The organism is Pseudomonas sp. H9 (genome assembly GCF_004353925.1).
Classification (GTDB): domain Bacteria; phylum Pseudomonadota; class Gammaproteobacteria; order Pseudomonadales; family Pseudomonadaceae; genus Aquipseudomonas.
In genome coordinates this window covers 115,344-172,288 of the sequence record NZ_SMOK01000021.1, presented here as the reverse complement: position 1 = coordinate 172,288, position 56,945 = coordinate 115,344, and the positions used below count along the sequence as shown (strand labels likewise).

The window sequence follows — 56,945 nt, the reverse complement described above, 5'->3', positions numbered from 1 at the left end:
CCCACTGCCCGCGTCTCGTATTGAAAGATGAACGGCGCACTCAAGGACGGTAGCTCTACTGTGCGTAACTGCTCGTTCAACAGGTTGAACTTAATCTCGGACTGATGAGCGCTGCCGGGTTCGAGCTTCAATATTGGCGAGCCGTCATTCCGATCGATTGCGGCTAGCGTGCGCTGCTCGTCGCGGACCTCGATCAAGTGGGGGATGTCGTTGAGCACCTGCCACTCAAGGTACAGCCTGCGGCCTTCTGCGCTACGAAGTTCATGAAGCAAATAGGCTCCACGCTTTTCGACCTGGCGCAGGAACTCCGTTTCGCCGCTTTTCTGTTCCACCCTGAAGCTGTCTTCATCGTGGCGGATCAGGCGAATAGCATCGAGTTTGTAATCATGAAACGCCATCCGGCCACCGATACGGGTGTCGGACTCGTCGAGGTCCACCGCGAATTGCTCGCCTGTAGTCAGGCTCAACGATGAACTGTCACCTGACAGGGTCAGTTGGGAGAGGTTCAACGACCAACCAAGCCCGAAACCGCGGTTTTGATGCGAGCTCAAGGCGCTGAACATCCACGTCAGGCTCAGTGAGGGGCCGCACAGGTTATTGGCGGCCCCGAGCGGCACACTGATGCTCAGGTTGAACTGCCCGGTTCTGGCATCGACACCGCTTTGTACGGCCTGTAAGAAATTATTGGCCTGAGTATGAATGCCCCCGACATTGAGTGGTTCAATGGGCGAAGGTGATATTGATGTTGACGCGTTGGTCATGGTCTTTATCCCAATTACGCAGTGAGGCGACGGGAATCAACAATGATGCAAGTGCCGATTCAGCATTAACTAATGGTGATCAAGTTGGCTTCGCTCGCTGGGTTTAACCAAACGTTATGACCGTTTCCGTATTGGTCGCGGTAGACCATCAGAACACCGACGTAGCTCTCCCCATCTGGGCCTAGGCTATTTGACTTTACACGGACGGCGTTTGCTTCGCCGACTGTTCGGTTAACGGCTATCGGTTGGTAGTTCAGGTGGTAGTAAAGCGTGACTGTTGTTGAAGTGTTGTTGCGCCTGAAATAGGCCAGGCTGTTTGCTTTTTTTCCTGCAATGTAGTCAAACATCCAGACAGCAGGCTCGTAGTCGCTGGACGTGATGTGGTGCTCTGCGCTGTTGATTTTTAACTTGTACAAGTCTATGTCGATAATGTCGCTTCTGAGGTCGTCTGATGCATTGGTTCGCGTCAATATGAAATTTTTTGCTGTGTAATGATAGTTTTGTTCCAGCGGGGAAATTTCGGCGGCACTGTTAGAGTTTCCAGAGCGTGTTTCTCCTCCAGGCGCCACATCTCTTTGATAGGTGTGATAAGTGACGCCGTCGTGTACCAGGCGAGCGGCGATTGTTTTGTTGGTAACTGCTTTTGTTCTGACCCAGAATGTAATTGATTGTCCCCCTTGAGCCGGTGTTGCGGCTTGATCGTTGATGGGGGCTTCGGTAGTTTCTTTGGCGATTACGCTGGCCGGAATGATATGAAAGAGTTTGTCTATTTCGCTTTGGGTGCGCGTGATGGTGTAAGCAGATGGCGACAGGTCTGCCCCGGTGTCATAGTCGACCAGTTGAATTTTGTTCAGTATGCCGTCGCTTAATTCGACCTGTTCGTTTCTTTCGTTAGTGGCGGTGATGACGACATTGATATAGGTTTGCTGCCAGCCGTTGTTATAGAGACGGCAGGACTGTTTATGGGTGTTGCTGTTAAGGCCTTTGACCTGGAAGTGGGTGATGCTGACAAACTCCTCTGCTGCAGTGTGTGTGTCAACGTGTGATTCTGTGCGGCTCTCGACTGTCAAGTTCGAGCGTTTGTCAAAGGCGCTGTCTTGAGATTCGTCGAAACGGATGGCGAGGGTATGCTGTGTGCCGAATCGGTCGAGCGCCTGGATCTTCATCGGCCCTTGTTTGTCGTAATCGGCCGAGTGGTAAGGGATCTGATTGTCTCCTTGCATCAGAACTACGATTTTGCCTGTGTTGTCATCGCTTATTTGCTTGACTTTACGTGGCGGAAATTGGCCTCCCAATGTGAGGGTGTCATTGTAGTTTACATTTCTGGAACCCGGAAAAGCGACGCCAACATGTGTAGCACGGGGCTGACTGTTGCTATGGTCTTGCCACTTGATCATGCCTCTGGATTCAGAGGCGTTTGATTCATATTTGGCCGATGAAAAGTCAATATATTTTGGTTTTAACGAGAATTCGTAAATGAATCGCTCTGGGTCTCTCTCGGAGGGGGTGGCGCTAAGAGACTCTGATATTATTTTTTTGCTCAGGTCATAATCTTCTGGAAAAATTAATTGTCGTGTTGGCTCTGAATAAAGTTTTATTTCGCTCTCTGCTTCGTCACTGGTGTAAATAGTTTCAGCGTCTTTCTCAATGCGTGCGTACAACGTAACAGTGGTTCCTGCACGTGCTTTGGTGTGGATGTAAAAAGTTTTCACGCGGCGGGCAGCGGAGATTCTGTTTTGTGCGTCGAGGAATTTTTCTAGTACGGGATTTGACTGTGGGCGGTGGCCTGGGGGCGATTGTTCATCGAGTTTCCAATGCCCTTGTGGTGTCATTACGAGTAAGGTGTTTTGACTGCCATCAGCGTTCAAAAGCGCACCCTTCATAGGTTCTACGCTAGCAGTGGAAGGAAAGTAGTCGTAATTTAAATCTTCTTCGACACTATAGAACCAACCGTCAGCTGAATGATCTTGCGGTAATGTCACGAATGAGCCGTCATTGTCTCGATACACAGGCATCAGTGTGCTGAATTGAGCGTCGGTAACTTCTTGTCCGGACCTGGGTTCGACAATCAGGCTGATTTTGATTTGTTGGCGACCGTTGTTGTACACGCGCTCGCTGCCTGAAGACACTTCAATATCAAACTCTTTGAGCCAGAGCGAGGGGTCGTCAGCTGTCTTTTTGATCGTGGTGTTTTTCATACCAGCCTATCCTCAGAGCAGTCAAAGGTGTAGGCAGAGCATAAAGCGCAGATCGTGCGTTGGCACCTGACAAAAATATCAGGTCGCTGTAAGTTCGGGCCGGTGTTTGTTCTTTAGTTGAAAGGGGTGTGTAGGGGAAGGGGGGCAAACCTTGATACGTTTTGGAAACAAAAACGCCCGGCGGTTGCCGGGCGTTCTCTGCAAAGCGAGGGTGTGAATTACTTCACTTCCACCGCCAGGCTTTCAGCGATTTTGCTCTGCCACAAGGCTGGGCCGGTAATGTGCACCGACTCACCCTTGCTGTCGACCGCGACGGTAACTGGCATGTCTTTGACATCGAACTCGTAGATCGCTTCCATGCCCAGTTCGGCAAACGCCAGCACCTTGGACTTCTTGATTGCCTGGGCGACCAGGTAGGCAGCGCCGCCCACGGCCATCAGGTAAACGGCTTTGTTGTCTTTGATCGCGTCGATGGCGGTCGGACCGCGCTCGGACTTGCCAATCATGCCCAACAGGCCGGTTTGTTCAAGGATCTGACGGGTGAACTTGTCCATCCGCGTGGCGGTAGTCGGGCCGGCAGGGCCAACCACTTCTTCGCGAACCGGATCAACCGGGCCGACGTAGTAGATGAAACGGCCTTTCAGATCGACCGGCAGTTCTTCGCCACGGTTGAGCATCTCGACCATGCGTTTGTGCGCAGCGTCGCGACCGGTGAGCATTTTGCCGTTGAGCAGAATAGTCTCGCCCGGCTTCCAGCTTTGCACTTCTTCCGGGGTCAGGGTGTCGAGGTTGACACGGCGAGCCGACGGGCCGGCTTCCCAGACGATTTCCGGGTAGGCGTCCAGCGATGGCGCTTCCAGCTCGGCAGGGCCGGAGCCGTCGAGTACGAAGTGCGCGTGACGGGTGGCGGCGCAGTTCGGGATCATGCACACCGGCAACGAAGCGGCGTGGGTCGGGTAGTCCATGATCTTGACGTCGAGGACGGTCGTCAGACCACCCAGACCCTGAGCACCGATACCCAGCTGGTTGACCTTCTCGAACAGCTCCAGGCGGATTTCTTCGATACGGTTCTGCGGGCCACGGGCTTTGAGTTCGTGAATGTCGATGGATTCCATCAACACTTCTTTGGCCATGACGGCAGCTTTCTCGGCGGTACCGCCGATGCCGATGCCGAGCATGCCAGGCGGGCACCAGCCAGCGCCCATGGTTGGCACGGTTTTCAGTACCCAGTCGACGATCGAGTCGGACGGGTTGAGCATGGCCATCTTCGACTTGTTCTCGGAACCGCCGCCCTTGGCTGCCACGTCCACTTCAACGGTGTTACCCGGAACGATGGAGTAGTGGATGACCGCCGGGGTGTTGTCCTTGGTGTTTTTGCGCGCGCCTGCCGGGTCGGCGAGGATCGATGCACGCAGGACGTTTTCTGGCAGGTTGTAGGCGCGACGCACGCCTTCGTTGATCATGTCGTCCAGGCTCATGGTGGCGCCATCCCAGCGCACATCCATACCGACGCGCACGAACACGGTGACAATACCAGTGTCCTGGCAGATCGGGCGGTGGCCGGTGGCGCACATGCGCGAGTTGATCAGAATCTGGGCGATGGAGTCACGCGCGGCGGGCGACTCTTCACGCAGATAGGCCTCATGCATGGCCTGGATGAAGTCAACGGGGTGGTAGTACGAAATGAACTGCAGGGCGTCGGCAACGCTCTGAATCAGGTCGTCTTGCTTGATCACGGTCATGCAGCGCGCTCCTCTTAAAGACGGGAACATTCAATAAGGTATTCCGACGCGGACAGGCCGAGGTGTCGAAACGACCTTTCACGGCGCGCCGACGATCTGGCTGGCGGCGCAAAAAGGCGCGGCAGTATAGCGCGCATCTGCGGTGGGCACACGTATCAGTGGTCTGACGAAGGTCGGTAAGCGACAGGCATTGTTCTTGCGTAGCACTTTTTATATGCAAAACTGGCGGTCTGACGGTTTGGGAGAGCATTGATGCCGGAGTTGCGGGTGGGCGAGCGGCAATGGACGGTGGCAGCGGGCAGCAATCTGCTTGATGCCCTGAATGCGGCAGGGCTTTCGGTGCCGTACAGCTGCCGTGCGGGCAGTTGTCATGCCTGTCTGGTGCGTTGTCTGCACGGGCAGCCGCAGGATGCGCGGCCCGAAGCCCTGAGTGAACAGCAACGGCAGTCGGGTTGGCGCTTGTCCTGCCAGTGCCGGGTCGAATCGGATCTGCAGGTTGAGCTGTTCGATCCGCTGCGCGACGGCATTGCGGCAAGCGTATTGGGGCATGACTGGCTGAGCGCGAATGTGCTGCGCTTGCGCCTGCACGCCGAACGCCCACTGCGTTACCGGGCTGGTCAGCATCTGGTGCTGTGGAATGCCAGTGGTGTGGCGCGCCCTTACTCGTTGGCCAGCCTGCCCGACGAGGAGCGCTTTCTCGAGTTTCATCTCGATTGCCGCCAGGCGGGTGCGTTTTGTGATGCGGCACGCCAGCTGCAGCAGGGGGATGTGTTGCGCTTGGGTGAGTTGCGTGGCGGGGCGCTGCACTATGATGCCGACTGGCAGGAGCGGCCGCTGTGGTTATTGGCGGCTGGCACCGGGTTGGCACCTTTGTGGGGGATTTTGCGTGAGGCGTTGCGTCAGCAGCACCTGGGCCCGATTCGTGTGTTGCACCTGGCTCATGACCGTCAGGAGCACTACTTGGCCAGTGAGTTGAATGTGCTTGCCGAGCGCCATGCCCAGCTGCAGGTCGAACTGTTGACTGCGCAGGAATTGCCCCAGGCTCTGGCTGCGCTGCGGTTGCAATCACGGCAAACGGTCGCCCTGGTCTGTGGTTCACCGGTGAGTGTCGAGCAGTTTTCCCGTCGGCTTTTTCTGGCCGGGTTGCCGCGCAATCAGTTGTTTGCCGACATTTTCAACGAACATGCCTAGTAGGAGCGGGCTGTCAGCTACACCGCTTCGCGGGGCAAGCCCGCTCCCACAGGTAGGAGCGGGCATGTGGGGTCAGACCAGCGAATCACCCACGTGCAGGATTTTCATGCCGTTGGTGCCACCGATGGTGTGGTAGCTGTCACCTTTGGTCAGGATCACCCAGTCGCCCGGTTGGACCATGCCACGTTTGAGCAACTCATCGACGGCAGCTTGGCTGACTTTTTCCGGCGGCAGTGCAGCCGGGTCGAAGGCAATCGGGTAGACGCCGCGGAACATCGAAGCGCGAGCCTGGGTAGCGCGGTGCGGCGACAGCGCGAAGATCGGCACCGAAGAGCGCAGACGCGACATGATCAGCGGGGTGTAACCACTTTCGGTGAGGGCAATGATCGCCTTGACGCCGGGGAAGTGGTTGGCGGTGTACATGGCCGCCAGGGCGATGCTTTCGTCGCAACGCTCGAAGGTGGTGTGCAGACGGTGGCTGGACTTCTGGCTGGTCGGGTGTTTTTCAGCACCCTGGCAGATGCGCGCCATGGCCTGGACGGCTTCGATCGGGTAGGCACCGGCGGCGCTTTCAGCCGACAGCATGACCGCGTCGGTGTTGTCGAGCACGGCGTTGGCCACGTCAGACACTTCGGCGCGAGTCGGCATCGGATTCTGGATCATCGACTCCATCATCTGCGTGGCGACGATCACAGCCTTGTTGTTGCGACGGGCGTGCTGGATGATCTTTTTCTGGATTGCGATGAGCTCGGCATCGCCGATTTCAACGCCCAGGTCTCCACGGGCAACCATGACCGCGTCACTGGCGGCGATCAGGCCGTCGAGGGTTTCGTCGTCGGCTACCGCTTCTGCACGTTCGATCTTGGCCACCAGCCAGGCGCTGCCGCCAGCTTCGTCGCGCAGACGACGGGCGTATTCCATGTCCGAGGCGTCACGCGGGAAGGAAACGGCCAGGTAGTCCAGGTCCATTTCGGCAGCCAGCTTGATGTCGGCCTTGTCTTTTTCGGTCAGTGCCGGGGCCGTCAGGCCGCCACCTTTGCGGTTGATACCTTTGTGGTCGGACAGCGGGCCGCCGATCAGTACCGAGCAGTGCAGGGAGTCGCTGGTGGCAGTTTCTACACGCATGACCACGCGGCCGTCGTCGAGCAGCAACTCGTCACCGACGCCGCAGTCTTTGACCAGGTCTGGATAGTCGATACCGACGATTTCCTGAGTGCCTTCGGTCAACGGGTGGGCGGTAGAGAAGGTGAAGCGATCACCGACTTTCAGTTCGATGCGCTTGTTGGCGAATTTGGCGATACGGATTTTCGGGCCTTGCAGGTCACCGAGCAGTGCTACGTGGCGACCCAGCTTTGCCGCGATATCGCGGATCAGGCACGCGCGGGCCTTGTGCTCATCGGGCGTGCCGTGGGAGAAGTTCAGGCGAGCGACATCCAGGCCGGCAAGGATCAGCTGTTCGATAACTTGCGGCGAGTTGCTGGCGGGGCCAAGGGTGGCGACGATTTTGGTACGGCGGATGGTCATGCACAGACTCCTATATTGAAGCGCAGCGAAAGGCTACTCTGGAAATTCGCTGTAGTCATTGTTCCTTTGCACTACCTGTTGTGCGAGAGAGGCAGCATTTGAACCAGTGGGGGCTTGCTGTGGGAGCGGGCTTGCCCCGCGATGCGATGTGCCTGACAGGCCGAAGTCGCGGGGCAAGCCCGCTCCCACCGAGACTGTTGGCTATAGATTTTGCAGGCAGGGCCGATAAACTGCTCAATACAGGAGATCCCCCCATGCGAGCCTTAATCGTTCTAGCCCTGGCGACCACTGTCGTCGGTTGCACCCGCTGGTCGATGGACCACCACCTGAACAACGCCTACCGAGCCTATGACCGCGGCAACTGTGAGCAGGTCATGCTTGAGCTATCGCAGGTTGACCGCACCAGTCGTGCACGGCCGTTCATCCACCCGGAAGTGTCGATGCTGCGTGGCCAGTGCCTCGAACGTCAGAAGCTCTATGTCGATGCCGCACAGACCTACCGGTATTTAATCGAGCGTTACCCGCAAAATGAGTACGCTTACCGCGCCCGCGCCCGTCTGCAGACCCTTGAGCAACTGGGCCACTATCGCAGCGGTGAAGCAGCCATTGCCCGGCCGACCTCCACCACACCTTGGCGTTAATACCAAAGAGCTCGGGGTGATTGTGACGTAAAGGGCAGGTTGCGCTAATCTTATAACTGCAACATACGCACACCCGCAGCACTAGCGCGGCCCTGCTAAAGGGTCTCCGACAGCGATTCCGATCATGATTGACGAGCGCCACATCGAGCGTCATCAGCTCCCTTACTTCCTCAAAGTCTTCAACCGCTACACCGACCAGCCGATTGGTTACCTGGGTAATGTGTCTGAAGACGGCCTGATGCTGATCAGCCAGTTGCCGATGCTGGTCGGCCCGGATTACGAACTGCAACTGAAAGTGATTGGGCGCAGCGGCGGCTTGCACCTGATCAACCTGACTGCCAGTTGCCTGTGGTGCCACGAGGATGAGACTCCCGGGCACTACGACTCTGGTTTCATGTTGTTGCAGGCGCCCTACGAGTACGCGCAACTGGTACGAGCCCTGCGTAACTATTTCAGCTTCTATCCGTTGGGGGCCTCGGCATGAGGCTGGTGATGGCTGGCGAGTAGCCCTAGACTCTGAGCGATCTTCTGTTCAGGACGGCCCCGTGAGCACCAGCATTTTCTGGCACGACTATGAAACCACCGGTATCAACCCGCGCAATGACCGACCGCTGCAAGTAGCCGGCGTGCGCACTGATCTCGACCTCAACGAGATCGAGGCACCCATCAATTTCTACTGCCAACCCAGTGATGACATCCTGCCGCACCCAGCGGCGTGCCTGGTGACGGGGATTACCCCGGCACAGTTGGCCAGCCAGGGCTTATGCGAAGCCGAGTTCATGACGCGGGTACACGCCGAACTGGCCCGCCCTGGCACCTGTGGTGCCGGCTATAACAGCTTGCGGTTTGACGATGAAGTGACTCGCTACAGCCTGTATCGGAATTTCTTCGATCCGTACGCCCGGGAGTGGCAAGGTGGCAACAGCCGCTGGGACCTGATTGATGTGGTGCGCGCCGCCTTTGCCTTGCGCCCAGATGGCATCGTATGGCCGCAGCAGGAAGGGCGCACCAGTCTACGTCTGGAGTTGTTGACGGCCGCTAACGGCATCGATCATGGCCAGGCCCATGAAGCACTTAGCGATGTGCGAGCCACTATTGCGCTCGCTCGATTGATTCGGGAGAAACAACCGAAACTGTATGACTGGTTGTTTCAGTTGCGCAGTAAACACAAGGTGATGGAGCAAATCCGATTGCTGCAGCCACTGGTACATATTTCCGGACGTTTCTCGGCCGAGCGCAATTATCTGGGCGTTGTCCTGCCGTTGGCATGGCACCCACGTAATCGTAATGCCTTGATAGTTTGTGATCTGGGCATGGACCCACAACCCTTATTGCAGGAGCCCGCTGATGTGCTGCGTCAGCGTTTATACACACGGCGCGAAGATATGGCCCAAGGGCAGTTGCCCGTGCCCTTGAAGTTGGTGCATATCAATCGTTGTCCGGTTGTTGCGCCACTTAATGTATTGCGAGCGCAAGATCAGCAACGCCTGGGGCTGGATATGTCCTTGTTTGAAGTGCGGGCTTCCCGCTTGATAGCCGAGCAGGCGATTTGGCAAGACAAATTACAGACCCTTTACAGTGAGGAGGAATTTGCTCCTTGTGAAGATCCTGAGCAGCAATTGTATGACGGCTTTATTGGAGATCGAGACAGACGCTTGTGTGAGCAAGTGCGCAGTGTCGAGCCACGGCAGTTAGGGCAGGGGCACTGGATGTTCGACGATGAGCGATTGCCTGAACTGTTGTTTCGCTACCGTGCACGCAATTTCATTGAAACCTTGAATGAGGAAGAACTGCAGCGTTGGAAGCAGTTCTGCCGGCAACGCCTGACTGATCCGGTAATGGGGGCGCCTAACACCGTCGGCGACTTTGAGCAGGCGCTGCAAGGCTACTGGGACCAGGCCACTGCAGGCCAGCGCGAATTGCTGGGGCAATGGCGTACACATGTTCAGGGGTTGAAGGTGCAACTGGGGATATAAACAACGTTCAAAAAAAAACGCCAGCAAGCTGGCGTTTTTTTCATCTTTGCAATCGCTGTGGCAGCGATGGCTAATTAACCCAGCAGGGTTGCCCAGCCTTCAACCACATCGCCACCCCACTTGGCTTTCCACTCTTTCAGGGTTTTGTGGTTGCCGCCTTTGGTTTCGATGATTTCACCGTTGTGCGGGTTTTTGTATTGCTTGACCTTGCGCGCGCGCTTGGTGCCAGTGGTTTTAACTGCGCCACGTGGGGCTTTGCTCGATTTAGCGTCTGGGTCGAGCAGAGCAATGATATCGCGCAGCGACTTCTGGTATTCGCCCATCAGGTTGCGCAGCTTGCCTTCGAACTCCAGCTCTTTCTTCAGCTTGTCGTCGTTCGACAGGTTTGCCAGGCGAGCTTGCAGTTCTTTGATGGCTTCTTCTGTAGCGCGATATTCGTTGATCAGGGACATTGGATGATCCTTGGAAATGGGGGTATCAGGTAGACAGTGAGGCAATAATAGTCAGAGCGTACTGCCAAGTAAACATTAAACTTGGCAATAATTAGCTCATTGGTTAAAGCGATTGGATAAATTGTATAAAAAAAAATTTACAAACTAACACTGGCAAAGCTCAGTTAAATTTGCGCCGTAGCCCAATCAACGCGGGCTGCAGCCGCTACTCAGGTAATCCTGGCAGGTACGACAGGATGTATGCATTGCCTACTGCAGTTTTTCCGGGCACTCGTTAGAATGAGCGCCTTTGCGAAGTATCTGGAGTCTCATTCATGCGCACCTATCGGCTGGTGATTGCTTGCCCCGACCGCGTTGGCATCGTCGCCAAAGTCAGTAATTTCCTGGCGTCCTATAACGGCTGGATCAACGAAGCGAGCCATCACTCCGATGAGCAGAGCGGTTGGTTCTTCATGCGTCACGAAATCCGCGCGCAAACCCTGCCCTTTGGTATTGAGGCATTCCGCGAAGCGTTTGCCCCGATTGCTGAAGAGTTTTCCATGGTCTGGCGTATCACCGATACCGACCAGAAAAAGCGCGTGGTGCTGATGGCCAGCCGTGAGTCTCACTGCCTGGCTGACTTGCTGCACCGCTGGCACGCCAAGGAACTGGATTGCGATATTCCCTGCGTTATCTCCAACCACAACGACTTGCGCAGCATGGTCGAGTGGCACGGTATTCCATTCTTCCATGTACCGGTCGATCCACAGGATAAACAACCGGCATTTGCCGAAGTCTCGCGACTGGTCAAAGAGCACGGTGCCGATGTGGTGGTACTGGCGCGCTACATGCAGATCCTGCCACCGCAACTGTGCCAGGAATATGCCCAGCAGGTGATCAATATTCACCACAGCTTCCTGCCTTCGTTTGTCGGTGCCAAGCCTTATCATCAAGCATCGTTGCGCGGTGTGAAACTGATTGGTGCCACTTGCCACTACGTCACTGAAGAGCTGGACGCCGGTCCGATCATCGAGCAGGACGTTGTTCGGGTCAGCCATAGTGACAGCATCGAAGACATGGTTCGCTTTGGCCGTGATGTCGAGAAGATGGTACTGGCGCGCGGCTTGCGCTATCACCTGGAAGACCGTGTGCTGGTGCATGGCAACAAGACGGTGGTTTTCAACTAAACCGTGTGAGGAGGTTGCAGCATGGCCGATCCCTTCGACAAGGCAACCTCCAAAGCTCCGCCCGTCCTGGGTGAGGGCTGCCTGAGCCGGTTCGATCCCGAAGCATTGAGCAACGATGACGGTACCGACTTCCCCGGTGCCGTCGCGCTTTGGGAGCAGCTGCATCCGCCAGGCGCAGTCCCCGAGCCTGATTCAACGGCCGGCCAACCAGGCTGATTTGGTCAGCGGTGTTCGCCCTTGGCGTAACAGCGCTTGTAATGTGTGCATCCAGTAGTGCCGGGAAGCACTATGGCGCATATCCACCGGATGCAGGCCCAGGCGTATCACAGGGGCGCTGTGCAAGCGGGAAACCTGTAGTTCACAGACGACCTTGGACACGCTGCGGCGCCAATGGCTGCGTGCACTCCAGACCAAGCCTGGAGCGGCTATCGGGGTGAAGTCCGGCAGCCGATAGAAATGCTGTGGGTCGCTGGTGTACTGCAAGGGCAGGGTCTTCAGTGCCTGACGTGTGCCTGGGCTCATTAGCCAGGCCGGGGCAACGAAGCCCGCCAGTGGCCAGTCAAAGCGGCGGAACAACGCTATTCCCTCTTCAAGGCGTTGCAGTGCGGTGGCCTGATCCAAGCGGTAGAACTCGCCCTCATGGGTATAGATACGTCGCATGAAGTAGTCTCGCACTGAGCGCGGTGGAGGGCTGTCATCGATGTGGTAGAAGCCATGCAGGACCAGTTCATCGCCGCGCTGCAGGCGTCGCTCAAGCATCTGGCGAAAGCCAGTCGCTGCTGCCAACGGGTCGCGTTTGTGAAAATCGGGTACCACCAGCCAGGTCATGGGAATCTCGCCCAAGGCATCCACTGCTTCGACGAACGCCTGGTAATCCGGCCAGGTGTGCGGTGCTACGTCGTGCAGTACCAGTAGCAGGCTTTGCGGGGATGGCGGGCTTGCACTGTGCTCAGGCATGGATCCGTACCGGCAGCTCATAGCCCAGCACCGCCCGGTAGTGAGCCAACAGGCCGTTGACCACGCTGTCCCAGGCATAGTGTTGCTCGACATGCCTGCGCGCTTGCAGGCCAAGCCTTTGGGGGGCGTCTTCGAATACTTCGCGTACCGCCCGGGCCATCGCCTGGCCGTCATTGGGCGTGCACAGACGACCAAAACGCTCGTCGAGAATCTCTTTGAATGCACCTGCGTTCACCGCAACCACAGGAATCGCGCTGGCCATGGCTTCAACAATGACCAGGCCGAAGGTTTCCTGATCACCTGCGTGCACCAGGGCGTCCGCGCTGGCCAGCAAGCGGGCGACTTCGCTGGACGGGCAGAAATGGTCGATGACGCTGACATTGCCCGGTACGTTGGAAGGCATGTGCGAACCCAGCAGCAACAAGTGGTAGTGCTTACCCAGGTGTTGCATGCAGTCGAGCAGCACCGGCAGGTTTTTTTCCCGTGAACCGCGGCCGGCAAACACCAGCAGGTGTGTGCTGTCGGCAATGTGCAATTGCCGGCGCAGCATTGGGTCGCGGTGTCGTGGATGAAAGGTGTTCAGGTCTACGCCAAGGCGCTGAACATGCACATTGCTGATACCCAGGCGGCGCAGTTTGTTGGCCATGACCTGGCTTGGCGCCAGCACCCGGTCGAAATTGCCATACAGCTTGCTGACATAGGCTTCGACATTGGGGGTGAACCAGTTACCCATACGATTGCTGACCAGCAGCGGCAGGTCGGAATGGTAGAAACCGATGACCGGTATATCGAGCTGGCGGCTCGCGTCCAGTGCTGCCCAGGCGGTCAGGTAAGGGTCGGCGACTTCGATCAGATCTGGCTGCAGTTCCTCAAGCATCTGGCACCAGGGCGCCAGGCGCAGTGGAAAACGATAGCCATTTCCAAACGGCAGCGCGGGTGCCGGTACCTGGTAGACACCGTTGGCGTGATGAGGAGATGCGCCTGGGATCAACAGGCTGTGTCGGACACCTTGGGTCTGTCCCAGTCGGCGATGTTTGGCATCAAGATAAGTACGCACGCCGCCGCTGGCGGGGGCATAGAACATAGTGATGTCAGCGATGTGCACGATCAGCATCCCTCCGAGATCGTCTTCAGGGTGTGTCGTGCGGTGATGGCTTACACCGTACGACGCGCCCTAAGGTTGACCTCTATAAAGGATAGTTTGTTCGATCGTGTTGCGAGGGGAGGGGCAGCGGCACGGGCCGCTGCCTTCGGTACTCAGATGCGGAAGCTACCGACCAGTTGTTTCAGGCGGCTGGCCTGTTGCTCAAGGTCGGCGCAGGCGCGCAGGGTCGACTGCAGGTTCTCGACCCCTTCCTGGTTAAGCATGTTGATCTCGTTGATGTCCATGTTGATCGAGTCGACCACTGCAGTTTGCTCCTCAGTGGCGGTGGCCACCGATTGGTTCATACCGTCGATCTCGCCGATTCGCAGGGTGACGCTGCCCAGACGTTCACCAGCCTGGTTGGCAATCTCGACGCTGTCCTGGCTGTGACGCTGGCTTTGGCCCATGGTATCGACCGACTCGCGGGCACCGATCTGCAACTCTTCGATCATGTTCTGAACCTGCTGGGCCGACTCTTGTGTGCGGTGTGCAAGGTTACGGACCTCATCGGCGACCACCGCGAATCCGCGACCGGCTTCACCGGCCCGGGCCGCTTCGATTGCGGCGTTGAGCGCCAGCAGGTTGGTTTGCTGGGAGATGCTGGTGATCACTTCGAGGATCTGGCCGATATTCACGGTTTTGCTGTTCAGCGTCTCGATATGCGAGCTGGACGTGCAGATCAGATCCGACAGGCGGTTCATGGCCGCAATGCTGCGATCAACCACCTGCTGGCCTTCTTCTGCCAGGTGTCGAGCCGAGCTGGCCTGCTGCGAGGCCTGGGCGGCGTTGTGGGCAATTTCCTGGGCCGCAGCGCCAAGCTGGTTGATGGCGGCCGCCACGCTGTTGGTGCGGTTGGACTGTTCGTCGGAGTTGACCATCGAGGAGTTGGAGGCACTGACCACCCTCAGGGCCACTTCGTTGACCTGCTCGGTGGCCGAAGACACTTCACGGATCGAACTGTGAATGCGCTCGACGAAGTGGTTGAAGGCCTTGCCCAGTACGCCGAACTCGTCCTGGCTGTGCAGGGTCAAGCGTTTGGTCAGGTCACCTTCACCTTGGGCAATGTCTTCCATGGCGCGGGTCATGGTGTGCAGTGGCTGCAGCAGTACGCGGATCAACAGGCCGAGCAGGGCAATGATGATGACCACGGCAACCAGGGTGGCAATCACCGCCGAGGTGCGGAACTTGCTCAGCATTGCATAGGCTTTGTCTTTGTCGACAGACAGGCCGATGTACCAGTTGGCTGAGGGCAAGCCTTTGACCGGCGCAAAGGTCAACAGGCGTGTTTCACCGTTGACTTCAATCTCACTCAAATCCTTGCTCAGGCGCGGGGTGTTTTGTGGGTACAGGTCAGACAGCGACTTCATGACCAGATTTTTGTCGGGGTGCACCAGGATCTTGCCCTGGTCGTTGACCAGAAAGGCATAGCCCATGCCGCCGAAGTTCAGCGAGTTGATGATTTCGGTCAGGCCATCCAGCGCCAGGTCACCGCCGACCACGCCGACGTTGCGCGCAGCTGTGGCCACCACCGAAATCACCATTTTGCCGGTGCTGACGTCAATGTACGGCTCGGTCAGGATCGGGCCATTGGCGGCCAGGCCATCTTTGTACCAAGGGCGAACACGCGGGTCGTAGCCATCGGGCATCTTGGTTTGTGGGCGAATGGTGAAACCACCATTGACGTCACCCAGGTACACGGTCAGGAAACTCGACACCAGAGCTTGTTGGCCCAACAGGGTGCCAACATTTTCAGCATCAGGGAACGCGGCAATGTTCTGCGCCACGTTTTGTACCAGCAAAATGCGTCCATCAAACAGGTTTTTAATGTTGGTTGATGTGGTATCACCCATCTGTGCGAGATAACTTTCCAGATCTTCGCGAATCGCATTACGCTGCAGGTAATCGTTGTACAGCGTAAACAGCGTGAATGCGATCATGACGATCAGAGAAGCGGCCAGAAGGATCTTGTGGCTGAATCGGAGGCTTTTGTTCATAACGTGTTGGTCCGCTAAGGTTTTGTTATCCGGGTCGTTCGCACAAAGAACAGTTTGAAAGCAGTGCAGGTCCTCTTTCCTTGTTGGGCTTATCCTGTCTTTCTGGTGGTCTATCGCTAATGAGATATCGGCCGAATTGTTTCAAAGCTTAAACAGAGGGTGAAAAAACATGCCTGACTCTTCGCAGTTCATTCTCGGGGCCGATCTGGCCGGACAGCCAGTCGCTCAAGCCATGCGACTGGCCAACCGCCATGGTCTGGTTGCCGGTGCCACCGGTACGGGTAAAACCGTGACCCTGCAACACATGGCCGAGGCCTTTAGCGATGCAGGCGTGGCGGTGTTCGCCGCTGACGTCAAAGGTGATCTGTGCGGTCTGGGCGCGGTGGGCAACCCGCAAGGTAAAGTGGCTGAGCGCATCGCCGGTATGCCTTGGCTCGGGCATCAGCCGCAGGCTTATCCAGTCAGCCTGTGGGATATTCATGGGCAGTCCGGTCATCCCTTGCGCACCACGCTCAGCGAAATGGGCCCGCTGCTGCTGGGCAACCTGCTGGAGTTGACCGACAGTCAACAGGCTGCACTGTATGCCGCGTTCAAGGTCGCTGATCGCGAAGGCTTGCTGTTGCTTGATATCAAGGACCTCAAAGCGTTGCTGGCGCACCTCAAGGACAACCCGCAACTGCTCGGCGAAGACAGCGCGTTGATGACCACCGGCTCCAGCCAGGCCCTGCTGAGGCGGCTGGCGACGCTGGAGCAGCAGGGGGCCGAAGCCTTGTTCGGTGAACCGGCCTTGCAGCTGGAAGATCTATTGCGCCCGGATGCCGACGGCCGTGGCCGTATTCATCTGCTGGATGCCAGTCGCCTGGTGCACGAGGCGCCCAAGGTCTATGCGACCTTCCTTTTGTGGTTGCTGGCTGAACTGTTTGAACAGCTCCCGGAGCGGGGGGATGCCGACAAGCCACTACTGGCACTGTTTTTCGATGAAGCGCACCTGCTGTTCAACGGTACGCCCAAAGCTTTGCAGGACCGTCTGGAGCAGGTCGTTCGGCTGATTCGCTCCAAGGGCGTGGGTGTGTATTTTGTCACCCAGTCGCCAAGCGACTTGCCGGATGATGTCCTGGCACAACTGGGCTTGCGTATTCAGCATGGATTGCGAGCGTTTACGGCCAAGGAGCAGAAATCGCTGAAGGCTGTGGCCGAGGGTTTCCGTCCTAACCCCGATTTTGACACCTTAAGCGTACTGACCGAGCTTGGCATTGGTGAGGCGTTGGTGGGGACGTTGCAGGAGAAGGGCACGCCGGGCATGGTCCAGCGTGTGTTGATCGCGCCGCCGCAGTCACGCATCGGGCCGTTGAGCGAGGCAGAGCGTTCAGCCCTGATTGCCGCGTCGCCGTTGGCCGGGCGCTATGACAAACCGGTAGACCGTGAGTCGGCCTATGAAATGCTCAACGCTCGCAAGGGCGGTGTGGCGCAGCCTGAGCAGGCACCGCCGCCGGCAGCTGCCGAGGAGAGCCTTGCTGACAAGGCTGGGGAGTTTCTGCAAAGTGCGGCAGGGCAGGCGATCAAGTCTGCCATGCGCCAGGCGGCTAACCAGTTTGGACGCCAGTTGGTGCGCGGCTTGATGGGCTCGTTACTGGGCAGCAGCAAGCGCCGCTAGCCTTTTTTGTGGGAGCGGGCTTGCCCCGCGATTGCGTTCTTTCAGTTACATCCTATCGCGGGGCAAGCCCGCTCCTACCGGTATAAAAAAGGCGCCTGAAGGCGCCTTTTTTACTGCAGTCTGGTTCAGACGATGAACTTGGTCGCAATCCAGAACAGGCCCGCCGACAGGGCTACCGTTGCAGGCAGGGTCAGGACCCAGGCCAGCAGGATGGTCTTGACGGTGCCGCCTTGCAGGCCGCTCTTGTTAGCGACCATCGTACCGGCCACACCCGACGACAATACGTGGGTGGTCGATACTGGCAGGCTGAAGATGTTGGCCATGCCGATGGCGCAGGCTGCGGTGATCTGGGCCGACATGCCCTGGGCATAGGTCATGCCCTGCTTGCCGATTTTCTCACCGATGGTCAGTACCACACGTTTCCAGCCAACCATGGTACCCAGGCCCAAGGCCAGGGCGACCGCGAGAATCACCCAGAACGGAGCGTACTCGGTGGTGGCGGTCAGGTCTTTGCGCAGTTTGTCCAGGTCGGCCTTTTCACGGGCTTGCAGGCCTGGCAGCTTGCCAACTTTCTTCGCCGTGTCGTCCAGGCAGAGCAGGTAACGACGTACTTCAACACGCTTTTCCGGGGTCAACGAGCGGTACTCGGTTACACCTTCAAGCGACTTGAGCAAGGCTGCGATGGTCGGCTCGGTTTGCTGCGGGTTGCAGCTGAACTGCTCTGGCAGGTCGCCATTCTTGGCTTTGCCCAGCGCCAGGAACTCACCCAGGGTGGCTTCGTTGCGCTGATAGAACTGGCTCAGGTGCAGGGTTGCGTCGCGGGTACGCTCGATCTGATAGGTCGTGCTGTTCAGGTCGAGTACGAACTGCGATGGAACGATACCGATCAGTACCAGCATGATCAGGCCGATACCTTTCTGACCATCGTTGGAGCCATGCACGAAGCTGACGCCCATTGCCGACATAACCAGCACCAGGCGGTTCCAGAACGGTGGGTGCTTCTTGTCGTCGAGTTTGCGACGCTGTTCAGGCGTTTTGTGCATCTTCGACAGTGGGCGCCACCATTTCAGCCCCAACAGCACCAGGGCAGCAACGGCAAAGCCAGCCATGGGCGAAAGCAGCAGGGACACGCCGATATCGACTGCCTTTTGCCAGTTGACGCCGTCACCCAGTGGAATGTCGCTGATCAGGGCGTTGGCCAGGCCAACACCGAGGATCGAACCGATCAGGGTGTGGGAACTGGACGCTGGAATACCGAAGTACCAGGTGCCCAGGTTCCAGGCGATGGCGGCGGCCAGCAAGGAGAACACCATAGCCAAACCATGGCCGGTATTCACATTGATTAGCAGTTCTACCGGCAGCAGGTGAACGATGGCGTAAGCCACGCCGACGCCGCCGAGCAGCACACCGAGGAAGTTGAACACCCCGGAAAAGAACACCGCCAGGTGAGGGGGCATGGCTTTGGTATAAATGACTGTAGCTACCGCGTTAGCGGTGTCATGAAAGCCATTAATGAACTCGAAGGCGAGTACGAAGGTCAAAGCAAGCACGAGGCTCACCAGTACCCAGGCATCAAGTCCGCTGAATAAATCGATCATGAAGGTTTTCTGACCCGGTCATAAGGGGGCGCGATTATGCCAGAAATCCCTGCTAATCGATGCACCTGCCGCTGACCGGTTCCGGCTGCCCCATGACTTTTTCAGGAAGGCATGTGCCGGAAAAGGCTACGGAAAACTCAGCTAAAATCGGTAAAAATCCAGAAAATTTAAGGATTTACCGAAAGTCGCATGACGAATGAAAAATTCAAACATGCGTATGAAATTTGTGAGAATCCGTTACCACTCGCGGTAGGGCTGTAACGATCAGCCCTATCCGAACTTTCTCAAGTACCGCTCATCCGGCCGTCACGGCGCAAGGACGAGTCGGTTTCAGGGCTCGTCCGCCTTGAGTTCTTTTTCGATTTTTTGCAGTTCCTGGGCGAATGCCTGGTCAAGAATGCTTGCGCGTTTACGCCAGGGCTTGCGCTCTGGGTCGGGTTGGGCGGCGTAGGTGGTGACTTCCCCGCCGTAAACTTCCTTGTAACGTTGTTCCTGGCGCTCAAGTTCTGCGCGCAGTTCGTCTTTCGTCACAGTGCTACCTGTTGGTTATGAATAAACTCTGGCGTTAACGCGTCAGCGGTTACGCGAGTGCGCAACATGCACGTGGCTACGCTACCAGAGCGTAGTTACTGTCGCAGCAACAGTCTATGTTCTGCATGCACGTCGGGTGTAACAATAAATCGTTCATTGTTACGACGTTTGCTTCGGGCTCTGCCACTTCGGTTTCAGGGAGTGCGGATTGGATCCGACATAGCCCGACCGAACAGAAGTGTCAGAACGCGATTATAGCAAGCAAGTTGCACTATTGTATAAACAGGTTGTTTCGCCAATGACAACAAAGAGCGGTCTTTGTTGCGAGCTTGTTAAAGCACAGCGCTATTTGACCGCTGAGTTAAGCGCTGGTGCCAAGCAAATCAAAAAGTTCTTCAACGCGTGAAGAGAATTACTGGCTTGCAGAATGGAGAAAAAAACGGCCTCGCTTCGGGGGCAAGGCCGTGCCTGGGACTTCTACGGTGGGTACCTGACCAGTCTCTCCAAGAAGCCACATTGTGGCAGTGGAAAGGTATAAGCAATTGAGGGTGGCGGTCAATTGCGATTATCGGTCGTTGGTTCGATAATCGCCCTAGTGATCGTGTTGCCGAGGTGAACCATGACAGAAGAGACATCGCCCAAAGGGGCCGGATTGAACGATCAGGTGCGCAGTTCGTTCGCATCGGTGGCGCCGCCCATCGTTGCTTCACCGGCCCGGCGCATTCAGGCGTTCACCGGTGATCCTGACTTCATGACTTCGCTGGCGCGTGGCCTGGCGGTGGTCCAGGCATTCCAGGAGCGTAAGCGTCACCTGACCATCGCGCAGATCAGTCACCGTACGGAAATTCCCCGTGCTGCCGTTCGTCGGTGTCTGCATACCTTGATCAAACTGGGATACGCCACCACTGACGGTCGCACCTATTCGCTTCTACCCAAAGTACTGACCTTGGGGCACGCGTACTTGTCGTCCACGCCATTGGCGGTGTCGGCCCAGCCTTACCTGGACCGTATGAGCGACCAACTGCACGAGGCCTGTAACATGGCCACGCTCGAAGGCGATGACATTCTTTATATTGCGCGCTCGGCGACGGTGCAGCGGCTGATCTCTGTCGATCTTTCGGTAGGGGGGCGATTGCCGGCCTATTGCACTTCTATGGGGCGGATCCTGCTGGCCGCTCTGGACGATGCCACCCTTCATGAATACCTGGAGCACGCCGACCTGCAGGCCAAAACCAGTCGTACCATTCATGACCCGGTGGCACTGCTCGAATGCCTGCAACAAGTCCGTCAGCAGGGGTGGTGCGTGGTCGATCAGGAACTGGAGCAAGGTCTGCGATCGATTGCCGTGCCGGTCTACGATGCATCCGGTCAGGTATTGGCCGCCCTCAACGTCAGTACCCATGCCGGTCGGGTCAGCCGCACCGAGCTTGAACAACGCTTTCTGCCGATCATGCTTGCCGCCAGTCGTGACCTGAGCGCTCAGCTGTTTGCCTGACATTTACGTTCCTGTTCGATAAACGCACAGTGTTGCGTTTATCGAATTGCGCAGTATTCGACCTCTTATTAATGTCCTTCGCACCGATCGATCAGCCTTGATCGGTTGTGTCGCTCACGCGCGCCCCGCACATATGCGCGCTACTACTGGATAAAAATAATGAACAGTCCGCAAGCTGCTGTCGGGAACTGCCTTGATGTGCAGTCCTTTATTAATGAACAACCGCTGTCGCGCTACCAATGGCGCGTAGTGATCCTGTGTTTCCTGATTGTGTTCCTCGATGGCCTGGATACCGCAGCGATGGGCTTTATTGCCCCGGCGCTGTCCCAGGACTGGGGTATCGACCGCGCCAGCCTGGGCCCGGTCATGAGCGCGGCGCTGATCGGTATGGTGTTCGGTGCCTTGGGCTCCGGGCCGCTGGCAGACCGCTTTGGACGCAAGCTGGTGCTGGTGGCTGCAGTGGTCTTGTTCGGTGCGTTCAGCCTGGCCTCGGCTTACGCCACGAATGTCGACCAATTGTTGGTACTGCGCTTTTTGACCGGGCTGGGATTGGGCGCCGGTATGCCCAATGCCACCACGCTGCTGTCTGAGTACACCCCTGAACGGCACAAGTCGTTGCTGGTCACCAGCATGTTCTGCGGGTTCAACCTGGGTATGGCGGGCGGTGGCTTTATTTCGGCCAAGCTGATTCCGGCCTTCGGATGGCATAGCCTGCTGCTGATTGGTGGTGTGCTGCCGTTGCTGCTGGCGGTGGTGCTGATGGCCTGGTTGCCGGAGTCGGCACGTTACCTGGTGGTGCGCAACCGCGGCGCCGACAAGGTGCGTAAGACCCTGGCACCCATTCAGCCGGCCATTGTTGGCCAGGCGTCGAGCTTCAGCGTGCCTGAGCAAAAAACAGTCAAGGCGCGCAATGTGTTTGCGGTGATTTTCTCCGGCACTTATAGCGTTGGCACCTTGTTGTTGTGGCTCACTTATTTCATGGGCCTGGTGATTGTCTACCTGCTCACCAGTTGGCTGCCGACGCTGATGCGTGACAGTGGCGCGAGCATGGAACAGGCCGCGTTTATTGGTGCCTTGTTCCAGTTTGGTGGGGTGCTCAGTGCAGTGGCGGTGGGCTGGGCCATGGACCGCTACAACCCGCACAAGGTCATTGGGGTGTTTTATTTGCTGGCCGGTGTGTTTGCCTACGCGGTAGGTCAGAGCCTGGGCAACATTACCTTGCTCGCCACGCTGGTACTGATCGCCGGTATGTGCGTCAACGGGGCGCAATCGGCCATGCCATCGCTGGCGGCACGTTTCTACCCAACGCAAGGTCGCGCTACCGGTGTGTCGTGGATGCTCGGCATTGGCCGTTTCGGTGCCATTCTCGGTGCCTGGATGGGCGCCACGCTGCTGGGGTTGGGCTGGAACTTTGAGCAGGTGCTGACGGCGCTGGTGATCCCGGCTGGGCTTGCCACTGTGGCGGTGATTGTTAAAGGCATGGTCAGTCACGCTGACGCGACTTGATTTGAATGATGTAGGAGCGGGCTTGCCCCGCGATGCGATGTGACAGACGAATCACTATCGCGGGGCAAGCCCGCTCCTACCACGCGACAATTTGTTCGATTATCGAACAGATAGTCGATTATCGGATTGTACCGCTCCTGGCCTCGTCTTAATCTGAAGTCCTACCGGCGCCACCTAAGGCGCCTTGCACACCGACCTCGACTCAGCATATCCAGGAGTCTGCAATGGCTGAAACCCTCTCGCTCCACGACGCCGTGAAGCAGTTCGTCCACGACGGTGACAGCGTCGCCCTCGAAGGCTTTACGCACTTGATTCCAACTGCCGCCGGGCATGAAATCATTCGTCAGGGCAAGAAAGATCTGACCCTGGTACGCATGACGCCTGACCTGATCTACGACCAGCTGATCGGCGCCGGGTGTGCCCGCAAACTGATTTTCTCTTGGGGCGGTAACCCAGGCGTAGGGTCGCTGCACCGTCTGCGCGATGCTGTTGAAAAGCAGTGGCCGCAACCGATGGAAATCGAAGAACACAGCCACGCTGACCTGGCCAATGCTTACGTTGCCGGTGCCTCGGGCCTGCCATTCGCGGTGCTGCGTGCCTACGCCGGCTCCGATTTGCCTAAGGTCAACCCGCTGATCAAGAGCGTGACCTGCCCGTTCACTGGTGAGGTGCTTGCTGCAGTGCCTTCGGTACGTCCGGACGTCACCGTGATTCACGCGCAAAAAGCCGACCGTAAAGGCAACGTGCTGCTTTGGGGCATCCTCGGCGTCCAGAAGGAAGCGGCTCTGGCGGCCAAGCGTTGCATCGTTACCGTCGAGGAAATCGTCGACGACCTTAATGCACCGATGAACGCCTGCGTCCTGCCTACCTGGGCACTGTCGGCTGTGTGTCTGGTACCAGGTGGCGCGCACCCGTCGTACGCCCACGGCTACTACGAGCGTGACAACCGTTTCTACCAGGCCTGGGACCCGATTGCCCGCAATCGTGAAGCCTTCACTGCCTGGATCGACGAGTACATTCGCGGCACCGCCGACTTCACAGAATTCAAGGCAAAACTGGCCAGCGCTTCGGAGGCTGCACAATGAGCTACTCCACTAATGAAATGATGACCGTCGCCGCCGCCCGCCGCCTGCGCAATGGCGCGGTGTGCTTCGTCGGCATCGGCCTGCCTTCCAAGGCGGCCAACCTGGCCCGTCTGACTTCTTCGCCGGATGTGGTGCTGATCTATGAATCTGGCCCGATCGGCGCCAAGCCAAGCGTGCTGCCGCTGTCTATTGGTGACGGCGAGCTGGCCGAAACCGCAGACACCGTGGTGCCGACCGGTGAGATCTTCCGCTACTGGCTGCAAGGCGGGCGCATCGACGTGGGTTTCCTCGGTGCCGCCCAGGTTGACCGCTTCGGCAACATCAACACCACCGTGGTGGGTGACTACCATCAGCCGAAAGTGCGCCTGCCGGGTGCCGGTGGCGCGCCGGAAATTGCCGGTTCCGCCAAGCAAGTGCTGATCATCCTCAAGCAGTCCAACCGTGCCTTCGTCGACAAACTCGACTTCATCACTTCGGTCGGTCATGGCGAGGGCGGTGATTCGCGTCAGCGCCTGGGCCTGCCTGGTCAAGGGCCGGTCGGCATCATTACCGATCTGTGCATCATGGAACCGGAAGCGGGCACCAACGAATTCGTGGTGACCTCGATTCACCCAGGTGTTACCCGCGAGCAGATCGTTGCGGCCACTGGCTGGGCCATCCGTTTTGCCGACACCGTGCTGACCACCGAGGCTCCGAGCGACGTCGAGCTTACCGCTCTGCGTGATCTGGAAGCCCGCACGGCAGCCGCTCACGGCCAAGCGCCAGGAGAAGCCTGATGCGTGACGTCTTTATCTGCGACGCGATTCGTACCCCCATTGGCCGCTTCGGCGGCGCCCTGGCCGGTGTACGTGCCGATGACCTGGCGGCGGTGCCGATCAAGGCCTTGATCGAACGCAACCCGCAAGTGCAATGGGACCAGTTGGACGAAGTGTTCCTCGGTTGCGCCAACCAGGCCGGTGAAGACAACCGCAACGTCGCACGTATGGCGCTGCTGTTGGCAGGCCTGCCGGACAGCGTGCCAGGGGTGACCCTCAACCGTCTGTGTGCCTCGGGCATGGACGCAGTCGGTACTGCCTTCCGCGCCATCGCCAGCGGCGAGATGGAACTGGCGATTGCCGGCGGCGTCGAGTCGATGTCGCGTGCTCCATTTGTGATGGGCAAGGCTGACAGCGCTTATTCACGCAATATGAAGCTGGAAGACACCACCATTGGCTGGCGCTTCATCAACCCGTTGATGAAAGCTCAGTACGGTGTCGATGCGATGCCGCAGACCGCTGATAACGTCGCCGACGATTATCAGGTTTCGCGTGCCGACCAGGACGCTTTCGCCTTGCGTAGCCAGCAGCGCACTGCGGCGGCTCAAGCTGCCGGCTTCTTCGCTGAAGAGATCGTACCGGTGCGCATCGCCCATAAAAAAGGCGAGACCATCGTTGAACACGATGAGCATCCACGTGCTGACACCACTCTGGAGGCTCTGGCGCGTCTGAAGCCGGTCAACGGCCCGGACAAGACGGTTACCGCTGGCAATGCCTCGGGTGTCAACGACGGTGCAGCAGCACTGATCCTGGCCTCGGCTGAAGCAGTGAAAAAACACGGTCTGACGCCACGTGCCCGTGTACTGGGTATGGCCAGCGCCGGTGTTGCACCACGGGTCATGGGTATTGGCCCGGTGCCTGCGGTGCGCAAGTTGACCGAGCGTCTGGGTGTGGCGGTCAGTGATTTCGATGTCATCGAACTCAATGAAGCCTTCGCCAGCCAGGGCTTGGCGGTGCTGCGTGAACTGGGCCTGGCCGACGATGCACCGCAGGTCAACCCGAACGGTGGCGCGATTGCTCTGGGCCACCCGTTGGGTATGAGTGGTGCACGTCTGATCCTCACCGCGATGCATCAACTGGAGAAGTCCGGTGGTCGCAAAGGTCTGGCGACCATGTGCGTTGGTGTAGGCCAGGGCCTGGCCTTGGCCATCGAGCGGGTGTAAACCAATGATTCCGGGCGAGCGGCCCCCACGCAGGGCTGTTCGCTCGGGATGATTGTTCTGCGGAACGAGATGTTACTGATTGTGTCTAGACTTCAGTAACCCTCTAGGAGTGAACTGTAATGACAACAGCCTATTACACCGGTGAGGAACGCAGTAAGCGCATCTTCGCCATCGTCGGGGCCTCTTCGGGCAACTTGGTGGAATGGTTCGACTTCTACGTCTACGCCTTCTGTGCCATCTATTTCGCTCCGGCCTTTTTCCCTTCTGACGATCCCACGGTGCAACTGCTTAATACCGCAGGGGTGTTCGCGGCTGGCTTTTTGATGCGACCTATCGGTGGCTGGCTGTTTGGCCGCGTGGCCGACCGACATGGCCGCAAGAATTCCATGATGATCTCGGTGCTGATGATGTGCGCAGGCTCCCTGGTCATCGCCTGCCTGCCTACCTACAACTCGATTGGTGCCTGGGCGCCCGCGTTGTTGCTGCTGGCGCGATTGTTCCAGGGCTTGTCGGTGGGTGGCGAGTACGGCACCACGGCTACCTACATGAGTGAAGTCGCGCTGCGTGGCCAGCGCGGCTTTTTTGCCTCGTTCCAGTATGTGACCCTGATTGGCGGGCAACTGCTGGCGGTGCTGGTGGTGGTGATCCTTCAGCAAGTGCTCAGCGAAGACGAACTGCGCGCCTGGGGCTGGCGGATTCCATTCGTGGTTGGCGCCGTGGCGGCGGTGATTTCGTTGTTCCTGCGCCGCTCGCTGGAAGAAACCAGCAGCGCTGAAACCCGTAACGATAAAGAGGCCGGGAGTATTGCCGGGCTGTTCCGTCATCACACGGCAGCCTTCATCACCGTGCTGGGCTACACCGCAGGTGGCTCGCTGATTTTCTACACCTTCACCACCTACATGCAGAAGTACCTGGTGAACACCGCCGGCATGAGTGCCAAGACCGCCAGTTTCATCATGACCGGCGCGCTGTTCCTGTACATGTGCATGCAGCCGTTCTTCGGCATGCTGTCCGACCGTATTGGCCGACGCAATTCGATGTTGCTGTTCGGTGCCTTGGGGACTGTGTTCACCGTGCCGATTCTGATGGCGCTGAAGACCGTCACCAGTCCGTTCCTGGCCTTCGTGCTGATCACGCTGGCGCTGTGTATCGTCAGTTTCTATACCTCGATCAGTGGCCTGGTCAAAGCCGAGATGTTCCCGCCGCAAGTCCGCGCGCTGGGGGTCGGCCTGGCTTATGCGGTGGCCAATGCCATGTTCGGTGGTTCGGCTGAGTATGTGGCATTGGGGCTAAAGTCGATGGGCATGGAGAACACCTTTTACTGGTACGTTACCGCCATGATGGCCATCGCCTTCCTGTTCAGCCTGCGACTGCCGAAACAGGCGGCTTACCTGCACCACGATCATTGACTTGTTAAGGATGTGTAGATGAACCCGCGACCAGGCAATCAGCTGTTCGATGCCTACTTCACCGCGCCCGCAATGCGTGAGGTGTTTTCCGACCGTGGTCGGGTGCAGGGCATGCTGGATTTCGAAGCGGCCCTGGCGCGCGCTGAAGCGGCCGTCGGGGTGATTCCTCAAGTGGCGGTGGCGCCGATCGAAGCGGCCTGCCAAGCCGAACGTTACGACTTTGCCGCGCTGGCCGAGGCCATCGGCATTGCCGGTAACTCGGCGATTCCGCTGGTCAAGGCGTTGGGCCGGGTGATTGCCAGTGGCGTGCCTGAGGCCGAACGCTATGTGCACCTGGGCGCTACCAGTCAGGATGCCATGGACACTGGTCTGGTCTTGCAATTGCGCGAGGCTTTGAGCCTGATTGAACTTGATCTGCAAGGGCTTGCCGACGCGTTAGCCCGTCAGGCTCAAGCGCATGCTGACACCCCGCTGGCCGGGCGCACCTGGCTACAACATGCAACCCCGGTAACCCTGGGCATGAAAATCGCTGGCTGGCTGGGCGCCTTGACCCGTCACCGTCAGCGCTTGCAAGAACTCAAGCCGCGCTTACTCACTTTGCAGTTCGGTGGCGCCTCGGGAACCCTCGCGGCCTTGGGGGACCAAGCGTTGCCGGTGGCCCAGGCCCTGGCGGCACAATTGCAGCTGCAACTGCCGGAGCAACCGTGGCACACCCAGCGCGACCGCTTGGTGGAGTTCGCGTCGGTGCTCGGCCTGCTGGCAGGCACCCTGGGCAAGATGGGGCGCGACATCAGCTTGTTGATGCAAACCGAAGCGGCCGAGGTGTTCGAACCTGCGGCGCCCGGTAAAGGCGGCTCTTCAACCATGCCGCACAAGCGCAATCCGGTGGGCGCGGCGGTGTTGATCGGCGCCGCGACGCGGGTTCCGGGGTTGGTCTCGACCTTGCTCAGCGCCATGCCGCAAGAGCACGAGCGTAGCCTGGGCCTGTGGCATGCCGAGTGGGAAACCCTGCCGGAGATCTGCTGCCTGGTTTCCGGTGCGTTGCGTCAGGCACAGATCATTGCTGATGGCATGCAAGTCGATGCCACGCGGGCGCGCGCGAACCTCGACCTGACTCAAGGCCTGGTGCTGGCGGAGGCGGTCAGTATCGTTCTCGCCCAGCGCCTGGGCCGTGACACCGCGCATCACCTGCTGGAAACCTGCTGCAAGCGTGCTGTGGCCGAGCAACGCCACTTGCGTGCCGTGCTGGGTGACGATCCGCAGGTGAGCGCAGAACTGTCCTCGGACGAACTCGACCGTCTGCTGGACCCGGCTCATTACCTCGGTCAGGCCCGTGTCTGGGTCGAACGAGCACTGGCCGAACATCATCGTTTCAATGCCTGAAGGAGGCCGCAGTGGCACAGGTACAACTCGCCGATGGCGCACTTAACTATCAACTCGAAGGTCCGGAAGGCGCCCCGGTGCTGGTGTTGTCCAACTCCCTGGGCACAGACCTGCACATGTGGGACAGCCAGGTCCCGGCCCTGACCGCGCATTTTCGCGTGCTGCGCTACGACACCCGTGGTCATGGTGGCTCGCTGGTAACCGAGGGGCCTTACAGCATCGAACAACTGGGCCGCGATGTGCTGGCGCTGCTGGACGCGCTGAACATCGAACGCGCGCATTTCTGTGGCCTGTCCATGGGCGGCCTGATTGGCCAGTGGCTCGGTATCAATGCGGGCGGGCGGATCAACCGTCTGATCGTCTGCAACACCGCCGCCAAGATCGGTTCTCCGGACACCTGGAACCCACGGATCGAAATGGTCTTGCGTGACGGCAAAGACGCGATGGTCGGCCTGCGCGATGCTTCGATCGAACGCTGGTTCACCCCGGCTTATTCTTCGAGCAACCCCGATCAGGCCAAGCGTATCACCGACATGCTGGCCGCCACTTCGCCGCAAGGTTACGCCGCTAACTGCGGTGCTGTGCGCGACGCGGATTTCCGTGACCAACTGGGCGAAATCAAAGCACCGTTGCTGGTCATTTCCGGCAGTCACGATGCGGTTACGCCACCTTCGGGTGGCCTGTTCATTCAGGAAAATGTGCAAGGCGCCGAGTACGCTGAGTTCCATGCCGCGCACTTGTCCAACGTCGAAGTGGGCGAGCCGTTCAGCCGCCGCGTGATCGACTTTTTGCTGGCCCGCTGAGGAGCATCTGGTGGACGAGAAAGAGCGTTACGAAGAAGGCATGAAGGTGCGTCGTGCGGTGCTTGGTGATGCCCATGTCGACCGCAGCCTGACTAACCTGACCGAGTTCAACAGCGAGTTCCAGGAAATGATTACCCGTCATGCCTGGGGTGACATCTGGACTCGCCCGGGCCTGCCACGGCACACCCGAAGCCTGATCACCATCGCCATGCTGATCGGCATGAACCGCAACGAAGAGCTCAAGCTGCACTTGCGCGCTGCGGCCAACAATGGCGTGACCCGTGAGGAGATCAAAGAAGTGCTGATGCAGAGCGCGATCTACTGCGGCATTCCGGCGGCCAATGCCACCTTCCACCTGGCAGAGTCAGTGTGGGATGAGTTGGGGGTTGAGTCTCGGGGTTAAGCCCTGTCGCGGGGCAAGCCCGCTCCCACAAAGATTATGTGATCCACAGTGGGAGCGGGCTTGCCCCGCGATCAATTCAATCGTTCAAACCGCTGCCTTCTTCTGCCTGACCGCCACCGGTCCGGCATTGCGCTCAATGGCCTGCTTCAGTTCCGGCCGCATCCCCAGCAGAAAACCCAATTCTGCCACCACGAACAACGGCCCGACGATCAACCCGCTCAGGTCATCGATAAACGCTGGTTTGCGCCCTTCATAGTGATGGCCGACAAACTGAATCACCCAGCCAATCACAAACAACCCCAGCCCCGCACCCAGCCAGACCAGAGTGCTCTGCATCGCCAAGACTTGACCAGCCCACAGGCACAAGCCCAGTAGCAATGCCATGATCAGACCAAACTGACGGTCCAGACGCAGGTAGAACCAAGCCGACCACAGCGCCACCAGTAAAGCGGGTGACAGCCACATACCGGCCAGCGCTGTGCCGGGCCGTGACAGCAGCACCGTTACCGCGACCACAATCATCGGGATGCCAACGAAGTGGGTAGCGATGTTGCGTGGGTCACGGTGGTAGGCCGCGTATTGACTGAGGTGCTCGACGAGGTTTTTCATTATTGTTCCTCCTGTAGGGTGGCTTGAGCATGCCCTGCAGCCGTTCCGGCTGTCTGTCGGCTAGGCGACAGAGTTGACCTTCGAGGCGTTATGAATATTGATCCCGTCTGGCGCGAAACCCTACTGCAGGGCCATTGGTTCAAGCATCTGCCTTTGTCCCTTCAGCATAGCCTGATGGGCTTGGCCAAACGGCGTGAGCTGGCGTCAGGGCAGCTGTTGTTCCAGCGTGGCGATGCGCCTTGTGGGTTGTATGCGGTGCTGGCGGGCAGCATGCGTGTCGGAGCGGTCAGCAGTGAGGGCAAAGAAGCCCTGCTGACGTTGGTGGAAGCCCCGCACTGGTTCGGTGAAATCAGCCTGTTCGATGGTCAGCCGCGTACCCACGATGCCCAAGCGGAAGGGCCGGTAAGCCTGTTGTGGATACCGCAGGCGGCGCTGCTGGCATTGTTGACGCAACAGCCGCAGCATTGGCGTGACATTGCCTTGTTGATGAGCCAGAAATTGCGCTGGGTGTTCGTCGCGCTGGAGCAGCAGAGCCTGTTGGCTGCCGCGCCGCGGGTTGCCCATCGTTTGCTGTTGATCGCTGCGGGTTACGGTGAAGTGGACGACAACCGACGCGTGTTGCAGCTGTCGCAGGAGCAACTGGCGCTGATGTTGTCACTGTCGCGGCAGACCACCAACCAGATCCTGAAGTCGCTGCAACAGGAAGGGGCGCTGCGCCTGGGCTATGGCGAGATCGAAATCCTCGACCTCGCCCGCCTGCAGGCTGTGGCTAGTCCGGCTGGAACGGTGATTCGCTGAGAATTACCCCGGTTTCCTCGACATACTTCTGCCATTCGCCCAACAACGCCTGGAGCCTGACCGGTTGCGTCTGGGCCAGGTCATCGATTTCGCCCGGATCGTTGGCCAGGTCGTACAGTTGCCAGGTGGCTGGGCCAACGGGGCCTGGGATGTACACCGCTTTCCACTGGCCCTGGCGAATGGCCCGGCGGCCAAACAACTCCCAGCCGGTGACGGTGTTGTCGTCATGCACCTGTTCGGTTTCGCCCGACAGGTAACCCAGCCACGACTTGCCACGCAGGGCCGCGACCTCCCGCCCGCGCCAGCGGGTGCCCGGATGACGGACGCCGGCCAGGTCGAGCAATGTCGGGGTGATGTCCATCACTGTACTGAACTGGTGGCTGATCTGCCCCTGGCGCGCCAGGGCCGGGTAGTGCAGCAGCGCCGGTACGCGAATGCCGCCTTCGCTGGTGAAGGCCTTGAACAACCGCGACGGTGCGGTGGCGGCTTGTGCCCATTGCGGGCCGTACCAGACATAGGAGTTGGCCCGGCCAATGTTTTCCAGGCTGTTGTCGTAATGCTGGTCCAGGTAACTGGCCAGGTGCGGGCCGAACTTGGGGAAGGCTTCCAGCAACGCGCCTTCGGCGCCGTTGTCGGACATGAACAGCACCAATGTGTTGTCCAGTTGGCCCTGATTGCGCAGGTAATCCAAGACCCGGCCGATGTTCCAGTCCATGCGCTCAACCATCGCCGCGTAGACTTCCATAGAGCGTGCCGAGCGTTGACGCTGCTCTTCGGTGAGGCTTTCCCAGTGGTTGTCGACCGGGTGGGCGCGGGTTTCGCTTTTGATCAGGCCGAGCTGACGCAGTTTCTCCAGGCGCTCTTGGCGCAGCACCTCCGGCCCGGCGTCGTAACGGCCCTTGTAGCGTGCGACCACCTCAGCCGGTGCCTGCAGAGGCCAGTGCGGGGCCGAGAAGGGCAGGTAGGCGAAGAATGGGCGGCTTTGGTCGCGCTCTTTCAGGTACTGCAGCAGTTTGTCGCCAAAGGCATCGGAGGAGTAGAAACCTTCTGGCAATTGCTCGACGAAGGTTTGGTCTTCGATATACAGCGCAGGCGTGGACTTGAGCAGGCGTGGGGTCTGATCGTCGTAGGTCGGCTCGAAGCCGTAGTGATTGGCCGCGCCTGGCAACAGTGCAAAGGAGCGCTCGAAGCCACGGGCATGTGGCGCCAGCTCCGCTTTCAGGCCCAGGTGCCACTTGCCGCTCATCAAGGTTTGGTAACCGGCCTCGCGCAGCAGCTCGGGCAGGGCGACCACGCGGTCGTTGAGGTAACCCTCGTAGCCAGGCTTGCCGATCAGCTCCGGGGTCAAGGCCTCGGCCATGGTGCCGATGCCGGCGATATGGTGGTCGGTACCAGTGAGCAACATGGAACGGGTCGGCGAGCAGGTCGGCGCGGTGTGAAAGTCGGTCAGGCGCAGACCGGCCGTGGCCAGGGCGTCGAGGTTGGGGGTGGCGATTTCACCGCCGAAGGCACCGAGGTCGGAGAATCCCAGGTCATCGGCAACGATGACCAGAAAGTTGGGGCGTTGGCTCATGTTCGGTTCTCAATAGGCAAGGTAGGACAGCGGGAGGTTGTTGATCTGTACCGGTGCTGGTGGCAGGTAGCGGTCGTCGGCAGTGAGGTCGTGCAGCAGGGATTCACGCAGGCGATGGAATTCATGGCTGGAACGCTGGCGCGGGTGCGGCAGGTCGACCGAGTTGATGCGCTTGATGCGTCCGGGGCGCGGCTCCAGCACCACTACCCGGTCTGCCAGGAACAGCGCTTCTTCAACATCGTGGGTGACCAGCAAGGTGGTAATGCGGGCGCGCTCGCGGATCGCCAGCAGCTCTTCCTGCATCTGTTGGCGGGTCAAGGCATCGAGGGCACCGAAGGGCTCGTCGAGCAGCAGGATGCGTGGGCTGGCCACCAGCCCGCGGGCAATCGCCACGCGTTGGGCCATGCCACCAGACAATTGATGCGGGTAGGCCTGACTGAAGTCCTGCAGGCCAACCAGGGCGATGTACTCGGCGACCCGCTGGGCTCGGGCGTTTTCAGCCAGGGGCTGATTGACCAGGCCCAGGGCGATGTTTTCCTGCACGGTCAGCCAGGGGAACAAGCGGTGTTCCTGGAACACCATGCCGCGTTCATCGCCGATGCCGGACACAGCGTGCCCGTCGATGAGGATTTGCCCCTGAAAATCGTGGTCCAGGCCGATCAGCAAACGCAGCAACGTGGACTTTCCGCAGCCGCTGGCGCCAACAATGGCAACGAACTCACCTTCGGCGATCTGCAGGTTGAAGTCGCGAATGGCTTCCAGTTGCCCTCCGGCCACGGCGAAGTGCTTGCCGACGTGGTTGAAGCTAAGCAAAGGTTGGGTGATGGCATTCATGCGGTTCTCCAGCGCGTGGCGCGTGATTCGATGTGTTGTCCAAGCGCGCCGAGCAGCGCTCCGGTGAGGCCGACCAGGAGCATGCCGGCCATGATCAGGTCCATGCGTAGCAGCTGCTGGGCACCAATCATCAGGCTGCCGATGCCACCGCCGGAGGGCATGAAGTACTCGGCCCCGATGGTGCCCAGCCAGGCGTAGATCAGCCCTATCCGCAGGCCGGCGAAGATGCCTGGTGCTGCGCCGGGCAGTACCAGGCGCAACAAGCGTTGGCGCAAGTTCAGGTGCAAGACCCGTGCGGCTTCATCCAACTGGGGTGAACGGTTGGCCACGCTGCGTTGGGTAGCGATGAACAGGGCAAAGAACGCTGCCAGGCCGACAAACACCCACTTGGCCAGCTCTCCCAGGCCAAACCAGGCGGTAAGCAGCGGTACCCAGGCGAAGATTGCGATTTGCCGCAAGCCGGCCAGCGTTGGCCCGAGTACGCGCTCGGCAGGTCGAGACAACCCCAACCACAGGCCCAACGCGAAGCCCAGGCCGCCGCCCAGCAGCAAACCCGCCAGGGCGCGACCGACACTGATCGCCAGCGCTGTGGTCAGTGAACCGTCGAGCAAACCGTTCCAAGTGGTGCTCAGGACCTGCACGGGCGCCACCAGAATATTGGCGTCGATCCATTGCAACTGGTTGGCCAGTTGCCAGGCCACCAGTAACACCAGGGGCAGCAGTAACGCTTGTAAGCGCTCAAACCCCTGCAAGCGCTGCACGCGCAGCTCAGCGCCGGGCGGGTGTGGCCAGTGCACAAGACGCCGTTCCAATAAGCCCAAGCCGCGGTCCATGGCGAAGCCGAGCAGACCGATGACGGCAATGCAGACGAAGACAATATCGAGCATGAACAATTGCCGGGCCCAGACCATCAGGTAGCCGATACCTTCACTGGAAGCGAGCAACTCAACCGCCAGCAATGATGACCAGCCCGTGGCCAAGGCCAGGCGTACGCCGGCTAGAAAGGCGGGCAGGGCGGCGGGCAGGATCAGTTTGCTGATTAGCAGGCGGCGGGGCAGCTTGAGTACGTTGGCTGCTTCTCGCAGGCGAGGCTGGGCGTCACGCACGCCAACCAGTGTGTGCAGGGTGACCGGAACGATGATGGCTTTGACCAGCACCACCAGCTTGAGCAGCTCGCCAATACCGAACAGCACCATAAACAACGGCACCCAGGCCAGGGTCGGGATCTGCGCCAGGGCATTGAAAGTCGGCAAAATCAGGCGTTCAGCACGGCGGCTGAAGCCTAACCAAGCACCGAGCAGGGCGCCGCTGCTGACAGCAACCAGCAGCCCGACTAGCAAGCGTTGCAGGCTGATGGCTAGATGTGTCCAGAGTTCGCCTTGGGCCAGTTCCAGTGCGCTTTGCCATACCAGGCTTGGCGCTGGCAGGATTTGTTCGCTCATCCATTGTTGATGGCTGGCCAGCCACCACAGCAGCGCAAGTGCCAGGGGCAGATACCAGCCCAACAGATGGGCTTGAGAGCGTTTCCCTGCCGTCCACAGGCGAGCGGTGGACGCGGACAGAGGCAGGCTGGAAAGTGAAGCTTGGGCCATGGCGGACCTCCGTGGATTGGCTATTTCTATATTTCTTTCGGGTATATTTTTTTAAAAATAAATTCGAATAGGTGATAAGAGAGAGCATTTAAAGCAGGCCATTGATGCGGCATCCAATGCATTGCGTGCATATTTTTTGTGCGCCTGAGGCATGGGCTGCGCAAGCCCCGTTATTGCTTGTTTATTCTTTTGGGTTATTAAAATGTAATCCAATAGTATTTATTCGTCGGTTGAGCTTGTGGTTAGCGTGGCGTCATCACTACAAGGAGTCGCCCGCCATGAACCTGTCGATCAACCGTGTTTTCAGCTTGTTTGCTGCCCCCGCCCTGGCCGCTGTGGTCGGTTGGCTACCACCGCTGGCCGAGGCCAACCCGGTCCGGGAAATCCGTATTGCCGTACCTGACCTGAGTGCCGGGTCAAAAAACTCCGGTGGCGGTGTCAGTGATGTATTGCGCAACCAACAGCTGCTGGAGAAAGCCTTCGCTGCCGACGGCATCAAGATTCAGTGGAATTACTTCAAAGGCGCGGGGCCGGTGATCAACGAAGCCTTTGCCAATGGTCAGGTTGATTTCGCCTACCTGGGCGATCTGGCGGCAATCATCGGTAAGGCCAATGGTGTGGACACGCGCTTGCTGGCCGCCACCGGTCGCGGTATCAAGCACTATCTGGGTGTCGCGCCGGGCAGCGGCATCAAGTCGTTACACGACCTCAAGGGCAAGCGCGTGGCGATCTTCCGCGGTACCGCCAGCCAGTTGTCGTTCGATGCCGCATTGGCCAGCCAGGGCTTGAGTGAGAAGGATTTCAAAGTCATCAACCTCGACTTCAATGCCTCCATCGCGGCCCTGGCAGCCAGACAGATCGATGCCACCTGGGGGCTTTCCGGGCTGACGGCACTGCAGGCACGTGGCCTGGCCGAGTTGCCGTTGAACACCCGTGATCTTGGTGGTGCGGGCAGCATTCAGGCCGTGCTGGTCGGTGCCGGTTCTTTTGTCGATGCCCATCCCGAGCTGGTGCAGCGCCTGCTGGCGGCTCAGCAGCAAGCGGTGCAGTGGCTCAGCGATGAGAACAACAAGGAGGCCTACATCCAACTGGTGTCTGATTTGGCCAGTTACCCGCCAGTGATCCTGCAGCAAGACCTGCAGGGTGAAAGCCTTGAACAGACCTTCCGCTCAAGTCTCGACCAGCCCTTCCTCGATCAACTGCAGGCTTCGGTAGACCTGGCCGCCGAACAGCGGCTGATCCGTAAACCGTTCAAGGTCAGCCAGTGGCTGGCGCCACAGCTCAGCCAGCCAGCGCCTGTGGCACAGGCTGCTGGTCGAGGCTGATCAGCGTATCGATCATCTCCCGTGCTGCCGGCGACAGGCGATAACCGCTGCGGCTGACGATGCCGCAGCGGGCATTGAGGCTGTCGAGGTGGGCCGGCAGGTTGCGCCAGTGCAGGCGTATCAGGTGGCCCTGCTGGATCTCTTTGGCAAACCCCTCTTCGGTGCCGATGCCAATGGCATCGCTGTCGAGTACCAGGCGCAGCAAGGTGGGTAAGTGTTCAGTCAGCAGCTGCGGGGTGAAGTCAGTTTTGCCACTGAGGTTCGCCAGCAGTTTGCGCACCCCAGGCGGGATCAGCGTGGTGGCCAGCGGGTAATCGAACATGTCGTTGGTCGACAGGCTGTCCTTGGCCAGTAGCGGATGCCCAGGGCGGCAGAAAAACAGGCCACGGCGCGGGCTCAAGGGTAGGGTCTGGAAGTTCGGGTCGGCCTCGAACTGCCGCACATCGGCGATGAAGAACTCAATCTCCTCACGGCTCAAGGCCCGGCTGAGTTTCTCCCAGCTGTCCACCTCAAGGCGGGTGCGCACATTGGGATGCGCCTTGAGAAACCGCGCCAGCGCTTGTGGCACCAATTGCACGGCGGGTGCCGGCCCACAACCGAAGTGCAGCTCACCGGCATCGAGCTTGGTCATCTGCAGTACCTCACAGCTCAACTGGGCAGCGCCCTGAACCAGACGCAGGGCGTGCTGCAGCACCACCTGGCCTTCAGGAGTTGGGCGCAGGTCCTTGTTGCCACGGTCAATCAACACGCAGCCAAACTCCTGTTCCAGGCCCTGAATGCTACGGCTGAAGGCGGGTTGAGTGATGCCCATGGCGTCCGCTGCACGTACAAAACTGCGGTGTTCGGTGAGGGCGATGAAGTAACGCAGTTGGCGAAGATCCATATGCTTTCCCGGCATTCCAAAAATACGGCGAAGGTATTTGCCGCCACGAAGGCTCAGGTTTTAAATGCAAGCTCTTATTCCGTCAATGAAGCACTTGAATATTTGTTAGAGCTTATTTGCATATTAATAGCGCAAGTGCTGCATTGGCATTTTTCCGAGAGCAGCCAGATGAGGGTCGTACCATGAGCAATGCCGCACACGCCGTAGCACCCGTCAGCCACGTGCTGGACATCCACCCGGTCGCCGGACGCATCGGTGCCGAGATTCGTGGCGTGCAGTTGAGCGCCGATCTTGAACCGGCAGTGATCGAGGCCATTCAGGCCGCACTGGTTGAGCACAAAGTGATCTTTTTCCGCGCTCAGCACCAGTTGGACGATCAAGGCCAGGAAGCGTTCGCCCACTTGCTCGGTGAGCCGATTGCCCACCCGACGGTGCCGGTGCGCGAAGGTACGCGCTTTCTCCTGGAGCTCGACAGCGAACGGCGGGCCAACTCCTGGCACACCGACGTGACCTTCGTCGATGCCTATCCCAAGGCTTCGATCCTGCGCTCGGTGGTGGCGCCGCAGTCGGGTGGTGATACCGTCTGGGCGAATACCGCAACGGCTTACCAGGATCTTCCTGCGGAATTGCAGGCCTTGGCGGATCAGCTCTGGGCCGTGCATAGCAACGAATACGACTATGCCGGGGCCAAGCCTAATGTCACCGCAGAACAGCAGGAGAGCTACCGTCGAATCTTTACCTCAACGGTGTATGAAACCGAGCATCCGGTGGTGCGTGTCCATCCGGTCAGCGGCGAGAAAAACCTGCTGCTCGGCCACTTCGTCAAGCGCTTGAAAGGCTACTCGCAGTTTGATTCCACCCACCTGTTCAACCTGCTGCAGAGCCATGTCACGCGGCTGGAGAACACCGTGCGCTGGCGCTGGCAGGCGGGTGATGTGGCGATCTGGGACAACCGCGCCACGCAACACTATGCCGTGGATGACTATGGCACTCAGAACCGAGTGGTGCGCCGGGTGACGCTGCAAGGTGATGTACCAGTGGGCGTACTCGGACAACGCAGCCGCACCACCCGCGGCGCCTAACCCTGGTAGGAGCGGGCTTGCCCCGCGATTGCGGTATGCCTGGCAGACTGCAATCGCGGGGCAAGCCCGCTCCTACAGGTTAAGGATTCAGAGAATGCTGATCGGGTAACTGATGATCAGGCGGTTCTCATCGAAAGCATTGGTGCTGTAGTCACGACGCATGGTCGAGTTGCGCCATTTGAACGACAGGTTTTTCAGGCTTCCGGACTGGATGACGTAAGCCAGTTCTGTTTCTCTTGCCCACTCTTTGCCATCGCTGACAGTGGCAGTGTGCACGTTGTCACCACTGATGTAGCGGTTCATCAGGGTCAGGCCGGGGACACCGACACCGGCAAAGTTGAAGTCATGACGCAGTTGCCATGAGCGTTCTTTGGCGTTGTCGAAGCTTGAGTTGTAACTGTCGTTGGCCAGGGTGCCGCCACTGGTGCCATTGACCCGCATCCAACCATCGTCGCCGCTGACCTTTTGCAAGCCGACATAGAAGGTGCTGCTGCCATGGCGCGCCGAAAGCAGTGCCGATGCGGTGCGGTTGTCCAGCTCACCGGCCCGTTCTGCGCCGTCTTCCTTGCCGATGAAATAGCCCAGGTTCGCCCCTAGCGTCCAGTCACCCACGGGCTGGCTGTGCACCAGGTTGAGGTATTGCTGGCTGTAGATATCCTTGAGCTCAGCGTTCCACAGGCCGATCAGGGTACGTTTCTCGTTAAAGCTGTATTCGCCTCCGGCAAAGTTGAAACGGTCGGAGGTGAACGCCGCTTTACCGTTCATCGACATGTCGTCCATGCTCGCGTCGTTGCGTGGGCTGTTGGCGCGGAACTGGCCCGCGTACAGGGTCAGGCCGGTGATTTCCTGTGAGGTGATTTGGCCGCCGCGGAAGGTTTGCGGCAGCGATCGCCCATCGTCTGAGCGTAAGATCGGCAGCACTGGCATCCATTCGCCCACTTTCAATTCAGTGTTCGACACCTTGGCTTTCAATGCCACACCTAGGCGGCCGAAATCATCAGCGGGGCGGCCGTCATCATGCACCGGCAACAGGTGAGTACCGGCGGTGCCCTTACCCCCATCGAGCTTGACTGCGTACAGCCCCAGCACATCAACGCCAAAGCCGACCACGCCTTGGGTGAAGCCTGAGCGGGCATCGAGGATGAAACTCTGGGTCCACTCCTCAGCCTTGCCTTGCGGGTTGGCCGGGTCGACGAAGTTGCGGTTGATGTAGAAGTTGCGCAAGTTGAGATTGACCTTGGCATCTTCGGCAAAGCCGCCTTCGGCCGCCAGGGCCGGTAGGGTGCAGGTCATGGCCAACAGGCCGGAAAACAGGTGGCGTGCGGGTGTGGTCATCTTGTGTGTCTCTTGTTTTTATTCAAGCCGAAGCCATCCGCTGTGACAGTCAGAGGTCACAGGCCGGGCATCAGTCTTTGGGGGTGTGCTTTGCTAAAGCTGCGAAGGGATGGTGCGGTGGCAGGTGGGGGTGAATCAATTCGTTACAGGCGGTTCTGGGCGGTAATCGAACGTTAACTGAACGGTTAATTTATTTCGCGGGGCAAGCCCGCTCCCACCGAATGTTGAGATAACCGGTGGGAGCGGGCTTGCCCGCGATGCATAAAAAAACCCACCGCAAGGGTGGGCTTTTCAACTTCACATCAGCTTCAGCTCTTCGCTGCATCCACCGAGGCTTGCTGCTGGGCCTGACCGGTCTGCTCGTACCAGCCACCACCGAGAGCCTTGTACAGGTTGACCTCGCTGACCAGCTGCGACAGGCGATCAGTGATCAACGCCTGCTGGCTGTTGAACAACTGACGCTGGGCGTCGAGGAAGGTCAGGTTGCTGTCGACACCGATCCGGTAACGACGCTCGGCCAAGCGGTAGTAGTCCTCGTTGGCCGAAACCAGATCACGCTGCGCTTTCAACTGATCGTTGAAGGTCTGGCGCGCGGCGAGGCCATCGGAGACTTCCTGGAAGGCGACCTGGATGGCTTTCTCGTACTTGGCAACGTTGATGTCTTTCTGGATCTTCGAGTAGTCGAGGCTGGCACGCAGGGCACCGGCGTTGAAGATCGGCAGGCTGATCTGTGGCTGGAACAACCAGGTGCCCGAACCACCGTTGAACAACCCGCTCATGTCCGGGCTGATGGTGCCGGCATTGGCGGTCAGGCTGATGCTCGGGAAGAACGCTGCGCGGGCGGCACCAATGTTGGCATTGGCGGCCTTGAGCAGGTGCTCGGCTTCCTGGATGTCAGGCCGGCGTTGCAGCAGATCCGACGGCAGACCCGCTGGCACTTCGGCCAACAGGTCGCTGTTCAGGTCTTTGCCCTCAGGTAGGTTGGCCGGCACACCGGTGCCGAGCAACACGGCCAGGCTGTTCAGGTCCTGAGCCACCAGGCGCTGATACTGGGCCAATTTGACCCGCGCGCCTTCAACCGACGTGCGTGCCTGGCTCAGGTCCAGGGCAGAAGCCACACCGACCTCATTGCTGCGCAAGGTCAGCGCGTAGCTCTGCTCGTAGGTTTTCAGCGTGTCTTCGGTCAGCTTGAGCAGGTCCTGGTCGGCCTGCCAGGTGAAGTAGGCGTTGGCGACGCTGGCGACCAGAGCAATCTGGGTCGAACGCCGGGCTTCTTCACTGGACAGGTAGATTTCCAGTTGTTGCTCGGTGAGGCTGCGCACTCGACCGAACAGGTCGAGTTCGTAGGCGCTGACCCCGAGGGTGGCTGAGTAGGTGCTGCTGATACCCGCTTCACCGGTTTGCGACATGTTGGCCGGCAGGCGTTGACGGCTGCCGCTGCCATCGGCGCTGACCGCCGGGAACAGGTCAGCACGCTGAATGCGGTACTGCGCCCGGTAGGCATCGATGTTCAACGCCGCAACCTTGAGGTCACGGTTGTTGAGCAGCGAAGTCTGGATCAGCTGCTGCAGCGCCGGGTCATGGAAAAACTGACGCCAGCCCTGTTCGGCAGCGGCCACATCCGCCGACTCGGTCGGCGAATAGGCAGGGCCTTGCGGCCACTGCGCAGCCACCGGCGATTCCGGGGTCTGGTAATCAGGGATCAGCGAACAGCCGCCAAGAATGAAAGCGGTGACCGCCAGGGACAACAGGGACTTACTCATTGCCCGGCCTCAGTGCGTGGAGTTTCAGGGGTGGCGTCTTCTTCTTCAGTCTTTTTGCTACTGAACCACGACGACACGCTAACGAAGAACAACGGTACCCAGAAGATGGCCAATACGGTGGCCGTCAACATGCCGCCAATTACCCCGGTACCAATCGCGTGCTGGCTGCCCGAGCCTGCACCGGTGGAGGTAGCCAACGGTACCACGCCGAGGATGAACGCCAGCGAGGTCATGATGATCGGGCGCAGACGCATCCGGCACGCTTCAATCGCTGCATCGATCAGGCTACGGCCTTGCTCGTGCAGTTCTTTGGCAAATTCGACGATAAGAATCGCGTTCTTCGCCGCCAGACCGATGGTAGTCAACAAACCGACCTGGAAGTACACGTCGTTGGACAGACCGCGCAGGCTGGTTGCCAGCAGCGCACCGATGATCCCCAGGGGGACTACGAGCATTACGGCAATCGGGATCGACCAGCTTTCATACAGCGCCGCCAGACACAGGAATACCATCAGCAGCGACAGGGCATACAGCGCTGGCGCCTGGGAGCCCGACAGGCGTTCCTCGTACGACAGACCGGTCCAGGAGTAACCGATACCCTTCGGCAGTTGGGCGGCAATCCGCTCGACCTCGAGCATGGCCTCACCGGTACTGTAGCCAGGGGCTGGCGCACCGAGAATTTCCATTGCTTCGACACCGTTGTAACGCGACAGCTTCGGTGCACCGTAGATCCACTCGCCGGTGGCGAAGGAGGAGAACGGTACCATTTCACCGACACTGTTGCGCACGTACCACTTCTGCAGGTCTTCCGGGTTCATGCGCGAAGCGGATTCACCCTGGATGTACACCTTCTTGACCCGACCGCGGTCGATGAAGTCGTTGACGTAGCTGGCACCCAGGGCAATCGACAGGGTGTTGTTGATGTCGGCAATGGTCACGCCCAAGGCACTGGCGCGTTCGTCGTCGACGGTCAGTTGGTACTGCGGTTCATCGTTCAGGCCGTTCGGACGTACTGCCGACAGAATCTTGCTCTGCGCAGCCATACCGAGGAACTGGTTACGGGCTTCCATCAGCTTGTCGTGACCGACGCCAGCACGGTCTTGCAGGAACACGTCGAAACCGGTGGCGTTACCCAGCTCCAGTACCGCAGGCGGGGCAAAGGCGAACACCATCGCGTCGCGGAAACTGAAGAAGTGCTGCTGGGCACGCGCGGCCAGGTTGAACACGTTGTTCTCGGCAGAACGCTCTTCCCACGGCTTGAGCATGATGAAGGCCATACCCGAGCTCTGGCCGCGACCGGCGAAGTTAAAGCCGTTTACGGTGAACACCGAGGCCACGGTATCGGACTCTTTCTCCAACAGGTAGCTGCGCATCTCGTCGATCACTACCTGAGTCCGTTCGGCCGTGGAGCCGGCGGGGGTTTGTACCTGAGCGAACAGTACGCCCTGGTCTTCTTCAGGCAGGAACGCCGTAGGGATACGCATGAACAGCCAGACCATGCCGACCATGATCAACACGTAAGCCAGCAGGTACGGTGCTTTGTGGCGCAGGATGTTGCCTACGCCGCGCTCGTAGCTTTGTACGCTGCGGTCGAAGTTGCGGTTGAACCAGCCGAAGAAGCCGCGTTTGGCAACGTGATGCTCACCCTTGGTAATCGGCTTGAGCATGGTCGCACACAGTGCCGGGGTGAAGATCAGCGCCACCACGACCGACAGCGCCATGGCCGAGACGATGGTGATCGAGAACTGTTTGTAGATCACCCCGGTGGAGCCACCGAAGAATGCCATTGGCAGCAGAACCGCCGAGAGCACCATGGCGATACCGACCAGTGCGCCCTGGATCTGGCCCATGGACTTCTTGGTCGCTTCTTTGGGTGACAGGCCCTCTTCGGACATTACCCGTTCAACGTTTTCCACCACAACGATGGCATCGTCCACCAGCAAGCCGATGGCCAACACCATACCGAACATGGTCAGGGTGTTGATACTGAAGCCTGCAGCGGCAAGGATGCCGAAGGTACCCAGCAGTACCACCGGAACCGTCATGGTGGTAATGATCGTGGCGCGGAAGTTCTGCAGGAACAGGTACATCACCAGGAACACGAGCACGATCGCCTCGATCAGGGTGTGGATTACCCCACTGATCGATTCGGTTACTACCGGGGTGGTGTCATACGGGAATACCGCCTTCATGCCTTCCGGGAAGAACGGTTCCAGTTCGGCGATGGTCTTGCGCAGTGCTTTGGCAGTGTCCAGAGCGTTGGCGCCGGTGGCCAGCTTGACCGCCAGGCCCGAAGCCGGCTTGCCGTTGAACTGGGCGCTGACCGCATAGTTTTCACCGCCCAGGGCAACCGTGGCGACGTCTTTCAGGCGGACCTGGGAGCCATCACGGTTTACTTTCAGCAGAATCTTTTCGAACTGCTCAGCCGTCTGCAAGCGGGTCTTGCCGATGATGGTGGCGTTCAGTTGCTGGCCGGGCAGGGCAGGCAGGCCACCGAGTTGGCCGGACGAAATCTGAACGTTCTGCGCCGCCACAGCGGTACGTACGTCAATCGGCGTCAGCTGGAACTTGTTCAGCTTGGCCGGATCAAGCCAGATGCGCATCGCGTACTGAGCACCGAAGACCTGGAAGTCACCGACGCCAGCGGTACGCGAAATCGGGTCCTGCATGTTGGAGACGATGTAGTTGGCCAGGTCGTCCTTGGTCATGCTGCCGTCTTCAGACACCAAACCGATTACCAACAGGAAGTTTTTCACTGCCTTGGTTACCCGGATACCTTGCTGCTGTACTTCTTGCGGCAGCAGCGGGGTTGCCAGGTTCAGCTTGTTCTGCACCTGGACCTGCGCGGTATCGGGGTTGGTTCCCTGCTCGAAGGTCGCGGTGATGGTCATGGTGCCGTCGGAGTTACTTTCCGACGAGACATAACGCAAGTTGTCGATACCGTTGAGCTGCTGCTCGATCACCTGGACCACGGTGTCCTGCACGGTTTGCGCCGAGGCGCCCGGGTAGGTCACGGCGATGGCGATGGCCGGTGGTGCAATGCTCGGGTACTGGTTGATTGGCAACTTGAGGATCGACAAAGCGCCGACCAACATGATCACCAAGGCGATCACCCAAGCAAAAATCGGGCGATCGATAAAAAATCTCGACATGGTTTACTCCCCTTTGGCCCCTGCAGTCTGTGCATTGGCCTGGGTTTGCTGAGCAGGCTTGACGTTGGTGGCTTCGCTGACCTTGACCTCGATGCCTGGCTTGACGAACTGCAGGCCTTCGGTGATGACACGATCACCGGCGTTCAGGCCTTCTTCGATCAGCCATTCACTGCCGACGGTACGGCTGGCCTTGAGCTGACGCAGCTCGACTTTGTTTTCCTTGTTGACCACCAGCGCAGTCGGCTGGCCCTTGAGGTCACGGGTAACGCCTTGCTGTGGCGCGAGGATGGCCTCGGCGTTAACCCCGGCTTTCAGGCGCGCGTGGACGAACATCCCTGGCAGCAGGTTGTGCTCAGGGTTAGGGAACACGGCGCGCAGGGTGACGGAGCCAGTGGTAGGGTCAACCGACACTTCGGAGAACTCCAGGCGACCTTCCTGGCGGTAGGTGCTGCCGTCTTCGAGGGTCAGGGTCACTTTGGCGGCGTTGTCGCCGACTTTCTGCAGTTGGCCGCTTTCCAGTTCACGGCGCAGCTTGAGCAGCTCGGCCGAGGACTGGGTGACGTCAACGTAAATCGGGTCCAGTTGCTGAATGACCGCCATGGCATCGGCTTGGCCATTGTTGACCAAAGCGCCTTCGGTAACCGACGAACGGCCGATACGGCCGCTCAGCGGGGCCAGGACCTTGGTGTAGCGCAGGTCGATCTGGGCGCTGCGCAGTGCGGCTTCAGCTTGCAAACGTTTGGCTTGCGCGTCGTCGTATTCCTGACGGCTGACCGCTTGTTCGGCAACCAGCTGCTTGTAGCGCTCAGACAGCGAACGGGTCGATTGCAGGTTGGCCTGGGCACTGGCCAGCGTCGCTTCGTACACCGACGGGTCGATCTGGTACAGCTGCTGACCTTCCTTGACCTCGGTGCCTTCTTTGAACAGGCGCTTGAGAATGATGCCGTTGACCTGTGGGCGAACTTCGGCGATGCGGTAGGCAGTGGTGCGGCCCGGCAGGTCGGAAGTCAGGGTGTAGGCCTGAGGTTGCAGGGTAACGACGCCGACCTGAGGAGCTTGCGCAACAGGCGCTGCCTCTTCCTTTTTACAACCGCTGAGCAGTGTTGCCAGGGCGACGGCGGATACCAGAGCGGTAACAGCGGGCTTGAATTGCATGAAGATCCTCGGGTCGCAAGAGCTGAAGACGCTCAAGAATAAATGGAAAGGGTATGAATATAAAAAATGTTGTCGAGTGGATAAATAGCTTGCTAAGGAATATACTTACATTCATGGTTGTTTGTAAATACCTTGCGGACGATGCTCCAAGCCGCCGCAAGCCTTGAATCTACTATCGCCGGTAACAACTTGTTAAAGGTTGATCCGGCTCAGCTCCCGGGTGTTCAAACGTGTCCCCGGGTTTGATGAGGTCGTACTGCCATGGTCCGTCGAACCAAAGAAGAAGCCCAGGAAACCCGCGCCCAGATTCTTGAAGCTGCGGAAAAGGCCTTCTATAAGCGCGGGGTAGCGCGTACCACCTTGGCGGATATCGCCAAGCTGGCGGGCGTTACCCGCGGGGCCATTTACTGGCACTTCAACGACAAGGCCGAACTGGTCGAGGCCATGCTCGAAAGCTTGCGCGAGCCGCTGGACGCCTTGGCCCGAGCCAGCGAAAGCGAAGATGAAGTTGATCCGCTTGGCTGTACGCGCAAGCTGTTGGTCCAGTTGATGCACCAGCTGGTGCTTGATCCGAAAACCCGTCGTATCAATGAAATTCTGCATCATAAATGCGAGTTCACCGATGATATGTGCGAGATCCGCCAGCAGCGGCAAACCTCAACGGTGGAATGTCATACCAATATCGCGTTGTCGCTGAGCAATGCAGTCAATCGCGGGCAATTGCCGGCGGATGTCGATCCCGAGCGTGCGGCGCTGGCGATCTTTGCCTATATAGACGGCCTGATTCGCCGTTGGTTGCTGCTGCCGGAAAGCTTCGATTTGTTGGGTGACGCTGAGCGTTGGGTTGATACCGGGCTGGATATGCTGCGCTTGAGCCCGGCCTTGCGCAAATGAGACTTTGTGAAGGTTTGTGATGAATTGTTTCCACAGCCTTTGGAAATCACCTACATGCGGCCGCGTAATTGCCGATCCGGCAAGGCTAACGCGGCTGTCAGACCGAACAGCGACACCATAGCACTACCCAGTAACAGATTGCGGAAGGTGTCGAGCAATTGTGCCTGCGCTTGCGCAGTGGGTTCCCCGGCCTTGAGGCTACCGAGCAGGGTATCGGCCGTCAGGCTCAGGTCTGCGCCCTGCAGCATGGCCAGTAACAGCGCCGACATGCACGCCACCCCCATCGCGCCCCCCAGCGAACGGAACAGGTTGCTGGTGCTGGTGGCTACACCGATATCTTTTGCTTCTACTGCACTTTGGGTGGCTACCAGTGAGGTTGGAAACTGCAAGCCCGAGGCGATTCCGGTGAGGATCATGAACAGCCCGCTGAGCCAGACTGACTGCGGCGCGGTAAAGGCCATGCCGACGATGGTAAACGGCATGAGCAAGGCACCAGCCAGAATCTGTGGCTTGTAGCGCCCGGTGAAACTGGTCAGGCGACCGCCGCAATAGGCTCCGATCGGTAAGCCCATCGCCAATGGCAGCAAGTGCAGGGCGGCGCTGTCGGCACCGGCGCCGGTGATGCTCTGATAGCGCAGCGGCATCAGCATGGTCAGGGAAATCGCCTGGAAGCTGGTGAAGAACAGCGTGCACCAGCACAGGGTTGCGACCGGGTTGGCGAACAGCTTGAGTGGCAGCAAGGGTTCTGCTGCGCGGCGCTCATGAAGGACGAAAATCACTAGCCCTACCAGCGCACAGGCCAGCAGTGCGGTGACTTCAGAAGAGTACCAGGCGTGCCCTTGACCGATCAGGGTGATGCCCAGCATCAAGCTGCTCAAACCGAAAATCAACAATGCCGCCCCCAGGTAATCGACCTGGGCCTGGTGCTGTGGCACCACCAGCGTACGCAGTGCGCGGCGGGTTACCCACCAGGCGGTCAGCCCCAAAGGCAAGTTCAGCCAGAACACCCAGCGCCACGACAGGTATTCGGTAAGGTAACCACCGAGCACCGGGCCAGCCACACTGGCCAGCGCGTACATACTGCTGAAGTAACCTTGATAGCGGCCGCGCTCACGCGGCGGCACAAAGTCACCAATAATCGCCTGACTGACCGACACCATACCGCCAGCACCAATGCCCTGCAGCACCCGCGCTAGCACCAGTTGCTCCATGTTCTGTGCCAGCGCGCAGAACAGCGATGCCAAAGTGAACAAGGCGGTGCCGGTGAGAATCATCCGCCGCCTGCCGTACAAATCGCCCAGCTTGCCGTAGATCGGCACGGCCACGGTCATGGCGACCATATAGCCGGAGATGACCCAGGCCAGCAGGCCAACATCATTGAATTGGGCGGAAATCGCCGGCATCGATACGGCGACAATCGTCTGGTCAAGCGCACCGAGAAAAATCGCCAGCATCAACGCAACCAACACGCTGCGCAGGACCGGTTGCGGAGTATTGAGTTGCGTCACGGGCCAGCTCGAAGGGCAGGGTTATCCCGCAGGCTTGTGCTGCGGAAGCAAGTGCTGGTCAGTGTACTCGATAGCTTGCTAAGCGTCTGCGTCAATTAATGCGTCAGCAGCAGTTCCTACTGCACTGACGCCTACCTCAAAGCGCTCAGGGTTGCAGTGTGTGGCACGCAGTGGGCGAGGCTGCAACTGGCTGCCGAATAGGGCTGGTGACGCGCCATTTCGACCCGGTAAGCGGCAGTGCCATAGAGCCCGAGGACAGCAGCGATGGCAAAGACCACAGCACATCGTCTTGATTTGAGGGTCATGATGCTCACCTCCTTCTGCCCGCACACACACGTGCTATTAAAAGCATAGGTCAGCTTTGGCTGGCGCGCTTGACTAGAGCAGGCCGCGATCCCACTGCGGTTCTGCAGTGAAACGCTCTGCCAGAAAATCGAGCATGCTGCGCAAGGTGGCTGGCATGTGCTTGCGTGAGGTGTACACAGCGTTGAGGTTGAGTTCTTGCGGCTTGGCTTGGGGCAGCAGGCGCACCAGTTCGCCACTGCTCAGGGCTGCGGCGGCCTGATAGGTTGGCAGCATGGCAATCCCGGCACCGGCTATTGCCGCGCGTTGCAGGCTCATGGCTTCGTTGGCGCTGATGGTGCCTTGCACCGCCACCGAGTGCGTTTCGCCAGCGACCTCGAAGTGCCAGAGGTTGCGGCCGAAGTAAGAATGCGTAAGGCAGTTATGCTGCGCCAGATCCTGAACCTGCATTGGCATTGGATGTTCCCGCAAGTAAGCAGGAGAGGCACAGATGACCGAGCGACACACGCTCAAGCGGCGGGCGATCAGGTTGGGGTCCAGGTCATTGCTGGTGCGAATGGCCAGGTCGATGCGCTCATCTACCAGATTGACAGTGCGATCGAGCATTTGCAGATCGACTTTTACCCCAGGGTAGCGTTTGACATACGCAGCGATAGCATCGATCAGCTGTGCCTGGCCAAACGAGGTGCTGACGCTGATGCGCAGTTCGCCGCGTGGCGCTTCGTCGGGGGCCCGGACGGATTGTTGCAGGTCGCCGGCCAGCTCCAGCAACTGCCGACAGCGTGGCAGTGTTTCCTGACCTGCGGCGGTCAGGCTCAAGCGCCGGGTGGTGCGTTGCATCAAGCGGGCACCGACCCAGTCTTCCAACTCGGCCAGGTAACGGGACACCACAGGGCGCGACAAGTCCAGGTGCTCGGCGGCGGCCGACTGGCTGCCGAGGTCAACGACACTGACGAAAACGCGCATGGCAGTCAGTCGATCCATGATTTGCCCACTTTTAGAAACAAACTAGTGTCAAGCATCGCATTTTTTGTATTGGTTCGTGCAACTAAGCTGTGTGCACTTCATCGGTCACAGGAATTGCCTTGATGCGTCGTTCATTTTCCCTGCGCGGATTGTTACTGGCTTTGGCCACATTAGGTGTATTGGCTCAAGCGCACGCCGCCGAGCAGCCGTTGCACCTGGATGTCTATAACCCAGGCAGCAATGCCTTGTTCCCGGTCAGTTCGGTGATTGTCAGCGGTGAGAAAGACGCGATTCTGGTCGATGCCCAGTTTGGTAAAGGGCAGGCCGAACAGGTGTTGGCGAAACTGCGAAGCAGCGGCAAGCAGCTAACCACCATTTACATCAGCCATGGCGATCCGGATTACTACTTCGGTCTGTACACCCTGACCGAGGCCTACCCGCACGCCAAAGTCGTGGCCTCTGCCGCGACTGTTGCCCATATCCAACAAACCAAGGACGCCAAGCTGGCCTTCTGGGGGCCGCAAATGGGCGCGGACAAACCGGCGAAACTGATCGTGCCGCAGGTGCTACAAGGTCATCAGTTGAAACTTGAAGGCCAGACGCTGGACGTCGTTGGTCTCGATGGCCCGCAACCGGACCGCAGTTTTGTCTGGATTCCAGCCCTCAAAGCCGTGGTCGGCGGCGTAGTGGTCGCCGACAACCTGCATGTGTGGATGGCTGACACGCAGACGACGCAATCACACACCGATTGGTTGGCCACCCTGCAACGCATTGCATCGTTCAAGCCAAACAGAGTGGTGCCTGGTCATTACCTGGGCCAGCCTGGCGAAGCGCTTGAAGCCGTGCGCTTCACGGCGAACTACATCCGGGCCTTTGACGAAGAAACCGCCCGCGCCGGCAACGCTGCTGAATTGATCGCGGCAATGAAGAAACGCTACCCGGCCCTGGGTGACGAAAGCTCACTGGAGCTCAGTGCCAAGGTCGCCAAGGGCGAGATGAAGTGGTAAGTGACATTCAATCCTGACTGGAGGTATTCCATGAGCAAGATCGCAATCATCGGGGCAACGGGTCGTGCCGGTAGCCAGTTGTTGGAAGAGGCTCTACGCCGTGGCCACAGCGTTACTGCAATTGCGCGCAACCCTGCGCAGTTGAATGGCCGTGAAGGGGTGACTACGGTTGCGCTGGATGTCAGTGATGCGGCTGCGCTGGAGCGGGCCCTGAGCGGACACGACGTGGTGCTCAGCGCGGCACATTTCTCCAGCATCAAGCCTGAGGCGATTATCGAACCGGTGAAGCGTGCCGGGATCAAGCGTCTGCTGGTGGTCGGCGGGGCGGGCAGCTTGCTGTTGCCGTCTGGGCACAAGGTGATCGATAGCCCGGACTTTCCTGACGCGTACAAAGCCGAGGCCAGTGCCGGTGGGCATTACCTCGATACCTTACGTCAGGAAAAGGAGCTGGATTGGACCTTCTTGTCACCGTCGGCCGAGTTTGTTGAGGGGCCACGCACTGGCCGCTATCAGGCCGGTAAGGACCATCTGCTGATCGGCACCGATGGCAAGAGCTGGATTACCTTTGCCGACTACGCCATCGCCATGCTCGACGAGGTGGAAAAACCGGCGCATTCACGCCAGCGCTTCACTGTCGGCTACTGACCGACTTCCTGTAGGAGCGGGCTTGCCCCGCGATAGCGGTGTACCAGTCATATCGCATCGCGGGGCAAGCCCGCTCCTACAGCCCGCTGCTGCAGCCAGGTGAGCAATTCCTGCAAGTTTGATGAACCTGAACCCTGCGGCCAGACCAAGTAATAGGCCTTGCCAGTATTGACCTTGAGCGGGAAGGGGGTGACCAGGCGCCCGCAAGCCAGGTCATCGCCGATCAGCGACCAGTCACCGATCGCCACCCCGGTGCCTTGCGAGGCCATCGACATGGCCATGTCCAGCGTCTCGAAATGCTGACTTTTGCCTTGTCGGGGCAGACTGGCACCGGCTGCACTGAGCCAGACGCTCCAGTCGAGTTGGTCACGGGTCGGGTGCAGCAACATGTGTTGCTCAAGGTCCGCCAGCGTCCGCAAAGGCACAGGGCCGCTCAGCAATTGTGGGGCACAGACGGGCGTAAGTTGCTCGTCAAACAATTTGAGCGTGTGTAAACCATGATTGGGGGCCGCGCCATACACCACTGCGGCATCGAACGCTTCGCGGCGGAAGTCCACGCCATGCTGCACGGTAGTGGTGAGTTCTACCGGGACGTCCGGGCGCAACGCCTGCCATTCCATCAAGCGCGGTAACAACCAGCGCATCACACAGGTCGGTGCCTTGAGTTGCAAGGTGGCGCTGCGTGCGCCGACCTGCTGTACACCTTCCTCAATCAAGGCGAACACCTGCTGTATCCGTGGCAGCCAATCCTGGCCTTCGCGGGTCAGGCTCAGGCCGCGAGCCTGGCGCAGGAACAGCGGATAGCCGAGATGCTCTTCAAGCCCGGCAATCTGCCGACTCACCGCTCCTTGGGTGATGTGCAGCAACTGCGCCGCACGGGTGAAGTTGCAGCACTGGGCAGTGACCAGAAATGTGTGCAGGGCGGGAAGTGGCGGCAGGCGTTTCATTGGGTTTGAGCCATGATCTGTAGACATGGCTAGTATGAGCTTTTTTGCATTGTGCCGGTAGCGAGGCAGCGGTCCAATAAAGCCTGTTTTCAGCACAATAACAGGCAGACGAACATGGCAACTTGCGGTGAAGTACTGGTAAAACTCCTTGAAGGTTATGGTGTAGACCATGTCTTCGGAATTCCCGGCGTGCATACCGTCGAGCTCTACCGCGGATTGGCACGTTCCTCTATCCGTCATATCACACCGCGCCATGAGCAAGGCGCTGGCTTCATGGCTGATGGCTATGCACGCACGCGCGGCAAGCCTGGCGTGTGCTTCATTATTACCGGCCCGGGGATGACCAATATCACCACGGCCATGGGGCAGGCCTATGCCGACTCGATTCCGATGCTGGTGATCTCCAGCGTACAGTCGCGTAACCAGTTGGGTGGTGGGCGCGGCAAACTGCATGAATTGCCTGCCCAAGGTAACCTGGTGGCGGGTGTCGCTGCGTTTTCCCACACCTTGATGAGCGCTGATGACCTGCCGATGGTACTGGCCCGTGCGTTCGCCGTGTTTGACGGCGCGCGTCCGCGTCCGGTGCACATCGAAATCCCACTGGACGTGCTGGTTGAAGACGCTGATCACCTGCTGGCCTCAGCACCTGTCCGTATAGCCCGCGCAGGCGCCGCTCCAGCGCCCGTGGCAGCAATGGCCGCCGCGCTGGCCAATGCACGACGCCCGCTGATCCTTGCCGGTGGTGGTTCGATCGATGCCAGCGCTGCACTGATCCGTCTGGCGGAGTACCTGCAGGCACCGGTGGCGCTGACTATCAATGCCAAGGGCGTTGTACCGGCGAACCATCCTTTGCAGATCGGTTCGACGCAGTCGTTGGTGGCAACCCGCGAGCTGGTGGCTGAAGCGGACGTGGTACTGGCAATCGGCACGGAATTGGCCGAGACCGATTACGACGTCACCTTCAAAGGTGGCTTCGAGATCCCGGGGCGCTTGCTGCGCATCGACATCGACCCGGATCAGACCGTCCGCAATTACCCGCCAGAGATGGCCTTGGTAGCCGATGCCACGGTAGCTACCCAGGCCCTGCTGGTCGCTCTGGCCGAGCAGCCTGCACCGGTACGCGGTGCCGAGTGGGGCACAAGCCGTGCGGCTCGTCTGCGTGAACGCTTGCTCGCCGACTGGGATCTGCCGATGCACAGCCAGACACGCATGCTCAAAACCGTGCTCGAAACCCTGCCGAACGCGGTGCTGGTCGGTGACTCGACGCAACCGGTATACACCGGCAACCTGACCCTGGACATGGATCAGCCTCGCCGCTGGTTCAATGCCTCGACCGGCTATGGCACCCTGGGCTACGCCTTGCCGGCGGCTATGGGCGCCTGGTTGGGTAGCGCTGAAGCCATTGAAGACCGCGCCCCGGTGGTGTGCCTGATCGGTGACGGCGGCTTGCAGTTCACCCTGCCGGAACTGGCCAGCGCCACGGAGGCGCAGGTGCCGCTGATTGTGCTGCTGTGGAACAACCAAGGCTACGAAGAAATCAAGAAGTACATGGTCAACCGTGCCATCGAGCCAGTTGGCGTAGACATCCATACTCCGGATTTCATCGGCGTTGCCAAGGCCCTGGGCTGCGTAGCCCAAGCGGTGGGCAATATCGAGCAACTGCGTGACGCCTTGCGTCAGGCGTGTGAGCGCAAAGGCCCAAGTCTGATCGAAGTTGACCAGAACAGCTGGATGCAGGCGGTGCCGGCATGATGTCCCTCGCAGGTGTTTACATTGAAGGAACCTGGCAGCACGGCCCGCAACTGCTGGAAGTGATCAACCCGAGCAATGAGCAGCTGCTGGCGCAGGTGGCCGGTGGTGATGGTGCAGCGGTGGCGCGTGCCACCCAGGCGGCTCAAGATGCGTTCGCTGGCTGGTCGGCAACCCGCAGTGCTGAACGCGCGGCGTTGTTGCGGGTAATTGCCGACGGTGTCGAGGCACGGCGTGAGCGCCTGGTGTTCTTGCAGGCCAGTAACAACGGCAAACCGCTTGCCGAAGCGCAGATGGATGTCGACGATGTCATCGCGACTTTCCGTTACTACGCAGAGCTTGCCGACACGCTGGATGCCGGGCAGGACAGCGCAGTACTGCTGCCCAGCGACGCGTTTGTCGCGCGCCTACGGCGTGAGCCGTGTGGTGTGGTCGGTCTGATCGTGCCGTGGAATTTCCCCATGGTCACCACCGCCTGGAAACTCGCACCGGCGCTGGCGGCCGGTTGCTGCGTGGTACTCAAACCTTCGGAAGTAACGCCGTTGGCGGAGCTGGAACTGGCCAGCATCATCGCTGAATGTGGCTTGCCTGACGGTGTGTTCAACCTGGTCTGCGGCACCGGGATTGCGGTAGGCGCAGCCCTGGCGGCTGATCCTCGGCTGGCCAAGGTGTCATTCACCGGCAGCAATGCGGTGGGTGTGCAGGTCATGCAGCGGGCGGCGGAGACGGTCAAGGGCGTAAGCCTGGAATTGGGGGGCAAGTCTTCCATGCTGGTGCTGGAGGCGGCCGACCTTGAGCTGGCGGTGGAGCTGGCCTGTATGGGCGGTTTCTTCAACGCCGGGCAAATGTGCTCGGCGACCAGCCGGGTGTTGGTGGCAGAAACGCTGTACCCGGATTTTATTGCGCGTCTTAAGGCCCGCGCCGAGGCCATTCAGGTCGGTGATCCGTTTGCCGGTGAGAGTGAGATGGGCGCCTTGGTCAACCGGCTCCAGTACCAGCGTGTACAAAAGCACATTGCCGCTGGGATGGAAGCGGGTGCACGGCTGTTGTGCGGCGGTACCCGACCATCAACGTTGCCCTGCGGATACTTCATCAGCCCGACGGTGTTCACGGATGTACCGCTGGACAGCGCCCTGTGGCGTGAAGAGATTTTTGGCCCGGTGCTGTGTGTGCGTTCGGTGGTCAGTGAAGCTGAAGCTGTGGCGTTGGCCAATGACAGCGAATTCGGCTTGGTGGCCAGTGTGGTCAGCGCTGACCACCAGGCTGCAGAACGAGTAGCCAATGCCTTGCAGGCCGGATTGGTGTGGATCAACGCGCCCCAGGTTATCTTCCCGCAGACCGCTTGGGGCGGTTACAAACAGAGCAGCATTGGGCGCGAGCTTGGGCCTTGGGGGCTGAGCGCCTTCCAAGAGATCAAGCATGTGGTGAGTGCGTTGTAAAACTGATCGCGGGGCAAGCCCGCTCCCACAGATTTTCAACCGGTGGGAGCGGGCTTGCCCCGCGATTATCAAAAAGCACTACGCAACCGCGCCAAGTCCCGCGCTGGGGGTGCACCGTACAAGCGGCTGTACTCCCGGCTGAACTGCGACGGGCTTTCATAACCCACCCGATACCCCGCCACCGCCGCCTCCAGCCCATCGTTGAGCATCAATCGCCGCGCTTCCTGCAAGCGCAACTGCTTTTGATACTGCAACGGACTCATGGAGGTCACTGCTTTGAACCGATGGTGCAGGGTTGAACTGCTCAGGTTGACCGCCTTGGCCAGATCGTCGATGCGCAAGGGGTGATGAAAGTGCTTGTTGATCCATTCAATCGCCTGGCAGACCCGGTGGGTCTGGCTGCTGGCCATGGCTATTTCATACAGTCGATAGCCCTGCGGCCCGCGCAGTAAACGGTAGAGAATTTCACGCCGGATCAGCGGTGCCAGTACTGTGATGTCTTTGGGGGTGTCGAGTAGGCGTATCAAGCGCAGCAACGCATCGAGCAACAAGGGATCCGTGCGTTCTACATACAGCCCGCGCCCTGAAGGCAGCGTCGGAACACCCATGGGACCGGCTTCGGCGATCAGGCTGTTGATCTGTGCCGGATCGATGTTCAAGCGTACCCCGAGGCTTGGGTTTTCCGGGCTGGCTTCGAGCAGCACACCACTGATTGGCAGGGCGACCGAGAGCACCATGTAGTGCAGCGGATCGTACACGTAGCGTTCATCACCCAGGCAGATCTCCTTGCTACCGTGGGCAAGGATGCACAAGGCGGGTTGGGCCAGGGTTGGAAAAGAGCGCACGCTTTCTTCGTATTGCACCAAGAACAGGTCTTCGATGGCGGATTCGCCGCTGAGGCTGCGTGGTGCATGGCGACGCACCAGGTCTGCCAGCTCCTGGCGTTGTTGTTCCAGGGCAGGGTCGAGAGTAGGCATTGCACGGTTTCCGCAAGAGGATGTGTGCAGCATAGGTTTGTGCAAGCAACGGCGCTAGCCGGATGCTGTCGTCTGCTTGCCTGATCCTGTCGCGCGCAGGATCAGGCAAGTGCCTGACAGGAATAGCCTAACGGCGCGCGCGAGGGGTCGCCTAACCTGTGCAATCTGGCAATTACCACTGGCGGCTTCAGGAGAACTGCGCATGGCCACTTCGCAACCGGTCACCCACCTTGCTTTCATCCGGGCCAGCAGCGGTCGTTCCGTCGAACTGGGCGAACGCTTGCGTCAATTGCTCGAACCCTCGCGGCAGGCTCCCGGCTGCCTGCGCTTTACCTTGCAGCAGTCTCAGGCCGATGCCGACCTGTGGTTGCTGAGTGGTTTGTGGAGCGATCAGCAGGCCATGAGCGGCTATTTTGCCTCGCCCACGCTCGACCTGTTCGGTGAGTTGGTTCAAGCCCAAGTGCTGGCCAGTCTCGACCTGCATACCTTTGCCGACCCTTGCACAGGGTAGAATGGCGTTTTCAGGCAATTGATGTGGGTTTGAGGCACATGGCACGTAAAGAGTTTGCGCAGTTTGAGGCCGTATCGGCAGCAGTACGGGGTGAAGAGGGCTACAACGCGGCAATCGCCGTGAAAGGCCTGGGCGCCACGGGGGCACCGCGTTTTCACAAGGTGCTCGACGGGCAGACCTTCAAAACGGCACTGGCCGCAGATGAAGCTGCCTGTGCCGAGCTTGAGCGCCTCAAAGACGTCAGCGACGACGCTGAACTGGTCTGGTGAGTCAGCCTTTGACCTGCGGGCGAGGCATCTTGAACAGA

50 protein-coding genes and 1 pseudogene (2 of these 51 cut by a window edge) are annotated in these 56,945 nt (G+C 59.3%); 26 read left to right on the top strand and 25 right to left on the bottom strand.

Annotation, left to right across the window (positions count from 1 at the left end; translation table 11 throughout):
* The 3 genes from E1573_RS16920 to E1573_RS16910 form a co-directional block, all read right to left on the bottom strand.
* Nucleotides 1-761, bottom strand: the beginning of a protein-coding gene (locus E1573_RS16920) for an RHS repeat domain-containing protein (RefSeq protein ID WP_133215723.1). The gene continues 2,008 nt to the left of window position 1, outside the view; 761 of the gene's 2,769 nt are visible here — the first part of the coding sequence; the start codon lies at nt 759-761; its stop codon lies off the left edge, out of view.
* 65 nt (nt 762-826) lie between these two features.
* Nucleotides 827-2,959: a hypothetical protein gene (locus E1573_RS16915; protein WP_133215722.1), complete on the bottom strand. Its 2,133-nt coding sequence runs from the start codon at nt 2,957-2,959 to the stop codon at nt 827-829.
* Nucleotides 2,960-3,177: 218 nt separating this feature from the next.
* Nucleotides 3,178-4,701: a fumarate hydratase gene (locus E1573_RS16910; protein ID WP_133215721.1), complete on the bottom strand. Its 1,524-nt coding sequence runs from the start codon at nt 4,699-4,701 to the stop codon at nt 3,178-3,180.
* A 252-nt stretch (nt 4,702-4,953) separates the two neighbouring features.
* Between E1573_RS16910 and E1573_RS16905 the strand changes: the two genes are divergently transcribed.
* Nucleotides 4,954-5,892, top strand: coding sequence for an iron-sulfur-binding ferredoxin reductase (locus E1573_RS16905; protein ID WP_133215720.1), 939 nt, complete (start codon nt 4,954-4,956; stop codon nt 5,890-5,892).
* Nucleotides 5,893-5,964: 72 nt separating this feature from the next.
* On the opposite strand, the gene pyk is transcribed toward E1573_RS16905, so the two are convergent.
* Complete coding sequence (gene pyk / locus E1573_RS16900; RefSeq protein WP_133215719.1) at nt 5,965-7,416, bottom strand: pyruvate kinase; 1,452 nt, start codon at nt 7,414-7,416, stop codon at nt 5,965-5,967.
* 254 nt (nt 7,417-7,670) lie between these two features.
* Between pyk and E1573_RS16895 the strand changes: the two genes are divergently transcribed.
* The 3 genes from E1573_RS16895 to sbcB all read left to right on the top strand — a co-directional run bounded on the left by E1573_RS16895 (nt 7,671) and on the right by sbcB (nt 10,033).
* On the top strand, nt 7,671-8,057 hold the full coding sequence (locus E1573_RS16895) for a tetratricopeptide repeat protein (RefSeq protein WP_133215718.1): 387 nt from the start codon (nt 7,671-7,673) through the stop codon (nt 8,055-8,057).
* A 124-nt stretch (nt 8,058-8,181) separates the two neighbouring features.
* Entirely contained in the window at nt 8,182-8,541 is a 360-nt protein-coding gene (locus E1573_RS16890) for a PilZ domain-containing protein (protein WP_133215717.1), read from the top strand.
* Between the two features lie 61 nt (nt 8,542-8,602).
* Nucleotides 8,603-10,033 (top strand): exodeoxyribonuclease I, encoded by a 1,431-nt coding sequence (gene sbcB / locus E1573_RS16885; protein ID WP_133215716.1) that lies wholly within the window; start codon nt 8,603-8,605, stop codon nt 10,031-10,033.
* Between the two features lie 74 nt (nt 10,034-10,107).
* Here sbcB and mvaT read toward each other — a convergent pair whose 3' ends face one another.
* Entirely contained in the window at nt 10,108-10,485 is a 378-nt protein-coding gene (gene mvaT / locus E1573_RS16880) for a histone-like nucleoid-structuring protein MvaT (RefSeq protein WP_133215715.1), read from the bottom strand.
* Between the two features lie 314 nt (nt 10,486-10,799).
* On the opposite strand from mvaT, the gene purU reads away from it, so the two are divergent.
* Complete coding sequence (gene purU / locus E1573_RS16875; RefSeq protein WP_028943351.1) at nt 10,800-11,651, top strand: formyltetrahydrofolate deformylase; 852 nt, start codon at nt 10,800-10,802, stop codon at nt 11,649-11,651.
* Nucleotides 11,652-11,672: 21 nt separating this feature from the next.
* Nucleotides 11,673-11,867 (top strand): hypothetical protein, encoded by a 195-nt coding sequence (locus E1573_RS16870; protein WP_133215714.1) that lies wholly within the window; start codon nt 11,673-11,675, stop codon nt 11,865-11,867.
* Here the strand turns inward: E1573_RS16870 and E1573_RS16865 are convergent.
* The 4 genes and pseudogenes from E1573_RS16865 to E1573_RS27255 form a co-directional block, all read right to left on the bottom strand.
* Nucleotides 11,844-12,608 (bottom strand): DUF2334 domain-containing protein, encoded by a 765-nt coding sequence (locus E1573_RS16865; protein WP_133215713.1) that lies wholly within the window; start codon nt 12,606-12,608, stop codon nt 11,844-11,846. The genes E1573_RS16870 and E1573_RS16865 overlap by 24 nt on opposite strands.
* A complete protein-coding gene (locus E1573_RS16860; RefSeq protein ID WP_133215712.1) occupies nt 12,601-13,722 on the bottom strand; it encodes a glycosyltransferase family 1 protein in 1,122 nt (373 codons plus the stop codon). The genes E1573_RS16865 and E1573_RS16860 overlap by 8 nt, the downstream gene beginning before the upstream one ends.
* A 143-nt stretch (nt 13,723-13,865) precedes the next feature.
* Nucleotides 13,866-14,630: a methyl-accepting chemotaxis protein gene (locus E1573_RS27260; RefSeq protein WP_371925179.1), complete on the bottom strand. Its 765-nt coding sequence runs from the start codon at nt 14,628-14,630 to the stop codon at nt 13,866-13,868.
* A 93-nt stretch (nt 14,631-14,723) separates the two neighbouring features.
* Nucleotides 14,724-15,689: pseudogene (locus tag E1573_RS27255) on the bottom strand (cache domain-containing protein); the annotation flags it as partial.
* A 226-nt stretch (nt 15,690-15,915) separates the two neighbouring features.
* Here E1573_RS27255 and E1573_RS16850 point away from each other — a divergent pair.
* The gene (locus E1573_RS16850) at nt 15,916-17,400 is read left to right on the top strand and encodes a helicase HerA-like domain-containing protein (protein WP_133215710.1); all 1,485 of its coding nucleotides are present in this window, start codon (nt 15,916-15,918) and stop codon (nt 17,398-17,400) included.
* 125 nt (nt 17,401-17,525) lie between these two features.
* Here E1573_RS16850 and E1573_RS16845 read toward each other — a convergent pair whose 3' ends face one another.
* Both E1573_RS16845 and E1573_RS16840 read right to left on the bottom strand, forming a co-directional pair.
* Complete coding sequence (locus E1573_RS16845) at nt 17,526-18,998, bottom strand: inorganic phosphate transporter (protein ID WP_133215709.1); 1,473 nt, start codon at nt 18,996-18,998, stop codon at nt 17,526-17,528.
* Nucleotides 18,999-19,328: 330 nt separating this feature from the next.
* Nucleotides 19,329-19,529: a hypothetical protein gene (locus tag E1573_RS16840; RefSeq protein ID WP_133215708.1), complete on the bottom strand. Its 201-nt coding sequence runs from the start codon at nt 19,527-19,529 to the stop codon at nt 19,329-19,331.
* 619 nt (nt 19,530-20,148) lie between these two features.
* Between E1573_RS16840 and pcaR the strand changes: the two genes are divergently transcribed.
* The 9 genes from pcaR (at nt 20,149) to pcaC (ending at nt 29,591) form a co-directional block, all read left to right on the top strand.
* Nucleotides 20,149-21,024 (top strand): pca regulon transcriptional regulator PcaR, encoded by an 876-nt coding sequence (gene pcaR / locus E1573_RS16835; protein WP_177494588.1) that lies wholly within the window; start codon nt 20,149-20,151, stop codon nt 21,022-21,024.
* A gap of 159 nt (nt 21,025-21,183) precedes the next feature.
* A complete protein-coding gene (locus E1573_RS16830) occupies nt 21,184-22,530 on the top strand; it encodes an MFS transporter (RefSeq protein WP_133215707.1) in 1,347 nt (448 codons plus the stop codon).
* A gap of 224 nt (nt 22,531-22,754) precedes the next feature.
* The gene (locus tag E1573_RS16825) at nt 22,755-23,615 is read left to right on the top strand and encodes a CoA transferase subunit A (protein ID WP_133215705.1); all 861 of its coding nucleotides are present in this window, start codon (nt 22,755-22,757) and stop codon (nt 23,613-23,615) included.
* Nucleotides 23,612-24,391, top strand: coding sequence for a CoA-transferase subunit beta (locus E1573_RS16820; RefSeq protein ID WP_133215703.1), 780 nt, complete (start codon nt 23,612-23,614; stop codon nt 24,389-24,391). Before E1573_RS16825 ends, E1573_RS16820 begins: the two co-directional genes overlap by 4 nt.
* Entirely contained in the window at nt 24,388-25,593 is a 1,206-nt protein-coding gene (pcaF, locus tag E1573_RS16815; protein WP_177494590.1) for a 3-oxoadipyl-CoA thiolase, read from the top strand. Before E1573_RS16820 ends, pcaF begins: the two co-directional genes overlap by 4 nt.
* A 119-nt stretch (nt 25,594-25,712) precedes the next feature.
* Complete coding sequence (locus E1573_RS16810) at nt 25,713-27,002, top strand: MFS family transporter (RefSeq protein ID WP_133215699.1); 1,290 nt, start codon at nt 25,713-25,715, stop codon at nt 27,000-27,002.
* Between the two features lie 18 nt (nt 27,003-27,020).
* The gene (locus tag E1573_RS16805; RefSeq protein ID WP_133215697.1) at nt 27,021-28,385 is read left to right on the top strand and encodes a 3-carboxy-cis,cis-muconate cycloisomerase; all 1,365 of its coding nucleotides are present in this window, start codon (nt 27,021-27,023) and stop codon (nt 28,383-28,385) included.
* Between the two features lie 11 nt (nt 28,386-28,396).
* Complete coding sequence (gene pcaD, locus E1573_RS16800; RefSeq protein ID WP_133215695.1) at nt 28,397-29,188, top strand: 3-oxoadipate enol-lactonase; 792 nt, start codon at nt 28,397-28,399, stop codon at nt 29,186-29,188.
* Nucleotides 29,189-29,198: 10 nt separating this feature from the next.
* Nucleotides 29,199-29,591, top strand: a complete 393-nt coding sequence (pcaC, locus tag E1573_RS16795) for a 4-carboxymuconolactone decarboxylase (protein WP_133215693.1) — start codon at nt 29,199-29,201, stop codon at nt 29,589-29,591.
* An 84-nt stretch (nt 29,592-29,675) separates the two neighbouring features.
* Here the strand turns inward: pcaC and E1573_RS16790 are convergent, their stop codons facing one another.
* Nucleotides 29,676-30,200 (bottom strand): DUF962 domain-containing protein, encoded by a 525-nt coding sequence (locus E1573_RS16790; protein ID WP_133215691.1) that lies wholly within the window; start codon nt 30,198-30,200, stop codon nt 29,676-29,678.
* A gap of 90 nt (nt 30,201-30,290) precedes the next feature.
* Here E1573_RS16790 and E1573_RS16785 point away from each other — a divergent pair, with 90 nt between their 5' ends.
* The gene (locus tag E1573_RS16785; RefSeq protein WP_133215689.1) at nt 30,291-30,998 is read left to right on the top strand and encodes a Crp/Fnr family transcriptional regulator; all 708 of its coding nucleotides are present in this window, start codon (nt 30,291-30,293) and stop codon (nt 30,996-30,998) included.
* On the opposite strand, the gene E1573_RS16780 is transcribed toward E1573_RS16785, so the two are convergent.
* The 3 genes from E1573_RS16780 to E1573_RS16770 are packed head-to-tail and all read right to left on the bottom strand — an operon-like array spanning nt 30,970 to nt 34,997.
* Nucleotides 30,970-32,571: an arylsulfatase gene (locus tag E1573_RS16780; RefSeq protein WP_133215687.1), complete on the bottom strand. Its 1,602-nt coding sequence runs from the start codon at nt 32,569-32,571 to the stop codon at nt 30,970-30,972. The genes E1573_RS16785 and E1573_RS16780 overlap by 29 nt on opposite strands.
* A gap of 9 nt (nt 32,572-32,580) precedes the next feature.
* Nucleotides 32,581-33,405 (bottom strand): ABC transporter ATP-binding protein, encoded by an 825-nt coding sequence (locus E1573_RS16775; RefSeq protein ID WP_133215685.1) that lies wholly within the window; start codon nt 33,403-33,405, stop codon nt 32,581-32,583.
* Complete coding sequence (locus E1573_RS16770) at nt 33,402-34,997, bottom strand: ABC transporter permease (protein ID WP_133215683.1); 1,596 nt, start codon at nt 34,995-34,997, stop codon at nt 33,402-33,404. Before E1573_RS16770 ends, E1573_RS16775 begins: the two co-directional genes overlap by 4 nt.
* A 278-nt stretch (nt 34,998-35,275) precedes the next feature.
* On the opposite strand from E1573_RS16770, the gene E1573_RS16765 reads away from it, so the two are divergent.
* On the top strand, nt 35,276-36,322 hold the full coding sequence (locus E1573_RS16765) for an ABC transporter substrate-binding protein (protein ID WP_133215681.1): 1,047 nt from the start codon (nt 35,276-35,278) through the stop codon (nt 36,320-36,322).
* Here the strand turns inward: E1573_RS16765 and E1573_RS16760 are convergent.
* Nucleotides 36,279-37,205, bottom strand: a complete 927-nt coding sequence (locus tag E1573_RS16760; protein WP_133215679.1) for a LysR family transcriptional regulator — start codon at nt 37,203-37,205, stop codon at nt 36,279-36,281. The genes E1573_RS16765 and E1573_RS16760 overlap by 44 nt on opposite strands.
* Nucleotides 37,206-37,387: 182 nt before the next feature.
* Here E1573_RS16760 and E1573_RS16755 point away from each other — a divergent pair, with 182 nt between their 5' ends.
* Nucleotides 37,388-38,287 carry a TauD/TfdA family dioxygenase gene (locus E1573_RS16755; protein ID WP_133215677.1) on the top strand — a complete coding sequence of 300 codons (900 nt, stop codon included), beginning with the start codon at nt 37,388-37,390 and terminating at the stop codon, nt 38,285-38,287.
* An 87-nt stretch (nt 38,288-38,374) separates the two neighbouring features.
* Here the strand turns inward: E1573_RS16755 and E1573_RS16750 are convergent, their stop codons facing one another.
* The 4 genes from E1573_RS16750 to E1573_RS16735 form a co-directional block, all read right to left on the bottom strand.
* The gene (locus E1573_RS16750; protein ID WP_133215675.1) at nt 38,375-39,622 is read right to left on the bottom strand and encodes an OprD family porin; all 1,248 of its coding nucleotides are present in this window, start codon (nt 39,620-39,622) and stop codon (nt 38,375-38,377) included.
* Between the two features lie 308 nt (nt 39,623-39,930).
* On the bottom strand, nt 39,931-41,385 hold the full coding sequence (locus E1573_RS16745; protein ID WP_133215674.1) for an AdeC/AdeK/OprM family multidrug efflux complex outer membrane factor: 1,455 nt from the start codon (nt 41,383-41,385) through the stop codon (nt 39,931-39,933).
* Nucleotides 41,382-44,537 carry an efflux RND transporter permease subunit gene (locus E1573_RS16740; protein ID WP_133215673.1) on the bottom strand — a complete coding sequence of 1,052 codons (3,156 nt, stop codon included), beginning with the start codon at nt 44,535-44,537 and terminating at the stop codon, nt 41,382-41,384. Before E1573_RS16740 ends, E1573_RS16745 begins: the two co-directional genes overlap by 4 nt.
* A 3-nt stretch (nt 44,538-44,540) precedes the next feature.
* Nucleotides 44,541-45,692: an efflux RND transporter periplasmic adaptor subunit gene (locus E1573_RS16735; protein WP_133215671.1), complete on the bottom strand. Its 1,152-nt coding sequence runs from the start codon at nt 45,690-45,692 to the stop codon at nt 44,541-44,543.
* A gap of 261 nt (nt 45,693-45,953) precedes the next feature.
* On the opposite strand from E1573_RS16735, the gene E1573_RS16730 reads away from it, so the two are divergent.
* Nucleotides 45,954-46,586 (top strand): TetR family transcriptional regulator, encoded by a 633-nt coding sequence (locus E1573_RS16730; protein WP_133215669.1) that lies wholly within the window; start codon nt 45,954-45,956, stop codon nt 46,584-46,586.
* A 50-nt stretch (nt 46,587-46,636) separates the two neighbouring features.
* Here the strand turns inward: E1573_RS16730 and E1573_RS16725 are convergent, their stop codons facing one another.
* Together E1573_RS16725 and E1573_RS16720 are read right to left on the bottom strand one after the other, a co-directional pair.
* Nucleotides 46,637-48,040 (bottom strand): MDR family MFS transporter, encoded by a 1,404-nt coding sequence (locus E1573_RS16725; RefSeq protein ID WP_133215727.1) that lies wholly within the window; start codon nt 48,038-48,040, stop codon nt 46,637-46,639.
* 432 nt (nt 48,041-48,472) lie between these two features.
* Nucleotides 48,473-49,381, bottom strand: coding sequence for a LysR family transcriptional regulator (locus tag E1573_RS16720; RefSeq protein WP_133215667.1), 909 nt, complete (start codon nt 49,379-49,381; stop codon nt 48,473-48,475).
* 104 nt (nt 49,382-49,485) lie between these two features.
* On the opposite strand from E1573_RS16720, the gene E1573_RS16715 reads away from it, so the two are divergent.
* Both E1573_RS16715 and E1573_RS16710 read left to right on the top strand, forming a co-directional pair.
* Nucleotides 49,486-50,370, top strand: a complete 885-nt coding sequence (locus E1573_RS16715; protein WP_133215665.1) for an MBL fold metallo-hydrolase — start codon at nt 49,486-49,488, stop codon at nt 50,368-50,370.
* Nucleotides 50,371-50,400: 30 nt separating this feature from the next.
* Nucleotides 50,401-51,015, top strand: a complete 615-nt coding sequence (locus E1573_RS16710) for an NAD(P)-dependent oxidoreductase (RefSeq protein WP_133215663.1) — start codon at nt 50,401-50,403, stop codon at nt 51,013-51,015.
* Between the two features lie 47 nt (nt 51,016-51,062).
* Here the strand turns inward: E1573_RS16710 and E1573_RS16705 are convergent, their stop codons facing one another.
* Nucleotides 51,063-51,962 (bottom strand): LysR substrate-binding domain-containing protein, encoded by a 900-nt coding sequence (locus tag E1573_RS16705; protein WP_133215661.1) that lies wholly within the window; start codon nt 51,960-51,962, stop codon nt 51,063-51,065.
* 114 nt (nt 51,963-52,076) lie between these two features.
* Here E1573_RS16705 and E1573_RS16700 point away from each other — a divergent pair, with 114 nt between their 5' ends.
* Nucleotides 52,077-53,714, top strand: coding sequence for a 5-guanidino-2-oxopentanoate decarboxylase (locus E1573_RS16700; RefSeq protein WP_133215659.1), 1,638 nt, complete (start codon nt 52,077-52,079; stop codon nt 53,712-53,714).
* Entirely contained in the window at nt 53,711-55,150 is a 1,440-nt protein-coding gene (locus E1573_RS16695; protein WP_371925175.1) for an aldehyde dehydrogenase family protein, read from the top strand. Before E1573_RS16700 ends, E1573_RS16695 begins: the two co-directional genes overlap by 4 nt.
* A gap of 68 nt (nt 55,151-55,218) precedes the next feature.
* On the opposite strand, the gene E1573_RS16690 is transcribed toward E1573_RS16695, so the two are convergent.
* Nucleotides 55,219-56,127 (bottom strand): AraC family transcriptional regulator, encoded by a 909-nt coding sequence (locus tag E1573_RS16690; RefSeq protein WP_133215657.1) that lies wholly within the window; start codon nt 56,125-56,127, stop codon nt 55,219-55,221.
* A 202-nt stretch (nt 56,128-56,329) separates the two neighbouring features.
* Here E1573_RS16690 and E1573_RS16685 point away from each other — a divergent pair, with 202 nt between their 5' ends.
* Nucleotides 56,330-56,638 carry an antibiotic biosynthesis monooxygenase family protein gene (locus tag E1573_RS16685; RefSeq protein WP_133215655.1) on the top strand — a complete coding sequence of 103 codons (309 nt, stop codon included), beginning with the start codon at nt 56,330-56,332 and terminating at the stop codon, nt 56,636-56,638.
* A 38-nt stretch (nt 56,639-56,676) separates the two neighbouring features.
* On the top strand, nt 56,677-56,907 hold the full coding sequence (locus E1573_RS16680) for a hypothetical protein (protein WP_133215653.1): 231 nt from the start codon (nt 56,677-56,679) through the stop codon (nt 56,905-56,907).
* Between the two features lies 1 nt (nt 56,908).
* On the opposite strand, the gene E1573_RS16675 is transcribed toward E1573_RS16680, so the two are convergent.
* A protein-coding gene (locus tag E1573_RS16675; RefSeq protein ID WP_133215651.1) for a flavin reductase family protein crosses the window boundary here: on the bottom strand, nt 56,909-56,945 show its end. Its footprint extends 575 nt past the window's final position; the window shows 37 of its 612 coding nt (coding positions 576-612); the start codon falls outside the window, past its right edge; the stop codon is at nt 56,909-56,911.

Coding starts and splice junctions, on each gene's coding strand:
- E1573_RS16915 (WP_133215722.1), bottom strand. CDS start 2,959: ATGAAAAACACCACGATCAAAAAGACAGCTGACGACCCCTCGCTCTGG.
- E1573_RS16910 (WP_133215721.1), bottom strand. CDS start 4,701: ATGACCGTGATCAAGCAAGACGACCTGATTCAGAGCGTTGCCGACGCC.
- E1573_RS16905 (WP_133215720.1), top strand. CDS start 4,954: ATGCCGGAGTTGCGGGTGGGCGAGCGGCAATGGACGGTGGCAGCGGGC.
- pyk (WP_133215719.1), bottom strand. CDS start 7,416: ATGACCATCCGCCGTACCAAAATCGTCGCCACCCTTGGCCCCGCCAGC.
- E1573_RS16895 (WP_133215718.1), top strand. CDS start 7,671: ATGCGAGCCTTAATCGTTCTAGCCCTGGCGACCACTGTCGTCGGTTGC.
- E1573_RS16890 (WP_133215717.1), top strand. CDS start 8,182: ATGATTGACGAGCGCCACATCGAGCGTCATCAGCTCCCTTACTTCCTC.
- mvaT (WP_133215715.1), bottom strand. CDS start 10,485: ATGTCCCTGATCAACGAATATCGCGCTACAGAAGAAGCCATCAAAGAA.
- purU (WP_028943351.1), top strand. CDS start 10,800: ATGCGCACCTATCGGCTGGTGATTGCTTGCCCCGACCGCGTTGGCATC.
- E1573_RS16870 (WP_133215714.1), top strand. CDS start 11,673: ATGGCCGATCCCTTCGACAAGGCAACCTCCAAAGCTCCGCCCGTCCTG.
- E1573_RS16865 (WP_133215713.1), bottom strand. CDS start 12,608: ATGCCTGAGCACAGTGCAAGCCCGCCATCCCCGCAAAGCCTGCTACTG.
- E1573_RS16860 (WP_133215712.1), bottom strand. CDS start 13,722: ATGCTGATCGTGCACATCGCTGACATCACTATGTTCTATGCCCCCGCC.
- E1573_RS27260 (WP_371925179.1), bottom strand. CDS start 14,630: ATGGTCAACTCCGACGAACAGTCCAACCGCACCAACAGCGTGGCGGCC.
- E1573_RS16850 (WP_133215710.1), top strand. CDS start 15,916: ATGCCTGACTCTTCGCAGTTCATTCTCGGGGCCGATCTGGCCGGACAG.
- E1573_RS16845 (WP_133215709.1), bottom strand. CDS start 18,998: ATGATCGATTTATTCAGCGGACTTGATGCCTGGGTACTGGTGAGCCTC.
- pcaR (WP_177494588.1), top strand. CDS start 20,149: ATGACAGAAGAGACATCGCCCAAAGGGGCCGGATTGAACGATCAGGTG.
- E1573_RS16830 (WP_133215707.1), top strand. CDS start 21,184: ATGAACAGTCCGCAAGCTGCTGTCGGGAACTGCCTTGATGTGCAGTCC.
- E1573_RS16825 (WP_133215705.1), top strand. CDS start 22,755: ATGGCTGAAACCCTCTCGCTCCACGACGCCGTGAAGCAGTTCGTCCAC.
- E1573_RS16820 (WP_133215703.1), top strand. CDS start 23,612: ATGAGCTACTCCACTAATGAAATGATGACCGTCGCCGCCGCCCGCCGC.
- E1573_RS16810 (WP_133215699.1), top strand. CDS start 25,713: ATGACAACAGCCTATTACACCGGTGAGGAACGCAGTAAGCGCATCTTC.
- E1573_RS16805 (WP_133215697.1), top strand. CDS start 27,021: ATGAACCCGCGACCAGGCAATCAGCTGTTCGATGCCTACTTCACCGCG.
- E1573_RS16790 (WP_133215691.1), bottom strand. CDS start 30,200: ATGAAAAACCTCGTCGAGCACCTCAGTCAATACGCGGCCTACCACCGT.
- E1573_RS16785 (WP_133215689.1), top strand. CDS start 30,291: ATGAATATTGATCCCGTCTGGCGCGAAACCCTACTGCAGGGCCATTGG.
- E1573_RS16780 (WP_133215687.1), bottom strand. CDS start 32,571: ATGAGCCAACGCCCCAACTTTCTGGTCATCGTTGCCGATGACCTGGGA.
- E1573_RS16775 (WP_133215685.1), bottom strand. CDS start 33,405: ATGAATGCCATCACCCAACCTTTGCTTAGCTTCAACCACGTCGGCAAG.
- E1573_RS16770 (WP_133215683.1), bottom strand. CDS start 34,997: ATGGCCCAAGCTTCACTTTCCAGCCTGCCTCTGTCCGCGTCCACCGCT.
- E1573_RS16765 (WP_133215681.1), top strand. CDS start 35,276: ATGAACCTGTCGATCAACCGTGTTTTCAGCTTGTTTGCTGCCCCCGCC.
- E1573_RS16760 (WP_133215679.1), bottom strand. CDS start 37,205: ATGGATCTTCGCCAACTGCGTTACTTCATCGCCCTCACCGAACACCGC.
- E1573_RS16755 (WP_133215677.1), top strand. CDS start 37,388: ATGAGCAATGCCGCACACGCCGTAGCACCCGTCAGCCACGTGCTGGAC.
- E1573_RS16750 (WP_133215675.1), bottom strand. CDS start 39,622: ATGACCACACCCGCACGCCACCTGTTTTCCGGCCTGTTGGCCATGACC.
- E1573_RS16745 (WP_133215674.1), bottom strand. CDS start 41,385: ATGAGTAAGTCCCTGTTGTCCCTGGCGGTCACCGCTTTCATTCTTGGC.
- E1573_RS16740 (WP_133215673.1), bottom strand. CDS start 44,537: ATGTCGAGATTTTTTATCGATCGCCCGATTTTTGCTTGGGTGATCGCC.
- E1573_RS16735 (WP_133215671.1), bottom strand. CDS start 45,692: ATGCAATTCAAGCCCGCTGTTACCGCTCTGGTATCCGCCGTCGCCCTG.
- E1573_RS16730 (WP_133215669.1), top strand. CDS start 45,954: ATGGTCCGTCGAACCAAAGAAGAAGCCCAGGAAACCCGCGCCCAGATT.
- E1573_RS16725 (WP_133215727.1), bottom strand. CDS start 48,040: ATGCTGGCGATTTTTCTCGGTGCGCTTGACCAGACGATTGTCGCCGTA.
- E1573_RS16720 (WP_133215667.1), bottom strand. CDS start 49,381: ATGGATCGACTGACTGCCATGCGCGTTTTCGTCAGTGTCGTTGACCTC.
- E1573_RS16715 (WP_133215665.1), top strand. CDS start 49,486: ATGCGTCGTTCATTTTCCCTGCGCGGATTGTTACTGGCTTTGGCCACA.
- E1573_RS16710 (WP_133215663.1), top strand. CDS start 50,401: ATGAGCAAGATCGCAATCATCGGGGCAACGGGTCGTGCCGGTAGCCAG.
- E1573_RS16705 (WP_133215661.1), bottom strand. CDS start 51,962: ATGAAACGCCTGCCGCCACTTCCCGCCCTGCACACATTTCTGGTCACT.
- E1573_RS16700 (WP_133215659.1), top strand. CDS start 52,077: ATGGCAACTTGCGGTGAAGTACTGGTAAAACTCCTTGAAGGTTATGGT.
- E1573_RS16695 (WP_371925175.1), top strand. CDS start 53,711: ATGATGTCCCTCGCAGGTGTTTACATTGAAGGAACCTGGCAGCACGGC.
- E1573_RS16690 (WP_133215657.1), bottom strand. CDS start 56,127: ATGCCTACTCTCGACCCTGCCCTGGAACAACAACGCCAGGAGCTGGCA.
- E1573_RS16685 (WP_133215655.1), top strand. CDS start 56,330: ATGGCCACTTCGCAACCGGTCACCCACCTTGCTTTCATCCGGGCCAGC.
- E1573_RS16680 (WP_133215653.1), top strand. CDS start 56,677: ATGGCACGTAAAGAGTTTGCGCAGTTTGAGGCCGTATCGGCAGCAGTA.